48 protein-coding genes are annotated in these 47,864 nt (G+C 30.6%); 39 read left to right on the top strand and 9 right to left on the bottom strand.

The features are described 5' to 3' along the window. Positions 1-22: 22 nt before the first annotated feature. Positions 23-238, bottom strand: a complete 216-nt coding sequence (locus NR218_RS08415; RefSeq protein ID WP_002448781.1) for a hypothetical protein — start codon at positions 236-238, stop codon at positions 23-25. Positions 239-391: 153 nt separating this feature from the next. Here NR218_RS08415 and NR218_RS08410 point away from each other — a divergent pair, with 153 nt between their 5' ends. The 17 genes from NR218_RS08410 to hfq all read left to right on the top strand — a co-directional run bounded on the left by NR218_RS08410 (position 392) and on the right by hfq (position 19,888). Next, positions 392-1,186, top strand: coding sequence for a TIGR00282 family metallophosphoesterase (locus NR218_RS08410; RefSeq protein WP_017174625.1), 795 nt, complete (start codon positions 392-394; stop codon positions 1,184-1,186). Between the two features lie 109 nt (positions 1,187-1,295). Continuing rightward, entirely contained in the window at positions 1,296-3,056 is a 1,761-nt protein-coding gene (locus NR218_RS08405) for a 2-oxoacid:acceptor oxidoreductase subunit alpha (protein ID WP_017174626.1), read from the top strand. Next, on the top strand, positions 3,057-3,923 hold the full coding sequence (locus NR218_RS08400) for a 2-oxoacid:ferredoxin oxidoreductase subunit beta (protein WP_017174627.1): 867 nt from the start codon (positions 3,057-3,059) through the stop codon (positions 3,921-3,923). A 146-nt stretch (positions 3,924-4,069) separates the two neighbouring features. Further along, a complete protein-coding gene (locus tag NR218_RS08395) occupies positions 4,070-4,690 on the top strand; it encodes a poly-gamma-glutamate hydrolase family protein (protein WP_017174628.1) in 621 nt (206 codons plus the stop codon). 63 nt (positions 4,691-4,753) lie between these two features. Then, on the top strand, positions 4,754-5,050 hold the full coding sequence (locus tag NR218_RS08390) for a thiamine-binding protein (protein ID WP_002448768.1): 297 nt from the start codon (positions 4,754-4,756) through the stop codon (positions 5,048-5,050). Between the two features lie 184 nt (positions 5,051-5,234). Further along, the gene (gene miaB / locus NR218_RS08385) at positions 5,235-6,779 is read left to right on the top strand and encodes a tRNA (N6-isopentenyl adenosine(37)-C2)-methylthiotransferase MiaB (protein WP_017174629.1); all 1,545 of its coding nucleotides are present in this window, start codon (positions 5,235-5,237) and stop codon (positions 6,777-6,779) included. 1 nt (position 6,780) lies between these two features. Beyond that, the gene (locus NR218_RS08380; protein ID WP_049416231.1) at positions 6,781-7,149 is read left to right on the top strand and encodes a RicAFT regulatory complex protein RicA family protein; all 369 of its coding nucleotides are present in this window, start codon (positions 6,781-6,783) and stop codon (positions 7,147-7,149) included. 20 nt (positions 7,150-7,169) lie between these two features. Continuing rightward, a complete protein-coding gene (thiW, locus tag NR218_RS08375; protein ID WP_017174631.1) occupies positions 7,170-7,658 on the top strand; it encodes an energy coupling factor transporter S component ThiW in 489 nt (162 codons plus the stop codon). A 201-nt stretch (positions 7,659-7,859) separates the two neighbouring features. After that, positions 7,860-10,481 carry a DNA mismatch repair protein MutS gene (gene mutS / locus NR218_RS08370; protein WP_017174632.1) on the top strand — a complete coding sequence of 874 codons (2,622 nt, stop codon included), beginning with the start codon at positions 7,860-7,862 and terminating at the stop codon, positions 10,479-10,481. Positions 10,482-10,493: 12 nt separating this feature from the next. Further along, positions 10,494-12,518: a DNA mismatch repair endonuclease MutL gene (gene mutL, locus NR218_RS08365; RefSeq protein ID WP_037540998.1), complete on the top strand. Its 2,025-nt coding sequence runs from the start codon at positions 10,494-10,496 to the stop codon at positions 12,516-12,518. Positions 12,519-12,533: 15 nt separating this feature from the next. Beyond that, on the top strand, positions 12,534-13,067 hold the full coding sequence (locus NR218_RS08360; RefSeq protein ID WP_017174634.1) for a glycerol-3-phosphate responsive antiterminator: 534 nt from the start codon (positions 12,534-12,536) through the stop codon (positions 13,065-13,067). Between the two features lie 250 nt (positions 13,068-13,317). Beyond that, positions 13,318-14,136 carry an MIP/aquaporin family protein gene (locus NR218_RS08355; RefSeq protein WP_017174635.1) on the top strand — a complete coding sequence of 273 codons (819 nt, stop codon included), beginning with the start codon at positions 13,318-13,320 and terminating at the stop codon, positions 14,134-14,136. 95 nt (positions 14,137-14,231) lie between these two features. Further along, a complete protein-coding gene (glpK, locus tag NR218_RS08350) occupies positions 14,232-15,731 on the top strand; it encodes a glycerol kinase GlpK (protein WP_017174636.1) in 1,500 nt (499 codons plus the stop codon). Positions 15,732-15,878: 147 nt separating this feature from the next. Continuing rightward, entirely contained in the window at positions 15,879-17,549 is a 1,671-nt protein-coding gene (locus NR218_RS08345; protein ID WP_017174637.1) for a glycerol-3-phosphate dehydrogenase/oxidase, read from the top strand. A gap of 205 nt (positions 17,550-17,754) precedes the next feature. Continuing rightward, on the top strand, positions 17,755-18,690 hold the full coding sequence (locus tag NR218_RS08340; RefSeq protein ID WP_019835598.1) for an alpha/beta hydrolase: 936 nt from the start codon (positions 17,755-17,757) through the stop codon (positions 18,688-18,690). 3 nt (positions 18,691-18,693) lie between these two features. Continuing rightward, the gene (gene miaA / locus NR218_RS08335; protein ID WP_002448817.1) at positions 18,694-19,692 is read left to right on the top strand and encodes a tRNA (adenosine(37)-N6)-dimethylallyltransferase MiaA; all 999 of its coding nucleotides are present in this window, start codon (positions 18,694-18,696) and stop codon (positions 19,690-19,692) included. Then, entirely contained in the window at positions 19,646-19,888 is a 243-nt protein-coding gene (hfq, locus tag NR218_RS08330) for an RNA chaperone Hfq (RefSeq protein WP_002448741.1), read from the top strand. The genes miaA and hfq overlap by 47 nt, the downstream gene beginning before the upstream one ends. A gap of 189 nt (positions 19,889-20,077) precedes the next feature. On the opposite strand, the gene NR218_RS08325 is transcribed toward hfq, so the two are convergent. Beyond that, complete coding sequence (locus NR218_RS08325) at positions 20,078-20,554, bottom strand: glutathione peroxidase (RefSeq protein ID WP_002448833.1); 477 nt, start codon at positions 20,552-20,554, stop codon at positions 20,078-20,080. Positions 20,555-20,663: 109 nt separating this feature from the next. On the opposite strand from NR218_RS08325, the gene hflX reads away from it, so the two are divergent. From hflX to glnA, 5 genes are all read left to right on the top strand, one after another. Continuing rightward, positions 20,664-21,902 carry a GTPase HflX gene (gene hflX / locus NR218_RS08320; protein WP_017174638.1) on the top strand — a complete coding sequence of 413 codons (1,239 nt, stop codon included), beginning with the start codon at positions 20,664-20,666 and terminating at the stop codon, positions 21,900-21,902. Between the two features lie 25 nt (positions 21,903-21,927). Next, complete coding sequence (locus tag NR218_RS08315) at positions 21,928-23,166, top strand: aminotransferase class I/II-fold pyridoxal phosphate-dependent enzyme (RefSeq protein ID WP_017174639.1); 1,239 nt, start codon at positions 21,928-21,930, stop codon at positions 23,164-23,166. Positions 23,167-23,306: 140 nt separating this feature from the next. Beyond that, on the top strand, positions 23,307-24,281 hold the full coding sequence (locus tag NR218_RS08310) for a tRNA dihydrouridine synthase (RefSeq protein ID WP_017174640.1): 975 nt from the start codon (positions 23,307-23,309) through the stop codon (positions 24,279-24,281). A gap of 224 nt (positions 24,282-24,505) precedes the next feature. After that, positions 24,506-24,874: a MerR family transcriptional regulator gene (locus tag NR218_RS08305; protein WP_025987220.1), complete on the top strand. Its 369-nt coding sequence runs from the start codon at positions 24,506-24,508 to the stop codon at positions 24,872-24,874. Between the two features lie 20 nt (positions 24,875-24,894). Next, complete coding sequence (glnA, locus tag NR218_RS08300) at positions 24,895-26,235, top strand: type I glutamate--ammonia ligase (RefSeq protein ID WP_017174642.1); 1,341 nt, start codon at positions 24,895-24,897, stop codon at positions 26,233-26,235. A gap of 374 nt (positions 26,236-26,609) precedes the next feature. On the opposite strand, the gene NR218_RS08295 is transcribed toward glnA, so the two are convergent. Then, positions 26,610-27,635: a threonine aldolase family protein gene (locus NR218_RS08295; RefSeq protein ID WP_017174644.1), complete on the bottom strand. Its 1,026-nt coding sequence runs from the start codon at positions 27,633-27,635 to the stop codon at positions 26,610-26,612. Positions 27,636-27,859: 224 nt separating this feature from the next. Between NR218_RS08295 and NR218_RS08290 the strand changes: the two genes are divergently transcribed. From NR218_RS08290 to NR218_RS08265, 6 genes are all read left to right on the top strand, one after another. Further along, positions 27,860-28,054: a hypothetical protein gene (locus tag NR218_RS08290; protein ID WP_017174645.1), complete on the top strand. Its 195-nt coding sequence runs from the start codon at positions 27,860-27,862 to the stop codon at positions 28,052-28,054. A gap of 32 nt (positions 28,055-28,086) precedes the next feature. Next, on the top strand, positions 28,087-29,568 hold the full coding sequence (gene cls / locus NR218_RS08285) for a cardiolipin synthase (protein ID WP_017174646.1): 1,482 nt from the start codon (positions 28,087-28,089) through the stop codon (positions 29,566-29,568). Positions 29,569-29,710: 142 nt separating this feature from the next. Then, entirely contained in the window at positions 29,711-30,589 is an 879-nt protein-coding gene (locus tag NR218_RS08280) for an ABC transporter ATP-binding protein (RefSeq protein WP_017174647.1), read from the top strand. Beyond that, positions 30,582-31,316 carry an ABC transporter permease gene (locus NR218_RS08275; protein ID WP_017174648.1) on the top strand — a complete coding sequence of 245 codons (735 nt, stop codon included), beginning with the start codon at positions 30,582-30,584 and terminating at the stop codon, positions 31,314-31,316. The genes NR218_RS08280 and NR218_RS08275 overlap by 8 nt, the downstream gene beginning before the upstream one ends. Beyond that, complete coding sequence (locus NR218_RS08270) at positions 31,317-32,411, top strand: sensor histidine kinase (protein WP_017174649.1); 1,095 nt, start codon at positions 31,317-31,319, stop codon at positions 32,409-32,411. Then, the gene (locus NR218_RS08265) at positions 32,408-33,010 is read left to right on the top strand and encodes a response regulator transcription factor (RefSeq protein WP_017174650.1); all 603 of its coding nucleotides are present in this window, start codon (positions 32,408-32,410) and stop codon (positions 33,008-33,010) included. Before NR218_RS08270 ends, NR218_RS08265 begins: the two co-directional genes overlap by 4 nt. Positions 33,011-33,115: 105 nt before the next feature. On the opposite strand, the gene NR218_RS08260 is transcribed toward NR218_RS08265, so the two are convergent. Then, on the bottom strand, positions 33,116-33,307 hold the full coding sequence (locus NR218_RS08260; RefSeq protein ID WP_017174651.1) for a hypothetical protein: 192 nt from the start codon (positions 33,305-33,307) through the stop codon (positions 33,116-33,118). Between the two features lie 168 nt (positions 33,308-33,475). On the opposite strand from NR218_RS08260, the gene nucI reads away from it, so the two are divergent. After that, on the top strand, positions 33,476-34,021 hold the full coding sequence (gene nucI / locus NR218_RS08255) for a thermonuclease NucI (protein ID WP_017174652.1): 546 nt from the start codon (positions 33,476-33,478) through the stop codon (positions 34,019-34,021). A 51-nt stretch (positions 34,022-34,072) separates the two neighbouring features. Here nucI and NR218_RS08250 read toward each other — a convergent pair whose 3' ends face one another. Next, a complete protein-coding gene (locus NR218_RS08250) occupies positions 34,073-34,930 on the bottom strand; it encodes a hypothetical protein (protein WP_017174653.1) in 858 nt (285 codons plus the stop codon). A 318-nt stretch (positions 34,931-35,248) separates the two neighbouring features. Here NR218_RS08250 and NR218_RS08245 point away from each other — a divergent pair, with 318 nt between their 5' ends. Then, complete coding sequence (locus tag NR218_RS08245; RefSeq protein ID WP_017174654.1) at positions 35,249-35,830, top strand: hypothetical protein; 582 nt, start codon at positions 35,249-35,251, stop codon at positions 35,828-35,830. A 50-nt stretch (positions 35,831-35,880) separates the two neighbouring features. On the opposite strand, the gene NR218_RS08240 is transcribed toward NR218_RS08245, so the two are convergent. Further along, positions 35,881-37,260, bottom strand: a complete 1,380-nt coding sequence (locus tag NR218_RS08240; RefSeq protein WP_019835493.1) for an aspartate kinase — start codon at positions 37,258-37,260, stop codon at positions 35,881-35,883. A gap of 199 nt (positions 37,261-37,459) precedes the next feature. Between NR218_RS08240 and NR218_RS08235 the strand changes: the two genes are divergently transcribed. The 4 genes from NR218_RS08235 to NR218_RS08220 are packed head-to-tail and all read left to right on the top strand — an operon-like array spanning position 37,460 to position 41,577. Beyond that, positions 37,460-38,737, top strand: a complete 1,278-nt coding sequence (locus NR218_RS08235; RefSeq protein ID WP_017174656.1) for a homoserine dehydrogenase — start codon at positions 37,460-37,462, stop codon at positions 38,735-38,737. A gap of 5 nt (positions 38,738-38,742) precedes the next feature. Beyond that, positions 38,743-39,804: a threonine synthase gene (thrC, locus tag NR218_RS08230; protein ID WP_017174657.1), complete on the top strand. Its 1,062-nt coding sequence runs from the start codon at positions 38,743-38,745 to the stop codon at positions 39,802-39,804. Between the two features lies 1 nt (position 39,805). Next, positions 39,806-40,723, top strand: coding sequence for a homoserine kinase (thrB, locus tag NR218_RS08225; RefSeq protein WP_017174658.1), 918 nt, complete (start codon positions 39,806-39,808; stop codon positions 40,721-40,723). A gap of 50 nt (positions 40,724-40,773) precedes the next feature. Continuing rightward, positions 40,774-41,577: a Cof-type HAD-IIB family hydrolase gene (locus NR218_RS08220; RefSeq protein ID WP_017174659.1), complete on the top strand. Its 804-nt coding sequence runs from the start codon at positions 40,774-40,776 to the stop codon at positions 41,575-41,577. Between the two features lie 83 nt (positions 41,578-41,660). Here the strand turns inward: NR218_RS08220 and NR218_RS08215 are convergent, their stop codons facing one another. Beyond that, on the bottom strand, positions 41,661-41,975 hold the full coding sequence (locus NR218_RS08215) for a hypothetical protein (protein WP_017174660.1): 315 nt from the start codon (positions 41,973-41,975) through the stop codon (positions 41,661-41,663). A 136-nt stretch (positions 41,976-42,111) separates the two neighbouring features. Then, positions 42,112-43,560 carry an amino acid permease gene (locus tag NR218_RS08210; protein ID WP_019835492.1) on the bottom strand — a complete coding sequence of 483 codons (1,449 nt, stop codon included), beginning with the start codon at positions 43,558-43,560 and terminating at the stop codon, positions 42,112-42,114. A 249-nt stretch (positions 43,561-43,809) separates the two neighbouring features. On the opposite strand from NR218_RS08210, the gene rpmG reads away from it, so the two are divergent. The 4 genes from rpmG (at position 43,810) to NR218_RS08190 (ending at position 46,612) form a co-directional block, all read left to right on the top strand. Next, a complete protein-coding gene (gene rpmG / locus NR218_RS08205) occupies positions 43,810-43,959 on the top strand; it encodes a 50S ribosomal protein L33 (RefSeq protein ID WP_001265708.1) in 150 nt (49 codons plus the stop codon). Between the two features lie 171 nt (positions 43,960-44,130). After that, on the top strand, positions 44,131-44,400 hold the full coding sequence (gene rpsN, locus NR218_RS08200; RefSeq protein ID WP_002449108.1) for a 30S ribosomal protein S14: 270 nt from the start codon (positions 44,131-44,133) through the stop codon (positions 44,398-44,400). 194 nt (positions 44,401-44,594) lie between these two features. Next, positions 44,595-45,572, top strand: coding sequence for a GMP reductase (gene guaC / locus NR218_RS08195; RefSeq protein ID WP_017174662.1), 978 nt, complete (start codon positions 44,595-44,597; stop codon positions 45,570-45,572). Between the two features lie 14 nt (positions 45,573-45,586). Then, positions 45,587-46,612: a CAP-associated domain-containing protein gene (locus NR218_RS08190; protein WP_019835491.1), complete on the top strand. Its 1,026-nt coding sequence runs from the start codon at positions 45,587-45,589 to the stop codon at positions 46,610-46,612. A gap of 205 nt (positions 46,613-46,817) precedes the next feature. On the opposite strand, the gene lexA is transcribed toward NR218_RS08190, so the two are convergent. Further along, a complete protein-coding gene (gene lexA / locus NR218_RS08185; RefSeq protein WP_002449099.1) occupies positions 46,818-47,438 on the bottom strand; it encodes a transcriptional repressor LexA in 621 nt (206 codons plus the stop codon). Between the two features lie 143 nt (positions 47,439-47,581). Between lexA and sosA the strand changes: the two genes are divergently transcribed. Then, positions 47,582-47,815, top strand: a complete 234-nt coding sequence (gene sosA, locus NR218_RS12690) for a DNA damage-induced cell division inhibitor SosA (RefSeq protein ID WP_017174664.1) — start codon at positions 47,582-47,584, stop codon at positions 47,813-47,815. Positions 47,816-47,864: the final 49 nt, after the last annotated feature.

Here is a 47,864-nt window from a genome sequence, read left to right as displayed (position 1 = left end):
TTAAAATGTCTCAGGTTTTTCATTATTTAAGTTGTAAATCAGTTTTTTTGATTTCAGAAAGAATTTCAGCTGTATCATAACAATTTGTAGCAATATTAGAATATCTTTCTGCTAAACGGTATGCGTTAATATATAATTCTAAGCTTTCTTTGGCCATATCTTCTGCATCTTCTGATTTTGATGGGTTTGCTTTTACAACTAGTTCTGCAAATTTTTCTGGATCGATATTAATAGACATTTAATTATACAACTCCTAAATTTTTATAATATTATAATAACATATGCTGTATGCATGCTAAAGTTAAGACTGTGTAATTTTAAAAAATATGAAACTCTACCTTTAATTATATAGTTATTTCAATTACACTATATTGTGAGAGGATGAACATTAATGCGAATTTTATTTATTGGAGATATCGTAGGAAAAGTAGGGAGAAATACCATTGCTGAATATTTGCCTAAATTAAAGCAAGCTTATAAGCCTACGTTGAGCATTGTTAATGCAGAAAATGCTGCTCATGGAAAAGGTTTAACTGAAAAATTATATAAACAATTGCTTAGAGATGGCGTGGATTTTATGACAATGGGTAATCATACTTATGGTCAAAGAGAAATTTATGACTTTATTGATGATGCTAAAAGAATGATAAGACCTGCTAATTTTCCGAGTGAAGCGCCAGGTGTTGGCATGCGTTTTATTCAGGTTAATGATATTAAAGTTGCCATCATTAACTTGCAAGGACGTTCATTTATGCAAGATATTGATGATCCATTTAAAAAAGCAGATCAATTGATTGAAGAAGCTAAAAAAGAAACTAATTATATTTTTGTAGATTTTCATGCAGAAACTACTTCAGAGAAAAATGCAATGGGTTGGTATTTAGATGGAAGAGTCAGCGCTGTTGTAGGCACACATACTCATATTCAAACATCTGATGAGCGTATTTTGCCCAATGGTACAGGCTATATTACAGATGTAGGTATGACTGGTTATTATGATGGAATACTAGGGATTAATCGCGAGGAAGTTATTAAGCGTTTTATTACAAGTTTACCACAACGACATGTAGTGCCTGATAATGGTAGAAGTGTACTTTCAGGTGTTATTATAGATTTAGATAAAAATGGAAGAACCAAACTCATAGAACGCATTTTAATCAATGAGGATCATCCTTTTGATAAATAGTGTATAGTCCATTAGTATGAATTTAAATAAAAGCCACTGTTGACATAGTAAGACGGTGGTTATTTTTGTTATGATTTAGTATGAATTAATTCCACAGGAGGCTAATGATATGAAACCACAAATATCATGGAAAGTGGGCGGACAACAAGGTGAAGGTATTGAGTCAACTGGAGAAATATTTGCTACTGCAATGAATCGAAAAGGTTATTATTTATATGGATATCGACATTTCTCAAGCCGAATTAAAGGCGGTCATACAAATAATAAAATAAGAGTCTCAACTTCTCCAGTTCATGCAATTAGTGATGATTTAGATATTTTAGTTGCATTTGATCAAGAGACAATTGAATTAAATCATCATGAAATGAGAGAAGATAGTATTATTATTGCAGATGCTAAAGCTAAACCTTCTAAACCAGAACATTGTCGCGCTCAACTTATTGAATTACCGTTAACATTAACAGCTAAAGAATTAGGTACTGCACTGATGAAAAATATGGTAGCGATTGGTGCAACTTGCGCAGTAATGAAATTAGATACAACAACTTTCGAAACGTTAATTACAAATATGTTTACTAAAAAAGGTCAAAAAGTTGTTGAAATGAATATAGAAGCGCTTCATCAGGGTTATGAGTTGATGAAGGATAAATTAGATACAGTAAATGGTGATTATTTACTAGAAGATAGTGAGGGTACACCACATTTATACATGATTGGTAACGATGCAATTGGATTAGGCGCGATTTCGGCTGGTTCAAGATTTATGGCAGCTTATCCAATTACGCCCGCTTCAGAAATTATGGAGTATATGATTGCAAATGTTCCAAAAGTAGGAGGAACTGTAGTACAAACTGAAGATGAAATTGCTGCAGCGAATATGGCAATTGGTGCGAACTATGCAGGAGTTAGAGCATTTACTGCGAGTGCGGGACCAGGTTTATCTTTAATGATGGAAGCCATTGGTTTATCAGGTATGACTGAAACACCACTAGTTATTGTTAATACGCAACGTGGAGGCCCTTCAACTGGATTACCTACAAAACAAGAACAGTCAGATTTAATGCAAATGATATATGGAACACATGGAGATATTCCTAAGATAGTAGTAGCACCAACTGATGCTGAAGATGCTTTTTATTTAACTATGGAAGCTTTTAATTTAGCTGAAGAATATCAATGTCCGGTTATCGTATTAAGCGATTTGCAATTGTCATTAGGTAAACAAACAGTAAAACAACTCGATTACAATAGAATTCAAATTAAACGTGGAGAGCTTATTCAATCAGATATTGAACGTGATGAAGATGATAGATCATACTTTAAACGTTATGCACTTACAACATCTGGAATTTCACAACGTCCAATCCCTGGTGTTAAAGGTGGTATTCACCATGTTACTGGTGTTGAACATAATCAAGAAGGTAAGCCAAGTGAAGCTGCTGACAACAGACGTGAACAAATGGAAAAACGTATGAGTAAAACTGCGAACTTACTTATTGAAACACCTGTTGATTATGATGAGAAACATGAGAAAGCAGATATTTTATATATCGGATTTATTTCAAGTAAAGGTGCAATTGAAGAAGGAAGTAAACGATTAAATAATAATGGTATTAAAGTTAATACGATGCAAATTCGCCAACTTCACCCATTACCAAAAGATATTATTCAACAAGCTATTGATAAAGCTTCAAGCGTCATAGTAGCTGAGCATAACTATCAAGGCCAATTATCAAATATCTTAAAAATGAATACTGCCATTCAAGACAAATTAGTTAATCAAACTAAATATGATGGTACACCTTTTTTACCACATGAAATAGAAGAAAAAGGACTTTCAGTAGCTAAAGATATGAAGGAGATGATGTAATTGGCTACATTTAAAGATTTTAGAAACAGTGTGAAGCCAAACTGGTGCCCAGGGTGTGGAGACTTTTCAGTACAAGCTGCAATCCAAAAAGCGGCAGCAAATTTAGGTTTAGAACCTGAAGAAGTGGCATTAATTACTGGAATAGGTTGTTCAGGTCGTTTATCAGGTTATATTAACTCTTATGGGGTACATGGTATTCATGGTCGTGCATTACCTCTTGCACAGGGAGTGAAAATGGCTAATAAAGACTTAACAGTCATTGCTTCAGGTGGCGACGGAGATGGTTATGCGATTGGCATGGGTCATACAATTCATGCATTACGTCGCAATATGAATATTACTTATATTGTTATGGATAACCAAATTTATGGCCTAACTAAAGGTCAAACGTCCCCATCTTCTGCTGTTGGATTTGTAACTAAATCAACACCTAAAGGAAATATAGAAAAAAATGTTGCGCCATTAGAATTAGCACTATCATCAGGTGCTACATTTGTAGCACAAGGTTTTTCAAGTGATATTAAAGCATTGACGAAATTAATTGAAGATGCAATTAATCATGATGGTTTTTCATTTGTAAATGTGTTTTCTCCATGTGTAACATATAATAAAGTGAATACGTATGATTGGTTTAAAGAACACTTAACTAGTATAGAAGATATTGAAAATTATGATCCAACAGATAAACAATTAGCGATGAAAACTGTATTAGAACATGAATCACTAGTTAAAGGTATTGTATATCAAGACACAACAACACCTTCATATGAATCACAAATTGAAGAATTAGATGAAAGTGCATTAACTAAAAGAGATATCCGTCTTTCTGAACAAGAGTTTAATGACTTAACTGCTCAATTTGTATAATTTTTTTAAAGGCATTCTTGAAAGTATCATATGACTTCAAGAATGTCTTTTAATTTAAGTTTAAATTTATAAAAATCTTGTTAAACTTCATTTATTTATTTTTATTAGGGAAGAAAATAATATAGTAAATAAAAGGAGTGGGGATGTTGGACAAATTTAAATCAATGCAAGAATTGGAAAAAGAAACGATAGAAAATGAAGACTGGAAAATAATAACTAGAAATCGAAATAGTAGTGTTTCAATATTAGCAATTCATGGTGGAGGCATTGAACCTGCTACAACTGAATTAGCAAGTATAATTGCTGATGAAGGAGGATATAATTACTTTATTTTCGAAGGTTTACGTAGTAAAGGAAATAAAGAATTGCACGTAACTTCTACACGTTATGATAATAAAGATGCAATGAATCTGGTAACTGAAAGTAACCAAGCTATTGCTATTCATGGTTGTGAAGGGAACGAGAGCATTGCTTATGTTGGTGGAAAAGATGAACGTCTAAAATCACTCATCAAAGAACAATTAAATCATATTGGTATAAAAGCAAAAGAAGCACCAAGCCATATTTCAGGTCAACAGGATAATAATATTGTTAATTGTACAACTAGAGGTAGAGGTGTACAAATTGAGTTAACTACCTCATTACGTAAGGCTTTTTTCAAAAATAATAAAATAAATCGAAAAAGTAGAGAAAATCAGTCAAATTGGGATAAATTAATGTACGACTTTGCAAAAGCCATAAAATCTGCAATAGAAAATATAGAATAACTCAGATTTATAAAGATAATCATGATAAAATAAAATTATAAATAAATCATAGAGGTGAAATTTATGCAAGATACGTTAATGAGTGTACAAATAGTTCCTAAAACACCTAATAATGATGATGTTATTCCTTATGTAGATGAAGCTATTAAAATTATCGATCAGTCGGGGCTACATTACAGAGTAGGTCCTCTTGAAACGACTGTCCAAGGTGATATGAGTGAATGCTTAATTTTAATTCAAAAATTGAATGAAAGAATGGTTGAATTAGAATGTCCTAGTATTATTAGCCAAGTGAAGTTTTATCATGTGCCAGAAGGGATATCTATTGAAACTCTAACTGGTAAATATGATGAAGCATAACATATGTTAAAGTTAAATGAAGTTTAGTTAAAGTGGAGTAAGATTCAAGATGACATCTATTCCACTTTTTTATTCAATATTTAATAATAGAATATATTAATTTGTAAACTCTTTTTGCACTTTAATGCTAATTTTAATATAATGTACTAATGATATTAGGGCATATAGAAAGGATTTTTGTAAAGTGAATGAAGAGCAAAGAAAAGCTGGTACGATAGATATTTTAAACGAACGTAATAAAAAAGCAGAAAAAGACTATAGTAAATATTTCGAACATGTTTATCAACCACCTAATCTTAAAGAAGCAAAAAAGCGTGGTAAACAAGATGTTCAATATAACCGAGATTTTCATATTGAAGATAAATATAAAGGTATGGGGAAAGGACGAACATTTTTAATTAAAACATATGGTTGTCAAATGAATGCACATGATACTGAAGTAATGGCAGGAATTTTGCAAGCTTTAGACTATCAAGCAACTGATGATATTAATGAAGCGGATGTTATATTAATTAATACATGTGCTATTCGTGAAAATGCTGAAAATAAAGTATTTAGTGAAATAGGTAATTTAAAACATTTAAAGAAAAATAGACCTGAAACATTAATTGGTGTATGCGGTTGTATGTCACAAGAAGAATCTGTTGTAAATAAAATCTTAAAATCATATCAAAATGTGGATATGATTTTTGGAACGCATAATATCCATAAATTACCTGAAATTTTAGAAGAAGCATATTTATCAAAAGCCATGGTCGTTGAGGTTTGGTCTAAAGAAGGCGACGTTATTGAAAACCTACCTAAAGTGCGTGAAGGAAGTACAAAAGCATGGGTTAATATTATGTATGGATGTGATAAATTCTGTACATATTGTATTGTACCTTTTACACGAGGAAAAGAACGCAGTCGTAGACCACAAGATATCATTGAAGAAGTTCGAGGTCTCGCTCGTGAAGGTTATAAGGAAATTACGCTTCTAGGACAAAACGTTAATTCATATGGAAAAGATATTAAAGATTTAGATTATGGTCTAGGTGATTTATTAGAGGATATTTCTAAAATTGACATTCCACGTGTACGTTTTACAACGAGTCATCCTTGGGATTTTACAGATAGAATGATTGAAGTGATTGCAAAAGGTGGAAATATCGTTCCTCACATTCATTTACCTGTGCAATCTGGAAATAATGCTGTATTAAAAATAATGGGACGTAAATATTCACGTGAAAGTTACTTGGATTTAGTTGATAGAATTAAAGAAGCTATTCCTAATGTCGCCCTTACTACTGACATAATAGTAGGATATCCTAACGAAACAGAAGAACAATTTGAAGAAACACTTTCATTATACGATGAAGTTCAATTTGAACATGCTTATACGTATTTGTATTCACAAAGAGATGGTACGCCTGCTGCTAAAATGAAAGATAATGTTCCAACTGAAGTGAAAAAAGATCGCTTGCAACGTTTAAATAAAAAAGTTGGTCAATATTCAGAAAAAGCAATGCAACATTATGAAGGACAAGTTGTTACTGTTTTATGTGAAGGAACAAGTAAAAAAGATGAAACAGTTCTAGCAGGTTATACTGAAAAAAATAAATTAGTTAACTTTAAAGGACCACGTGAAGCCATTGGTCAGCTTGTTGATGTTAAAGTTAAAGAAGCAAAACAATACTCATTAAATGGTGAATTTTTACATTTTCATAATCAAGTTATGGTGACTAATTAATATGTATGAGAAAGAAGATATTCTAAAACAAGCAGATAGTGTATCGAACAAAATAAAGGGACTAGAATTGATTAAACAATATCAAAATGTAGAGCAACAAATTCATGAGAATTCATCAATTGACCAAAAAATGAAACAATTAAAATTGCAACAAAAACAGTCAGTAAATTTTCAAAATTATGGCAAGCATCAGGCTTATCAAAAATCTGAAAAAGAAATTTCTCAACTTGAAAAAGAAATCAATGCATTACCTATTGTTGAAGAGTTTCGGTCAGCGCAATTTGAAGCAAATGAGTTTTTGCAATTGATGGTTTCTACTATGGAACAAAGTTTAAATAAGCATAATGAAAAAGCACATCATGACTCATAAACAGAAGGGAATATTCAAAGATGAAAACTAAAAAACTTACCATTACAGCTTTACTCATTGCTTTTAATGTCGTATTTAGTAGTTTTATTATTATACCTTTAGGTCCAGTAAAAGCAGCCCCAGTACAACATTTTGTAAATGTACTATGTGCTGTTTTTGTAGGACCATGGTATGGTTTAGCACAGGCTTTGATTTCTTCTTTAATAAGAATAATATTTGGAACTGGCAGTGCATTTGCCTTTCCTGGTAGTATGATTGGTGTGTTTCTAGCTAGCATCTTCTATATGTATAGAAAGCACATATTTATGGCTGCAGTTGGAGAAGTGATTGGAACTGGAATCATTGGTAGTTTAATGTGCATTCCACTATCTTGGATATTAGGTTTGCAACATTTCTTTATCAAACCATTAATGCTTGTATTCTTAGTTTCAAGTTTCCTTGGTGCGGCGATTAGTTATATCTTACTTATAGTGTTAAAAAAACGTGGATTATTAGATAAATTCAAATAAATATTTTATTTAAGATTATCATTTCATACGCTTAATAAGTTTAGTGTTTATTAAGCGGAATAAAGAGATGATAATCTTTTATTTTTAAGTTGTAGAATAATATTCTAATTTAGATAACGAGCGCTTCAGTATGACATATGTTAAAATATACAAGTTAAAATGTGAGAAACAAGTATATATCAGTAAGGTTGTGAAAAAAATATGGCTAATGTGACACCTATGATGCAACAATATTTAAAAATAAAATCTCAATATCAAGATTGCTTATTGTTTTTTAGATTAGGTGATTTTTATGAAATGTTCTTTGAAGATGCTAAAGAAGCATCTAGAGTATTAGAAATTACTTTAACTAAAAGAGATGCTAAAAAAGAAAATCCAATTCCAATGTGTGGTGTTCCGTATCACTCAGCAAATAGCTATATTGAAACACTTATTAACAATGGATATAAAGTTGCTATTTGTGAACAGATGGAAGATCCAAAACAAACTAAAGGCATGGTTAAAAGAGAAGTAGTTAAAGTAGTCACACCTGGAACAATGATGGAACAAGGCGGAATGGATGAAAATCAAAATAATTATATTCTTAGCTTCATTCAGAATGAAAATGGATACGCATTAAGTTATTGTGATGTTTCTACTGGTGAATTAAAAGCTACCAATTTTGAAGATGAAAGCACGTTAATTAATGAAATCATTACGATTAACCCAAATGAAATTGTAGTACGAGAAGATATAAATGAAGATTTAAAAAAACAAATTTCACTTACTACAGAAACGATTACAGTTAGAGAAGAAATTTCTGATATGGAATATAGTGTCAATACATTAGAAAATAATTTAATGTTTTTGACAACACAATTATTGTTAGATTATATTCATCATACTCAAAAAAGAGATTTGTCTCATATTGAAGACGTGATAACCTATGCGGCGATTGACTTTATGAAAATGGATTATTATGCAAAACGCAATTTAGAGCTTACTGAAAGCATACGTTTAAAAAGTAAAAAAGGAACATTGCTATGGTTAATGGATGAAACAAAAACACCTATGGGTGCAAGACGCTTGAAACAGTGGATTGATCGCCCACTTATTCATAAAGACAATATTGAACAACGATTAGATATCGTAGAATCATTTATTGATCATTTTATAGAAAGAGATACTCTAAGAGGTTACCTTAATCAAGTATATGATATTGAAAGATTAGTAGGACGAGTAAGTTATGGAAATGTAAATGCTCGTGATTTGATTCAACTCAAACATTCTATTTCTGAAATTCCAAATATTAAATCACTTCTTGAACAAATGAATAGTGTGACAACAACGCAGTTTAGCACATTAGAACCATTAGAAGATTTACTGACAGTCTTAGAAGATAGTTTAGTAGAAGAACCACCTATTTCAGTTAAAGATGGGGGGCTGTTCAAACAAGGATTCAGTAAACAACTAGATGAGTATTTAGAAGCATCTAAAAATGGAAAAGATTGGCTCGCACAACTTCAAGCGAAAGAACGTGAAAGAACAGGTATCAAATCTTTAAAAATTAGCTACAATAAAGTTTTTGGTTACTTTATTGAAATCACACGTGCTAATCTTCAAGGATTCGAACCAAGCGAGCATGGCTATCATCGTAAACAAACTTTATCTAATGCAGAAAGATTTATTACAGACGAATTAAAAGAAAAAGAAGATATTATTTTAGGTGCAGAAGATAAAGCAATTGAATTAGAATATCAACTGTTTATTCGATTGAGAGAGCATGTTAAATCATATACTGAAAGATTACAAAGACAAGCAAAAGTGATATCAGAGCTTGATTGTTTACAAAGTTTTGCAGAAATTGCACAAAAATATAACTATGTTAGACCAAAATTTAGTGATGATAAAACATTGAACTTAGAAAATTCTAGACATCCTGTTGTAGAACGTGTGATGGATTATAATGATTATGTACCAAATGATTGTTATCTTGATCAAAATAACTTTATTTATTTGATTACTGGCCCAAATATGTCCGGTAAATCAACTTATATGCGACAAGTGGCAATCATTAGTATCATGGCACAAATGGGAGCTTATGTACCATGTGATAATGCAATATTACCGATTTTTGATCAAATTTTTACAAGAATTGGTGCAGCAGATGATTTAGTATCCGGTAAAAGTACCTTTATGGTTGAAATGCTAGAAGCACAAAAAGCATTAACATACGCAACAGCAGATAGTTTAATCATCTTTGATGAAATCGGACGAGGAACGTCAACATATGATGGCTTATCTCTAGCGCAAGCTATGATTGAATATGTATCTGAAACATCACATGCTAAGACGCTTTTTTCAACCCATTATCATGAATTAACAACATTAGATCAACAGCTATCTAGTTTAAAAAATGTACATGTAGCAGCAGATGAGTATCAAGGTGAACTTATTTTCCTTCATAAAGTTAAAGAGGGTGCTGTTGATGATAGTTATGGTATTCAAGTTGCTAAATTAGCAAATCTTCCTGAGAAAGTAATTGAAAGAGCTCAAGTTATTTTAAATGCGTTTGAACAAAATGGAGTATTAGATGAGAATGTCCATCGTCAACATTATAATGACAACTCTAAAGATATTGAAAATAAGAATCATTTAAATAATAAGGAAGAACACTCAACTATTAAACAAACAGATGTGTTTGAACAAACAAGTTTTGACTTATTTAATTCGAATGAAACACAAAGTGAAATAGAAGCACAAATTAAAAATTTAAATATTTCAAATATGACACCTATTGAAGCATTACTTAAGTTAAGTGAATTACAAAATCAGTTAAGATAGAGGTGTTAATACATGGGTAAAATTAAAGAATTACAAACATCTTTAGCAAATAAAATTGCTGCAGGAGAAGTGGTTGAACGTCCTAGTTCAGTAGTAAAAGAATTACTTGAAAATGCAATTGATGCTAAGGCGACTGAAATTAATATAGAAGTAGAACAATCAGGTATTTCCTCAATTCGTGTAGTCGACAATGGAACTGGAATTGAGCAAGATGATTTGCAACTTGTTTTTCATCGCCATGCTACCAGTAAAATAAATGATGATGACGATTTGTTTCATATCAGAACATTAGGGTTTCGAGGTGAAGCACTGGCCAGTATTTCATCTGTAGCTAAAGTGACACTTAAAACGTGTACAGATAATGAAAATGGTCACGAAATTTATGCTGAAAATGGTGAAATATTATCTCAAAAACCAGCAAAAGCCAAAAAAGGAACAGATATTAAAGTAGAATCATTATTTTATAATACGCCAGCTCGATTAAAATATATTAAAAGTTTATATACAGAATTAGGAAAAATTACAGATATTGTTAATCGAATGGCAATGAGTCATCCAAACATTCGCTTTTCACTTATATCTGATGGAAAAACGATGTTAAAAACGAATGGTTCTGGAAGAACAAATGAAGTGATGGCTGAAATATATGGTATTAAAGTTGCAAAAGATTTAGTTCACATTTCTGGCGATACTAGTGACTATCATTTAGAAGGATTTGTTGCTAAACCGGAACATTCTCGTAGTAATAAACATTATATTTCAATTTTTATTAATGGTCGATATATCAAAAATTTCGCTTTAAATAAAGCTATTACTGAAGGATATCATACACTTCTAACCATAGGTCGTTACCCTATTTGCTATATCAATATAGAAATGGATCCAATTTTAGTAGATGTCAATGTGCATCCAACGAAACTTGAAGTTAGACTTTCAAAAGAAGAACAACTTTATAATTTAATTATTGAAAAAATTAGACATGCATTTAAAGATAGAATATTAATTCCTAAAAACGATTTAGATCGAACACCTAAAAAAAATAAAGTATTGCATACATTTGAACAACAAAAAATCGATTTTGAACAAAAACAACAAAATATTTCAAATGAGACAAAACAATTAGAAAATAAAAATGACCCCAACATTTCGACTAACAATACCTTTTCAACAATAAGTCATCAATATGATGAAGCACATACCTCTGATGATTCTTACACTAGAGAAGATAACGAAAATTCTAGTGTCTATAATAATAAACGTAGTATGGATAAAGATTACTTCGACATTCAAAAAGATATTTTAAATAGTTTAGATCGTGCCGAATCTTCAATCGATAACACTCGACATGATGAAACCAATATTTATAATTATGATGAAAATGATGACTTTCAAGAGAATGTTACAAATCAAGAAGAACAAGATATTAAAGGTAAAGTAAGTTCAACACCGTCTCGACGTGTGCCATATATGGAAGTAGTTGGCCAAGTACACGGTACCTATATTATTGCTCAAAATGAAAATGGAATGTTTATGATAGATCAACATGCTGCACAAGAACGTATTAAATACGAATATTTCAGAGAAAAGATAGGCGAAGTATCAAATGAAGTACAAGATTTGTTAATTCCTTTAACATTTCACTTCTCAAAAGACGAGCAATTAATTATTGATCAATATCGAGAAGAACTTGATAAAGTAGGGGTCCATTTAGAACATTTTGGTGGATATGACTATATTGTAAATAGTTATCCAGTATGGTTTCCTAAAGTGGAAGCAGAGGAAATTATTAAAGATATGATTGAACTCGTATTAAATCATAAAAAAATTGACGTTAAAAAAATGCGTGAAGACGCAGCTATTATGATGAGTTGTAAGAAGTCAATTAAAGCAAATCATTATTTAAAAAAGAATGAAATGGCAGATTTAATTGATCAATTAAGAGAAGCGGAAGATCCATTTACTTGTCCTCATGGTAGACCAATTATTATTAACTTTTCAAATTATGAATTAGAGAAATTATTTAAACGAGTAATGTAGAAGGGATGCATAGAAATGAAAGAACACGTACTACCAGCAATTCGAAATATGAAAGATTTAGAGAAATTAATTCAAACGGATTATAAAGTGTGTGTCCTTTTAGATATGCATGTAGGTCATTTAAGAAGCATTATAGAGTTACTTAAAAAACATGACATTGAAGCATATATTCATATTGATTTAATTAAAGGAATGGCACATGATGAATATGCATGTGAATATATCATTCAAACTTATAAACCAAAAGGGATTGTTTCAACAAAAACAAAAGTTATTCAAAAAGCAAAATCATTAAATGTACTTACTATTTTTAGAGTTTTTATTATTGATAGTCAAGCACTCAATCGTAGTATACAACTCATAAAGAAAGTGGACCCAGATTATGTTGAAGTACTACCAGGTATTGCTCATAAAATTGTTGAAAATGTAAGAGAAGCAACGACTGCTAAAATTATAGCAGGTGGGCTAATCGAAGAAGAAAAAGAAGTGAATGATGCAATTAATAGTGGTGCAAGTTATGTAACCACAAGTAACAGAAAATTATGGTAGAAATTATCTTTTTAACCTGAGACAAAATTGATGTCTCAGGTTTTTTTATGTATTGATAAAAAATAATTATAATACGCTCTTTTAATCTATAAAATAAATTGTGACAATTTTTTTACAAAAATCATTGACAACGCTTACAATTATTTTGTATGATTTATACAAGTTAATATTTGAATGAGAGATGAAGAGATTTCTGCAACCCTAATTATATAGTTTGTAGAAGTCTCTTTGCCTTGTAGGAGGTTAAAACATGAATGCTTATTTAGCAGAGTTTTTAGGCACGGCCATTCTTATTTTGTTCGGTGGAGGCGTATGTGCAAATGTAAATTTAAAACGTAGCGCTGGACAAGAATCTGATTGGATCGTTATTGCCGCTGGATGGGGCTTAGCTGTAACTATGGGAGTTTATGCAGTAGGACAATTTTCTGGAGCCCATTTAAATCCAGCTGTGTCAATTGCTTTAGCAGTTGAGGGAAGTTTTAGTTGGATAAAAGTACCAGGATATATTGTTTGTCAAATGTTAGGAGGAATTGTAGGAGCTACACTTGTTTGGTTAATGTATTTACCACATTGGAAAGCAACTAAAGATCAAGGTGCAAAATTAGGCGTATTCTCTACTGCACCTGCTATTAAAAATTATTTTGCTAACTTTTTAAGTGAAATTATTGGAACTGCTATTTTAAGTTTAGGGATTTTATTTATTGGGGTAAATAAAATTGCAGATGGATTAAACCCATTAATTGTGGGTAGTTTAATTATTGCAATAGGTTTAAGTTTAGGTGGGCCTACAGGTTATGCCATTAATCCAGCTCGTGACTTAGGACCAAGAATTGCACATGCGATTTTACCAATTGCTGGTAAAGGAGGATCTAATTGGTGGTATGCTATTGTACCAGTACTAGGACCAATTGCTGGCGGTATGCTAGGTGCTGTAATTTATCAAGTTTTTTATAAAAATGAATTTACTTTTATGAGTGGTGTTAGCATTGTAGTTGTAATTGTTACATTACTTATTGGTTTATCTCTTAATAAATCAAATAACAATAAAGATATTGAATCAATTTATTAAAAGTAAAAATTTAGTTTTAAATCATATAATATATTGACTATGTGATTCAAAGGATACTTAACACATACAGTCAGAATGAAAGAAGGAGAAAAATTATGGAACAATACATCATGTCAATAGACCAGGGCACAACTAGCTCTAGAGCAATTTTATTTGATAAAGAAGGAGAAATTCAAGGCGTTGCGCAAAGAGAATTTAAACAATACTTTCCTAAATCTGGTTGGGTAGAGCATGACGCCAATGAAATATGGACATCAGTATTAGCAGTAATGGCTGAAGTGATAAATGAAAATGAAATTGACCCTGAACAAATTAAAGGTATTGGTATTACTAACCAACGTGAAACTACGGTCATTTGGGATAAGAAAACAGGCCGTCCAATTTATCATGCAATTGTTTGGCAATCTCGTCAAACACAACATATTTGTAATGAATTAAAAGAACAAGGTCACGAAAAAACATTTCGTAATAAAACAGGTTTATTATTAGACCCTTACTTCTCTGGAACAAAAGTAAGATGGATATTAGATAATGTTAAAGGTGCAAGAGAAAAAGCAGAAAATGGGGATTTATTATTCGGAACTATCGATACTTGGTTAGTGTGGAAACTTTCTGGTGGAGAAGCACATATTACAGACTATTCAAATGCTAGCCGTACATTAATGTATAACATTCATGAACTTAAATGGGATGATGAATTATTAGAATTACTAGATATTCCTAAAGCAATACTTCCAGAAGTTAAAGAATCTAGTGAAATCTATGCACATACTAAAGATTATCATTTCTTTGGTCAAGAAGTACCAATTGCTGGTATTGCTGGTGACCAACAAGCAGCATTGTTTGGTCAAGCTTGTTTCGAACGTGGTGATGTGAAAAATACGTATGGTACTGGTGGATTCATGTTAATGAACACTGGTGAAGAACCTGTAACGTCTGAAAGTGGATTGTTAACTACAATTGCTTATGGTCTTGACGGTAAAGTAAACTATGCACTTGAAGGATCAATTTTCGTATCTGGATCAGCAATTCAATGGTTACGTGACGGTTTAAGAATTATTAATTCTGCACCGCAAACTGAAAACTATGCAACACGTGTTAATTCTACTGATAATGTCTACTTTGTTCCTGCATTCGTAGGACTTGGTACACCATATTGGGATTCTGAAGCACGTGGTGCGATTTTCGGATTAACTCGTGGTACTGAAAAAGAACATTTCATTCGTGCAACATTAGAATCTTTATGTTATCAAACACGCGATGTTATGGAAGCAATGTCTAAAGATTCAGGAATTGAAGTAAATAATTTACGTGTTGATGGTGGCGCAGTAAAAAATAACTTTATAATGCAATTCCAAGCAGATATTGTTGATACATCAGTTGAACGTCCGGAAGTTCAAGAAACAACAGCACTTGGAGCTGCTTATCTAGCAGGTTTGGCTGTAGACTTTTGGGAAGATAAAAAAGACATTGCTGATAGATGGAAATTAGAAACAGAATTTAATCCAGAAATGTCTGAAGAAACAAGAACTAAGTTATATAAAGGTTGGAAGAAAGCAGTAGAAGCTACTCAAGTCTTTAAATTAGAAGATTAATTTTTAATTATGGCTTAGTTACAAAGAATATGTTATGATGTAATTAAGTTAATACATTAGTCGAGATTTGAGAGACCTGTTATCATGCAGTATGCTTCTGTGTGTATAGGTCTCTCTTTTTTTAATATAAATTTTGGAGGGTATATTATGGCATTATCTACTTTTAACAGGAACTTAATTAAAAAGAATTTAAGAAATAAAGAATTTGACGTTGTAGTTATTGGTGGAGGAATTACTGGTGCAGGTATTGCATTAGATGCTACACAACGTGGTATGAAAGTAGCTTTAGTAGAAATGCAAGACTTTGCGCAAGGTACAAGTTCTCGCTCAACTAAATTAGTACATGGTGGTTTACGTTACTTGAAACAAGCACAAATCAAAGTTGTTGCTGAAACAGGTAAAGAACGTGCAATAGTTTATGAAAATGGTCCCCACGTAACAACTCCTGAATGGATGTTATTACCGATGCATAAAGGGGGGACATTTGGTAAATTCACAACTAACATCGGGTTAACAATGTATGATCGTTTAGCAGGCGTTAAACGTCATGAACGTAAAAAAATGTTATCAAAACAAGCTACTTTAAATAAAGAACCTCTTGTGAAAAAAGATGGTTTAAAAGGTGGCGGATACTACGTAGAATATCGTACTGATGATGCTCGCTTAACAATTGAAGTGATGAAACGTGCTGCTGAAAAAGGCGCTGAAGTCATTAATCACACTAAATCTACTGACTTCGTATACGATGCTAAAAATAAAGTAAGTGGTATTAAAGTAAAAGATATGCTTACAGGTGAAGAGTATCAAATCAATGCTAAAAAAGTAATCAATGCTGCTGGTCCATGGGTAGACGAAGTGAGAAAGAAAGATTATACACGTAACAATAAACAATTACGTTTAACAAAAGGTGTTCACGTAGTTATCGATCAATCAAAATTCCCATTACGTCAAGCGGTTTACTTTGATACTGAAAAAGATGGTCGTATGATTTTTGCTATTCCTCGTGAAGGTAAAGCATATGTAGGTACTACTGATACATTCTATAATAATGAAAAAACAAAACCTTTAACTAATCAAGAAGATAGAGACTATTTAATTGATGCAATCAATTATATGTTCCCTGATGTACATGTTACTGATGCTGATATTGAATCAACTTGGGCTGGCGTACGTCCATTAATTTTAGAAGATGGAAAAGATCCTTCAGAAATTTCACGTAAAGATGAAATTTGGGAAGGTAAATCAGGATTATTAACCATTGCTGGTGGTAAATTAACTGGATATCGTCATATGGCATTAGAAATTGTTGATTTATTAGCTAAGCGTTTAAAACAAGAATATAGTCTAAAATTTGCGGATAGCAAAACTAAAAATACACCTATTTCTGGTGGAGATGTTGGTGGTAGTAAAAACTTTGAAAATTACGTAAATCGTAAAGTTCAAGAAGGTAAAGCACTTGGATTAAGCACAGATGTGGCACATAATTTAGCTTCAAAATACGGTTCAAATGTAGATAAATTATTCGCAATTGCACAATTAACGAATGAAAAAGATTTAAATATGCCATTAGAATTATACGTTCAATTAGTTTATAGTGTACAAAACGAAATGGTATATAAACCAACTGATTTCTTAATTCGTCGTACTGGTAAATTATACTTTGACATCAATACAGTTAAACAATATAAACAAGCAATTATTGATGAATTAGATAAATTATTAAATTATACTGCTGAACAGAAAAATGAATTTTCTAAAGAAGTTGATGAAGCTATTGAAGAAGCAACACATGGTAATCATCAACCTGCAGAAAAATAAATATAGTTAAAATAGTATAGCAACTGAGATTGGGTAAAAGCACTCAATCTCAGTTTTTTATATTTTGATAAAATTTTTAAATTTAAAGTATATATAACCTATTAAAAAGTAACAAACTATTTGATAACATTAAAGAGTATAGGTATATTAGTAGGAATAGTACGTTGTTAACATACCATTATAGAAAGAGATTGGAGGCATATCTATGGGGCAAAGTGCTTATAAAATAACTGTAGAAGATGGAACAACTTTAGAAGTTAAAGTAGATAAAGCAAACATAGCGACTTATGGTATTATACATATATTTCATGGTATGGCTGAACATATGGATCGATACGAAACACTTGTTAATGCTTTAACGCATCAAGGCTATGATGTGATTAGACATAATCATAGAGGACATGGGAAAGAGATTGATGAGAAAGAACGTGGACATTACGACAGTATGAATCAAGTTGTTCAAGATGCGTTTGAAATTGCACAAACATTATATGATAGTGAGAAAGGATTACCCTATATTGTATTAGGCCATTCAATGGGATCTATTATTGCACGTTTATTTGTTGAAACTTATCCAAATTTTGCTAATGGATTGATATTAACTGGAACAGGACAATATCCGAAATGGAAAGGAATTCCTGCAGGGATCAGTTTGAAATTAATTTCTATTTTTACTGGGAAGCGCAAGCGTTTAAAATGGGTCAATCAACTCGTTTACAAATCATTTAACAAAAAGATTGATCAACCAAGAACTGAAAGTGACTGGCTTTCATCACAGTCTACAGAAGTTGATAAATTCGTAAACGATGAGTATACCGGCTTTTTAGTTTCAAACCAATTAATTTATGAAACAGTAAAACATATGACACGTACTGCAAATTATAGTCAATTAAAAAAAATAAATAAACAGTTACCAATATTGATGATTTCTGGAAAAAATGATCCTTTTGGAGAGTATGGCAGAGGTATTAAATCCTTGGCCAGAAAATTTAAAAAAGCTGGTATTAAACATATTACGGTACAACTTTATGCAAATAGAAGACATGAAATATTATTTGAAGTTGATCAACAAATGATATGGAATCATATGTTTGATTGGATTCAAAAACAAGTATTGAAAAATAATCAGAGTGAGGCGTAATCATTGCAAGCATCAAAAAAACCTTTTCTAGTAGTCATTGTAGGGCCGACAGCTTCGGGTAAAACAGAATTGAGTATCGAATTAGCTAAAAAAATGAATGGAGAAATCATTAGTGGCGATTCGATGCAAGTATACCGTCAAATGAATATAGGTACTGCAAAGGTAACAGAAACAGAAATGGAAGGGATCCCCCATTATTTAATAGATATCTTAAATCCTGATGAATCATTTTCTGCATACGAATTTAAAAAAAGAGCAGAAGTGCTTATTGAAGATATTACAAAAAGAGGTAAAGTACCTATTATTGCAGGAGGTACAGGTTTATATATTCAATCTTTAATTTACGATTATCCATTTGATGATGAAAATATATCAGTAGAAAAAGAATTAAGAGTAAAAGAAAAAATAGATGTATTAAATCAATTAAATAATGATGACTTACATCGCTACTTAGCATCGTTTGATGAAACATCAGCTAAAGATATTCATCCAAATAATAGAAAAAGAGTACTTAGAGCGATTGAATATTACTTAAAAACAAAAAAACTTTTAAGTTCTCGAAAGAAAGTTCAACAATTTACAGAAAATTATGATACATTATTAGTAGGGATTGAAATGTCGCGCAAAACATTATATACAAGAATAAATAAACGTGTTGATATTATGTTGGGCCACGGATTATTTAATGAAGTGAAAGCACTAGTTGAACAAGGTTTTGAATCTAGTCAGAGTATGCAAGCAATTGGTTACAAAGAACTTGTCCCTGTTATAAAAGGAGAAATGGAATTAGAACCAGCTATAGAATTATTGAAACAACATTCAAGGCAATATGCGAAAAGGCAACTCACATGGTTTAAAAACAAAATGAATGTTCAATGGTTTGATAGAGAGACAATGTCACTTCAAATGATGTTAGATGAGATTACAACCCAAATAAATAAAAGGAGTTCTAAACATGATTGCAAACCAAAACATCCAAGATCAAGCACTAGAGAACTTTAAAGCAGAACAAACGGAAATTACTGTATTTTTCTTAAATGGTTTTCAAATGAAAGGCGTTATCGAAGACTTTGATAAATACATGATTAGCTTAGTTTCTCAAGGCAAACAACATTTGATTTACAAACATGCGATCAGCACTTTCACTGTGGATACAGAATCTACTGATTCAGAAGCTACAGGTGAAGGTGAAGAATAAGTTGTAATTAAAGTGCCAAGTTACTGACTTTTAGAGCGTAGTCCACGGTCAAAATGTATACGTAGCTTGCAAAATTCTCATCAATTTTTGCACTTTTGAACAAATAGAAGAAATGTTTGTAATAAAACAAAGCTTCAATATAGAACGATTGTCTATGACATAGTCATCTATATTGAAGCTTTTATTTATTTATAGAAGTTTTTCAATATCTTTTTCAATTTGAGCAGGTTTTTTCTGAGGTGAGAAGCGTTGAACAATATTACCTTCACGGTCTACTAAAAACTTAGTAAAATTCCATTTAATTTTTTCACTTAACATACCTTTAGCTTGACTTGTTAAATAACGAAACAATGGATGTTGGTTATCGCCTTTAACGTCAACTTTTTCGTGAATAGGGAATGTGACACCGTAGTTAATTTTACAATTTTGATTTGCTTCAGCACCAGAACCAGGTTCTTGACCACCAAACTGATTGCATGGGAAACCTAAAACAATAAATCCTTGGTCCTTATATTTATTATATAGTTCTTGTAATCCTTCAAATTGTGGTGTAAATCCACATTCACTCGCTGTATTAACGATAAGCATAACATCGCCTTTATATACATCTAATTTATAATTTTCACCATTAGATTTTTGAACTTCAAAATCATAAATATTTTCCATACTATCACCCTTTCAACTTAGCTTTAATTTAACATAGTTTTAGTCGTTAGTCTTTAAACTTGCTCTATGATAGAATATGTAAGACATGTTAAAAAAGGAGATGTATATCATGGCTCAGCAACACACTTATGATACTAAGAAAAAGCTAGAAACTGCTGTATTAGTTGGTGTACATGCTCAAAGTGATCATCAATATAATTTTGAATCTACAATGGAAGAATTAGAAGCTTTAGCGTTGACTTGTCAATTAGATGTTATAGGACAAGTCACTCAAAATAAAGATCAATTTGATTATAAATATTATGTTGGCAAAGGTAAGATTGATGAAATTAAAGCTTTTATAGAATTTCATGACATCGATGTTGTTGTGACAAATGATGAATTAACAACAGCACAATCAAAAACATTAAATGATAATTTGGGCATTAAAATTATCGATAGAACACAGCTCATTCTTGAAATTTTTGCTTTAAGAGCGCGTAGTAGAGAAGGTAAATTACAAGTTGAATTAGCTCAACTCGATTACTTACTCCCTAGATTACAAGGACATGGAAAAAGTTTATCTCGTTTAGGCGGGGGAATTGGTACGCGTGGTCCTGGTGAAACAAAATTAGAAATGGATAGACGTCATATTAGAACACGTATGAATGAAATTAAACATCAACTTAAAACAGTGGTCGAACATCGTGAAAGATATCGTAATCAACGCGAACAAAATCAAGTATTTCAAATTGCACTTATTGGCTATACCAATGCTGGAAAATCTTCTTGGTTTAATGTTTTAGCAAACGAAACGACTTTTGAAAAAGATTTACTATTTGCCACACTTGACCCTAAAACACGACAAATACAAATTAACAATGGGTTTAATTTAATTATTTCTGATACCGTAGGCTTCATTCAAAAGTTGCCTACAACGTTAGTAGCAGCATTTAAGTCGACATTAGAAGAAGCGAAAAGTGCTGATTTACTTCTACATGTCGTTGATGCAAGTCATCCAGAATATCGTGCTCAATATGATACGGTTAATCAATTGGTAAAAGACTTAGATATGGATGACCTTCCACAAGCAATCATTTTTAATAAAAAAGATCAATGTTCTGAAGAAACTGATGTACCGGTATCAGGCCATCCGTCTGTATTTGTATCAAGTCGTAATAGTGAAGATAAATTAAAAGTGAAGCAGTTACTGTTTGATCAAATAAAAGCGACTTTGTCATATTACGTAGAAACTGTATCTAGTGAAGATGCAGATAGATTATATTTTTTAAAACAACATACACTTATCGAAGAAATGAAATTTGATGAAAATAATGAAAGCTATATCGTTAAAGGATATAGAAAATAATTATATATAAAGGAAGATAAATTGCATGTCAGATATTCAACACATCGTTTCTAAAGTAGAAGAAACGTTAACACCCTTATTTAAAGAAATTGAAGAAACTGCTTATATCAATCAGGAAAAGGTTCTTAATGCATTTCATCATGTTAAAGCGAGCGAGAATGATTTAGTAGGTTCTACAGGATATGGTTATGATGATTTTGGACGTGATCATTTAGAAGAGATATATGCTCATACGTTTAAAGCAGAAGATGCACTTGTTAGACCTCAAATTATTTCAGGTACTCATGCAATTACATTAGCATTGCAAAGTACACTCAAATATGGCGATGAACTGATGTACATTACAGGTAGTCCCTATGACACCTTACTTGAAGTGATTGGTGTTAATGGTAATGGTATTGAAAGTCTCAAAGAGCATGGCGTGACATATAAAGAAGTTGCATTAAAAGATGGAATGATTGATGTTGAAACTGTTTTAAATACTATTTCGAAACAAACGAAAGTTATTGCTATTCAACGTTCAAAAGGGTATGGACAACGACCTTCAATTACAGTAGATGAAATAGAAACTGCTATTTCTCAAATTAAACAACGATATCCCAATGTAATTATTTTTGTGGATAATTGCTACGGAGAGTTTGTAGAGCGTCGAGAACCAATAGAAGTGGGTGCAGATTTAATTGCAGGGTCATTAATAAAAAATCCTGGTGGTGGATTAGCAAAAATTGGTGGTTACATTGCAGGACGAAAAGATTTAATCGAACGATGTGGTTATCGTTTAACTGCACCTGGGATTGGTAAAGAAGCGGGTGCTTCATTATTTTCATTGCAAGAAATGTATCAAGGATTTTTTTTAGCACCGCATGTAGTGGGTCAAAGCTTAAAAGGCTCACTATTTACAAGTTTACTTCTTGAAAAAATGAATATGAACACAGTTCCCAAGTACGATGCTAAGCGTACAGACTTAATTCAAACCGTTCAATTTGATACAAAAGAACAGATGATTGCATTTTGTCAAAGTATTCAACATGCTTCACCAATTAATGCACACTTTAGTCCTGAACCTAGTTATATGCCTGGTTATGAAGATGATGTCATCATGGCAGCAGGAACGTTTGTGCAAGGATCCTCTATTGAATTATCAGCAGATGGTCCGATTCGTCCGCCTTATGAGGCATATGTGCAAGGTGGTCTAACTTATGAACATGTTAAAATTGCAGTAACACGTGCGGTTATGAATTTAAAAGAACAGAATTTAATTTAAGTAGTATAATACAATATTCAAAAATAGATAGTAATAAACATAATGAGAGTGAATTTCCTTTTGTATATGGATTTATTTTATGATAATATATCATGGTTAATTATACGAGATACTAATGAATAAGAAGGTTTAAATCAATTATGAAAGAAAATTTTTGGAATGAATTACCACGTCCATTTTTCATTTTAGCGCCGATGGAAGACGTGACAGACATTGTTTTTCGACATGTAGTAAGTGAAGCAGAGAGACCGGATGTATTTTTTACTGAATTTACAAATACGGAGAGTTTTTGTCATCCAGAAGGGATACATAGTGTACGAGGACGTTTAACATTCAGTGAAGATGAACAGCCTATGGTTGCTCATATATGGGGTGATAAGCCAGAGCAATTTAAAGAAATGAGTTTTGGTTTAGCAGATATGGGCTTTAAAGGTATTGATTTAAATATGGGCTGTCCTGTCGCAAATGTTGCCAAAAAAGGTAAAGGGTCTGGGTTAATTTTACGACCAGAAAGAGCAGCTGAAATTATTCAAGCAGCCAAGGCAGGTGGACTACCTGTTAGTGTTAAAACACGTCTAGGTTATTATAATATAGAGGAATGGAAAGAATGGTTAAGACATGTGTTTAAGCAAGACATTGCAAACTTATCTATCCATCTTCGTACACGTAAAGAAATGAGCAAAGTCGATGCACATTGGGAATTAATTGAAGCCATTAAAGAAATGCGCGATGAAGTGGCGCCTCAAACATTATTAACTATCAATGGTGATATTCCAGATAGACAAAAAGGTATGGAACTTGCGACGAAATATGGTATTGATGGAGTTATGATAGGAAGAGGCATTTTCCATAATCCTTTTGCATTTGAGAAAGAGCCACGCGAACATACAAGTAAAGAACTCTTGGATTTATTTAGATTACATTTAGAGTTATTTGAAAAGTATTCAAATGAAGAAACACAACAATTTAAAAGTTTACGACGTTTCTTTAAAATTTATGTGCGAGGTATTAGAGGTGCAAGTGAATTACGGCATCAATTAATGAGTACAGAAACTGTGGATGAAGCTCGAGCATTACTTGATGACTTTGAAGCAAATATGGAAGATAACCATTAATGAAACTTAAATTTTTAAAACTTAACAATAAGAATACGCTATCGTATTGATGTCTTGAAAAATAATTTTTAAATAGTAAAAAGCCTGTAGATAACTGTATCTATGGGCTTTTACGTTTATATGTAAGAAATATTTAATTTTCATGTCAGAAAACCTAACATATTTTTGTATTTCATATTAATCTATGCTAAATTATAGACAAGTTCAAAAGTAGAGGTGAGGTTATAGTGTCTAACGATACAATAAGACGTAATATGGCCGTGTTCTCTATGAGTGTTGTTTGTAAATTGACAGAACTCACAGCAAGACAAATACGTTATTATGAAACACATGAACTCATTAAGCCCGAACGTACCGAAGGAAATAAAAGGTTATTCTCGATGAATGACTTAGAGAGACTGTTAGAAATTAAAACGTTAATTGAAAAAGGTTTTAATTTAAAAGGTATTAAACAAATAATTACAAATAATCAAGGGCATTTAACTACTGATGAACAAGAGACGAGAAAAAGAATGATTGTAGATGCAACTCAGAAACCGCGCAGTGAAGCTTTACCGATAAACCGTGGCGATTTATCACGATTTATTAATTAATAACTTGGAGGATGTCTACCATGCCAAAACATACTTTTACAAAAGAGGATATTCGCAAATTTGCAAAAGAGGAAAACGTAAGATATTTAAGATTACAATTCACTGATATCTTAGGTACAATTAAAAATGTTGAAGTTCCAGTAAGCCAATTAGAAAAAGTGTTAGATAATGAAATGATGTTTGACGGATCTTCAATCGAAGGTTTCGTACGTATTGAAGAATCAGATATGTATTTATACCCAGATTTAGATACTTGGGTTATCTTCCCTTGGACAGCAGGTCAAGGCAAAGTAGCACGTTTAATTTGTGATGTTTATACAACTGATGGTGAACCATTTGCTGGGGACCCACGTACGAACTTAAAACGTATATTAAAAGAAATGGAAGACTTAGGTTATACAGATTTCAACTTAGGGCCTGAACCAGAATTCTTCTTATTCAAATTGGATGAAAAAGGTGAACCAACATTAGAATTAAATGATAATGGCGGTTACTTCGACTTAGCACCAACTGACTTAGGTGAAAATTGTCGTCGTGACATCGTCCTTGAATTAGAAGATATGGGCTTTGATATCGAAGCAAGTCATCATGAAGTAGCACCAGGTCAACACGAAATTGACTTCAAATATGCAGATGCAATTTCAGCATGTGACAACATTCAAACATTTAAATTAGTTGTTAAAACAATTGCACGTAAACATAATTTACATGCGACATTTATGCCAAAACCATTATTTGGTGTAAATGGAAGTGGTATGCACTTCAACGTATCTTTATTCAAAGGTAAAGAAAATGCATTCTTTGATCCAAACGGCAAAGATCAATTAACTGAAGATGCTTATCACTTTACTGCAGGTATCTTAAATAATGCACGTGGATTTACGGCAGTATGTAACCCATTAGTCAATTCATATAAGCGTTTAGTACCTGGTTACGAAGCACCATGTTACATTGCTTGGAGTGGTAAAAACCGTTCTCCATTAGTACGTGTACCTACTTCAAGAGGTCTATCAACTCGTATTGAAGTACGTTCAGTTGACCCGGCTGCTAACCCATATATGGCTTTAGCTGCGATCTTACAAGCTGGTTTAGACGGTATTAAAAACAAAACTAAAGTACCAGAACCAGTAAACCAAAATATCTATGAAATGAATCGTGAAGAACGTGAAGCAGTAGGTATTCAAGATTTACCATCTACACTTTACACTGCATTAAAAGCAATGCGTGAAAACGATACAGTTAAAAAAGCATTAGGCAATCACATCTATAATCAATTTATTAATTCTAAATCTATCGAATGGGACTATTACAGAACTCAAGTTTCTGAATGGGAACGCGATCAATATATGAAACAATACTAATCGCTAAGCAAAAAGGGGAAAGACTTAGGGATATAAGAAGTTAAGGCATTTGCCTTAGCTTCTTTTTTATTTGAAAATAATCTATTTTTACTTGACCACTTTCTTCAAAAGTAGTGAATTGGTCAAGTTTTGGTCAAGTAAGTTAAAAAATATTCTTTATATACTTCTCGAAATTTTCTAGTTTGATCATAGATTGTTTAGCTTTTTTTGTTTTTTCATGTTCGTCTACCACTAAATATTTTTTCATAATATATAGCTCCTATTTTTATTAAATATATCAATAAAACCTATATGAATTATAAAAATATTATGTAAACATAAAAATATAGACCCGAAGTATGTCACCTTAAGGTCTATATTAAATAAGTTTATAATTAAATTAATTCTAAAAGTTTGTCAACATTTTCCTCAGTTGTGGCCCAACTTGTTGCGAATCTAACAACGCGATGTGTATCATCGTATTTTTCCCAAATTGCAAATTTCACTTTACTCTGAAGATCTTTAATCTTATCATCATTTAATACGAAAAACTGTTGATTAGTAGGAGAATCAAAATATACTTTATATCCTTTATTGATAAATCCTTGCTTCATTTTATTCGCCATATTAATAGCATGTCGACTAATATCAAAATACAAGTTATTAGTAAATAATTCTAAAAATTGAATACCAACTAAACGTCCCTTAGCTAGTAGGGCACCATGCTGTTTAATACGTGTAGTGAAGTGTTTAGGTTCATTATTGTTTGTAAATACAATCGCTTCACCACATAGTGCACCAATCTTTGTACCACCAATATAAAAAATATCACAGTAATTAGCAATATCTTCAATTGTGACATCTGTTTCATTACTCATCAAACCATAACCTAATCGGGCGCCATCCATAAATAATGGAATATGATGTTCCTTACAGACTTCTGATAAATTCCTAAGTTCTTCTTTACTATAAAGCGTTCCATATTCAGTAGGATGAGAAATATACACCATACCAGGAAATACCATATGTTCACGTTTGAAATCATTATAAAAAGTTTCAAGATAGGTATTTACTTCTTTAGGTGAAATCTTACCTTCATGAGATGGTACTGCTAATACTTTATGACCACTAAATTCTATAGCGCCCCCTTCATGTACTGCCACATGACCTGTATCTGCTGAAATAACCCCTTCATATGGCTCTAATACAGTATTAATAACAACTTGATTTGTTTGTGTACCACCAATTAAAAAGCGAACAGTGGCTTCAGGACATTGAATCGTTTTTCGAATTTGATCAGCGGCTTGTTTTGAAAATTGGTCATCCCCATAACCCGAAGCTTGAATATAATTTGTATCAATAAAACGTTGTAAAACTTTTGGATGTGCACCTTCTAGGTAGTCATTTTCAAAAGATATCATCGAATTCCTCCCTAACTTCCTTATGCTTATTCTAAACTGATTATTCTGAAAATTTGAATAGAATGTATTTAGTATACACTACCTTTTTAGTAATGTGAATTTAAGAGAATAAAAATAAATATGTAAACGCTTTTAAAAGACGTCCTATTATCATTGCAATTTAGTTGATAAACACATGTAAAAAGACTATGATTTAAACAAATATATGAAATGGAGTGTTATAAATGAGTAAAGTAAAATTTAAAAGAATTCAAGAACAAACAATTGAAGAATTGGAAAATGAAATTAATCAATATTTAGCAAGTGAAGAAGGTCGTCGCTATGAATTATTAAATGTTTCAATTGATAAAATTGAAGAACGCCAATTTCCTAACAATGAAGAAATATTAAGTGCCTTTTTAATATTAGCCGATAAATAAAAGTTGAATTTGAGAAGTAGGAGTTTAGAATTATGATAAGTCTTTTTGGCCCTAAAATTGGCACAATATTGAATATAATTTTAGTGCTTGGATTTTTAGGCAATTTAGTGTTGGCTTTTATTTTAATTTTTTTAGAGCGTAACAGACGTAGTGCATCTTCAACATGGGCCTGGATATTTGTATTATTTGTATTACCAGTGCTTGGATTTATTCTTTATCTATTTTTCGGTAGAACTGTTTCAAAAAGAAAAATGGAAAAAAATAATGGTAAAGAGCTAGATGTTTATAAAGATTTGATTGATGAACAAGCTCATAAAATTGATCATTACAACTATCATACAGAAAACAAGCAGCTACAAAATCATCAAGATATGGCAAGAATGCTATTAAAGAAACAAGATGCTTTTATTACTGAAGACAATAAAATTGATTTATTTATTGATGGTCATGAATTATATGACAAAGTACTCGAAGATATTTATAATGCGAAAGATTACATACATTTAGAGTACTTTGGATTTGAAATCGATGGTCTAGGAAAACGAATTATCGATGCCCTAGAAACAAAGTTAAAAGAAGGTTTAGAAGTTAAATTACTTTACGATGATGTGGGTTCAAAAAATTTAAAACGTCACAAATTTAAACATTTTGAATCATTAGGTGGAGAGGTAGAAGCATTTTTTGCATCTAAACTACCAATTATTAACTTTAGAATGAATAATCGTAACCATCGTAAGATTATTGTTATTGATGGTCAAATCGGGTATATTGGTGGATTTAATGTAGGTGACGATTATTTAGGTTTAGGTAAACTAGGATACTGGAGAGATACGCATTTAAGAGTACAAGGTGATGTTGTAAATGCACTTCAAATTAGGTTTATTCTTGATTGGAACTCTCAAGCACATCGTCCACAATTTGAATATGATGATAAGTATTTTCCTAAAAAGAAAGTACAGGATGGTCATTCAGCCATTCAAATTGGTTCAAGTGGACCTGCATATGAATTACACCAAATTGAGTTTGGATATACCAAAATGATTATGAGTGCGAAAAAATCTATTTATATTCAAACACCTTACTTTATACCAGATCGATCTTACATTAATGCATTGAAAATGGCAGCAAATACTGGTGTTGATGTTAACATAATGATTCCATGTAAACCGGATCATCCATTTGTCTACTGGTCTACATTTTCAAATGTTGCTGAATTGCTTGAATATGGAGTAAAAGTGTATACGTATCAAAATGGATTTATACATTCTAAAATGTTAATGATTGATGATGAAGTCAGTAGTGTAGGTTCATCTAATATGGACTACAGAAGTTTTGTATTGAACTTTGAAGTTAATGCATTCGTATATGATGAACAATTAGCTAAGAAGTTAAAAGAGGCGTATAAAGAAGATATAAAAAAATCTAAACAACTTACACTTGAGAAATATAAAAAACGACCATTATCAATTAAATTCAAAGAAGATATTGCCAAATTATTATCACCAATCTTGTAAAAATAATAAAACCGACAAAGCTTTGTGCTTTGTCGGTTTTATTAATATGACAAATGTCATTTGAAAATAGTGACATTTTTATCTGAAATTATAACTTGTTTGTTGATAAATTATTTATATTAACAAAAGGAAGTGATGAGTTATGATTCAAATTCGACATTTATCCAAAAAATATAATGGAAAAACAGTATTGAAAAATATATCACTAAATATAGAAAAGGGTATGAGTACTGCATTAATAGGAAAAAATGGAGCCGGAAAATCAACTTTAATTAATATTTTAATTAATCATTTGAAAGCAGAAACGGGAGAAATTATAGATATAGATCATTTATTAAATTTAAATCATATTGGTGTATTATTTCAAAAAACGTCTTTTCCTAGGTTAATAAAAGTAAAAGAATTATATAAATTATTTTGTCAACTATACAAGGATGCAATTTCGATAGATGAATTTAAAAAAATTACAAAATTGAATGATAGCCAATTGAATCTGTATGCAAATCACTTATCTGGTGGACAACAACGAATATTAGATTTTGGGTTATGTTTAATAGGAAAACCAAAGCTTCTCATTTTAGATGAACCTACTGCAGCTATGGATGTTGAAATGCGAGAACATTTCTGGACAATGATAGGGAAATTAAAAAAAGAAAATGTATCTATTTTTTATACTTCTCATTATATTGAAGAAGTAGAACGAATGGCAGATAAAGTTATATTTCTTGATCAAGGCATTATTAAGTTAAATGATTCACCTAGAAATATATTAACCAACCAACAATATTCAATAATTAAAGTACCAAATACAGTAGACAATAATTTACAGAATTTAACAAATTATTTTGATGTAAAAATTGAAGATACTATTTTAAAAATTAAAACATCTGATGTTAAGAAAGTAATATATTATTTGGAAAAATTAAATATAAATTTAAATGACATGACTATTGAAAAGCAAACATTGTTAGAAACAATTTTATTTGCTGATGTAAAAGAGGGAGGGACTAAAAATGAATAATATCGCTTTATTAAAAACAGAATTTAAAATTATTTTTCGAAAGAAACTAACAACATTCTTATCAATCATATTACCGGTAGGCTTTTATTTATTATTTACTTCTTTACTAGACTTACCAGAAGAGGCGAAACAGCAGTTCTATAAAGAATATATGTATAGTATGACAGTGTTTAGCTTGATGAGTTTTTGTTTAATGCAATTTCCTATAGAGATTATTGAAGAAAGAAACACAGGTTGGTTTAAACGATTAATGGTAACGCCTTTATCTAGTAAAACCTATTTTACTACTAAAATGATAAAAACAATATTGTTATTTTTATTGGCTATTATTTTGATTTTTACTGTTGCTCATCTATATAAACACGTAAATATGAGTATACAACAATGGTTGCTTTCAGGTGTTTCATTATGGATAGGTGCAAGTTTATTTTTAACATTAGGACTAATCATTGCTCAATTTAATGAAACACAAAAAGCAAGTAGTTTAGCCAATATAGTTAATATGGTATTAGCGATATTAGGAGGATTGTGGTTTCCAATTCAAACATTTCCGAGTTGGTTACAAAGAATTTCAAATATTACTCCAACATATCATTTGAAAAATTTTGCATTAGAATTAGCTAAAAATCAAGGTTTAAATATTACTTCATTATTTATTTTAATTGTATATAGTATACTATTTTTAATTATTACAGTGTGGATCAATCACAGAAAAGAAGTGAGTTAGATGAAAAAAAGAAAATGGAGCGTTAGATTAGGAGAGCTGTCTACGCTTATATATTTGTTATTTCCAATTATAAGTATCTTTAATGAAAAACGAGGTTCTCAAACTGTATATTTAATTGTTTTAGCTATTTTTATTGTGTCATATCTTATGCTAGTAATATATTATTATCGATTTAACAATAACGTAATATATAGCCTATTAGTGGTTCATTATGTAGGAATTATATATTTTGTTTATGCAATTAATCCAATGAATAGCTTATTCTTTTTCTTTAGCGCATTTGCATTACCTTTTATGTTTGAAGTAACAATTAAGTCAAAAGAATTTATCACATTTATAATTGCAATATTTTTATGTCTTATAATTACAAGTATTTATCAAATACAATATATAACTGTATTAGTTATCTTTTATTTAGTTATTTTAATTATTACTTTAGGGAATTTTAAAACTAAAAAAGATGGAGCATTAAAAAATGAAATAGAAGAGAAAAATAAGTATATTAATACATTAATTGCAGAACAAGAACGTCAACGTATAGGGCAAGATTTACATGATACACTAGGTCATGTATTTGTAAGTCTTAGTTTAAAATCAGAATTGGCATATAAGTTGATTGATAAAGATCAAGAAAAAGCTAAAAATGAAATATTGGCGATTAATCAGATATCTAAAGATACCTTAATTAAGGTAAGAAATATTATTGAAAATTTAAAATCTCAAAGTTTTGAAGAGGAAGTTCAATCCATAAAAAATGTTTTAAAAGATGCAAACATTCAATTTGAATTAAAAAATATAAGAAAGGTAAATGTTTTAACTCCAACAAAGCAATCGATACTATCAATGATTTTGAGAGAAGCAATCAATAATGTCATTAAACATGCAAAGGCTAGTAAGATTTATTGTGAAATGATACAAGAAGATAATAATCTATACCTAATTATTCAAGATAATGGAAAAGGTTGTAACACCACTGAAGACTTTAAATTAAAAAGTATAGAAAATAGAGTTCAACTTCTTAAAGGAAAATTAGAAATTAAATCTAAAAATGGTATGCATATACGTATTATGATACCAAGAGAGGATATTAAATGATTAGCATTATAATAGCTGAAGATCAATATATGTTGAGAAAAGCGATGGTTCAACTGATTGAATTTAACGAGCAAATGAAAGTAGTTAATGATTGTAATAATGGGGGTGACGCATTTGAGTTTATTGAAAAATATCATCCAGATATTGCAATTTTAGATATCGAAATGCCAGGGCTAACAGGTTTAGAAGTATTATCTAAAATAAGAGAATTTAAAATTGATACTAAAGTAATAATTGTAACTACATTTAAAAGACCAGGTTATTTTGAAAAAGCTGTGGCAAATGAAGTAGATGCTTATGTATTAAAAGAACGTTCCGTAGAAGATTTAATACAAACTATTAAACATGTCATGAATGGTGAAAAGGAATATAGTACTTCATTAATGACTACTTTATTCAAAGAATCTAATCCCTTAACACATAAAGAACAAGTGGTATTACGTGAAATTGGAGATAATTTAAGTAGTAAAGAAATTGCAGAAAAACTTTATCTTTCAGATGGGACAGTGAGAAATTATACGTCTAATATAATTGATAAATTAAATGCAGAGAATCGATTTAATGCTTGGAAGAAAGCAAAGGAAAAAGGCTGGATATAAAAAGTAAGAAAAATATTTAAGGAATGTATAAAAAAGACTGAATTGAATAATATTTAATGTTTTCAATTCAATCTTTTATTGAGAGTGACATTGTATGATACTCCCTTATTTACCTTTTCGTTTACGTATAATACTTTGAATAATATAAACAATAAATCCAACTAAAATGCCTAACAATACTGCTATAACAACCGAAACAATAATAGGCAGTTTATAAACGATTTGTAAAATAACGCCAACGATAATAGCAATTACGACAGCAATCATCGTGACTAAATTTTCATTACGTTCGCTCATGTATTTCACTCCTAACATGTATAATTATATCATGTTGAATATCAATTAATCATTTTTTGAAAATAAATTCAATATAGGTAGACTTTTTAGGTCGAAAGTATTGATTGATTATTAAATACATATTATATATTATATTTGAGTATTAAAAATATAATATAGGAGGCACCTATGAATTCAAAGAAAAATTTAACAATAATTGTTCTTGCTATCATTGTTATTGGCGTATTAGCATTTCAATTTTTAAATCATACAGGGCCATTTAAAGACGATAGTCAACATTCTTCATCTAATTCAACACAGATAGAACTTAAAGGAAAAGAAAAAGTCCACGTTAATCGGGTTGTAGATGGAGACACATTTGTGGCTAAGAAATCAAATGGTGAGCAAATTAAGGTACGTTTAATTGGTGTTGATACACCAGAAACGGTTAAACCTAACACACCAGTTCAACCTTATGGAAAAGAAGCTTCTAATTACAGCAAACAACATTTAAATAATAAAGATGTGTATTTAGAATATGATAAGGAAAAAGAAGACCGTTATGGTCGTACATTAGCCTATGTATGGTTAGATGAAAAAACAATGTATAACGAAGAATTAGTTAAAAAAGGATTAGCTCGTGAAAAATACTTCTCACCTAATGGTAAATATAGAAGTACATTTGAAAAAGATGAACAGCAAGCTAAAAAAGATAAAGTGAATCTTTGGAGTTAAAAAATGAGTATGGGAGAACATTCGTCAAGAATGTTCTCCCATACTCATTTTTTAGTTATGAAAGTTTTCAACAATAGTATTAACTTGAGTTTCAGATAGAGGGTGTTTAGATAATTCAATAGCATTATTAATAACAGATTCTAAAGAAGATTTAGTGGATACTGTATCAATATATTTTTCTCTTTCTTCAGCACCTTCAATTATATTAACACTACCATCACTAAAATAAATGACACCAATACTTTGAACTTTATGATTAAAATATTTTTCAATGCCATCTTTTAAGATTTTTGCGTTAATAGCGGCTTGTTCATAAGGGTCATGTTGATAAAACTCATAGATAACTCGATTGTTTTGAATTTTTTCAATAAAAGTATATATTTCATTACGATTTGAATCAAATTGACTATGATATTGTTTACTAATATAATGCCCTACAATTTGTTCTACACTTTGATTATCACCCTCTAAGTGATCAGAAGTAGGTAAATCAAAATGATAAAATGTTTTTTGTTTCCAACTTTTAACGTCAATATTAATAAGACCTACGTCAGACACAACTATATAGTCAAATGTTCTTGCATACTCAAACAGTGGATGTTTAGTAGCTAAATTACTAGTCGTAATAATATTATAATATTTTAATTTTCCTAAAGCTTTAAAACGGTCTAAGATATCTTGTAATTCACGTTTAGCATTACGTTTGGAATGAGGACTAATCTCGTTATTAGAACTTAATATTTTATTTTTAAGTTCTAAATTTTCTTTACTGAGTAAAGAATTTTTAGAGACCATTTGATTTTTAGCGTAAACTTCAGTATCTATTCTATCTTGCATGTATCTTTGATTGAGTACAAATGCAAGTATAAGAATAACAATAATAATAATTAGAATAATCGTATGTGTCATATGCTCACCTCCTATTTAATATTTGTAAATTAGAAGATTAATGATTAAATTAATTTTCTATAGAAATCAATAATTAATTATAAACAAAATATATTTATTGTTCAATAAACAAAAAATGATAATTTAAGTTGAAAAAGAACATAATAACAGGATATAATTTATTCATTATTATAAATATAAAATTGTGTAAAATTATATCTCACACCCTAAAGAAGAATTAGAAGATTTACAAATTTTTCACAAATTAAAAATTGAAAACATTAAATTGTGTCTGTATAATTAACTTATGAAAGCGTTTCCTTTAAGGAGGACAGTTGTATGTCTCATCACCAAAATCATGTAGAAGAACTAGTTGGAATATTAAAAAATCAATGCCGTACAGCATTCAAATTTCACGGTGAAGTTGCTATTCAACTATTTTTAAATGAACTTTTTGAATTACCTTCGAAAGTCGATATTTGTGTAGAAAGAAAACGAATAGTAGAGGTTTTAAAAGTTATTCCTTCAAGTTATACATTTAAATATTATGATACGTCCAATCATAACATGGATAAAGATAATTTAGATATTCCATCTATTTCTCATATAAACGTTGTTAATAATGATAAAGTTATTTTAAGTATTTTTATTTATGATGTTATAAATGAGGAATGGATATTTAGACTAAACACTAATATCCGATTACCTAAAAATAGTATTTATTTTCATTCATTAACCTGGGATGTCGATTATATCAAACCTGAAATCGTATTAATGTATGATTTACTAGATTATCAACAAAACAATTCAGAAGCCAATTATAAGTCAGTTTTAGATGCTCTAAGCTATTATCAATTTGTGATTTTAAAAATGGTAGTGGGAGAGCATAAAATTAAAAAAGCACTTACACAAAAAGTTTAATATAAAAAATCTGAGACAAAATAGATGTCTCAGATTTTTTTATGTAATTGTTATTTAGGACATAAATTTTTTAAGCATACACCATGATAGCAATACTCATAAGTTGATAACACAGCTTTATCTGCATTTTCTCTTGAAATACCAAACATCATAGAAATTTCAGAAGCACCCTGATTAATCATTTTTAGGTTGATATTTGATTCTGCTAGAGCATGTGTGATTTTGTTAGCAGTTCCGACAGATTGAGTCATTCCTTCACCGACAATCATTAAGATGGCAAGGTCATGGTCAATGCTTAATTCATCAATATCACATTTTTTTCTAATCGCACTTAATACTTCATTCTCTTTATTTTTAATTTGATTAGAACGCATTATAATACTAATATTATCAATACCTGATGGCATATGATCGAAAGAGATATGATAGTTTTCTAATATTTCTAAAATTCTTCTTGTAAAACCTATTTGTCTATTCATTAAGTATTTCTTAATATTTATAACTGTGAAATCTTTATCGCAACTAATGCCAATAATTTGATTTTTATCTGTGACTTCACGATCATGGCGAATAAAGGTTCCTTTGTCCTCTGGATGATTTGTGTTTTTTATGACTACGGGTATTCTATGTTTATATAAAGGCTGTAATGCTTCATCGTGAAATACACTAAAGCCGGCATATGATAACTCACGCATTTCTCTATATGTAATTTCTTCAATAAGTTCAGGATTTTCAATTACATTTGGATTTGCCTTAAAAATACCAGAGACATCTGTAAAATTCTCATATAATGATGCTTTAATACCACGCGCTATGATTGCACCTGTGATATCCGAACCACCTCTCGGAAATGTAACAACATAGTTATGTTTAGAAACACCAAAGAAACCTGGGATAATAATTTTTCCTTCAATTTCTCTTAATTTATAAATTTTATCATAAGCGTCTTCTAAAATTTGTGCTTGTTGTGGTAAGTCAGTTACTAAGATACCAGCATCTTTTGGTGAGAGATATGTTGTTTTAATGCCTTGTGAATCGTTGTATTTAGCGATAAGTTGAGCATTAAAATTCTCACCACATGATAACAATGCATCGTATAAACGATCATGCTTATCGTTTAATTGTTTAATGATTGTTTCAAGTGTTTCATCTATTGTTTCTAAGAGTGTAGACTCCATATGTAATTCTTCTAAAATATCTGCATAACGTTGAATAATCTCTCTTTTTTTATCTTGATAATCCAATTGATTGATTACTTTTTCATATAAACGAATAAGTAAGTCAGTCGTTTTAACATCATTCTTATGTCTTTTACCAGGTGCAGATACAATAATAATTTTTCTGTCTGGGTCATCATTGACAATATTTAGGACTTTTTTAATTTGTGTTGCATTTGAAACTGAACTTCCACCAAACTTAGCAACTTTCATAAAATTTACCAACCTTTCTAAAAAATCAGAAAATTCTATTTAATTTCCTGATACTACATGATAATATATATCTACATATTCACTTTTTCTTTTAAAAGTCCTATTCAATTAATTTGATTTAATAGTATAATAAATTTAAGTGTTTTTCAATAAAACAATTGTACTTCTCAATAATACAAATGGGAGGAAGATAAAAATTATGAAGGAATTAAACGTCGCGTTACTAGGGTTAGGAACAGTAGGCTCAGGTGTAGTAAAAATTATTGAAGAAAATCGACAACAAATTAAAGATACTCTAAATAAAGATATTGTTATTAAACATATTTTAGTAAGAGATACCACTAAAAAAAGACCTATTAATATTAGTCAATATCATTTAACAGAAGACATTAATGAAATTTTAAACGATGATGATATTGATATCGTTATAGAAGTAATGGGAGGAATTGAACCAACTGTTGATTGGTTAAGAGAATCTTTAAAAAGAAAAAAACATGTCATTACAGCAAACAAAGATCTACTTGCTGTGCATTTAGAATTACTAGAGAATCTAGCAGAACAACAAGGCGTAGCCTTAAAATTTGAAGCAAGTGTTGCAGGTGGTATTCCCATTGTTAACGCGATTAATAATGGGTTAAATGCTAATAATATCTCTAAATTTATGGGAATTTTAAATGGTACGTCAAATTTTATTCTTTCAAAAATGACGAGAGAACAAACTTCATTTGAAGATGCACTTGCTGAAGCACAAAGATTAGGATTTGCTGAAGCAGATCCTACTGATGATGTAGAAGGTATTGATGCAGCTAGAAAAGTAGTGATTACGTCTTATTTATCATTTAACCAAGTAATTAAGTTAAATGATGTGAAAGTAAAAGGTATCAGTAAAACAACATTATCTGATATTAATGTAGCTGACAAATTAGGTTATAAGATTAAATTGATTGGTAAAAGTACATATCATCATAGAGAAGTTAATGCATCCGTTGAACCAACCTTAATACATAAATCACATCAGCTTGCAGCAGTAGAAAATGAATACAATGCAATTTACGTTATTGGAGATGCTGTAGGGGATACAATGTTTTATGGTAAAGGAGCAGGTAGCTTAGCTACTGGTAGTGCAGTAGTGAGTGATTTATTAAATGTAGCACTCTTCTTTGAATCAAATTTACATACACTTCCACCTCATTTCGAATTAAAAACAAATAAAACTCGAGAATTAATGGATAATGGTGACGCAATTGCTATTGGAGAAAAATTAAATTACTATGTTGTCATTCATAGTGATGAATCAATTGATAAACTTAAAGATCAACTTAAATCAGATTTACCATTCCACAAATCACTTCAAATAGAACAACGTGATTCTAGTTCTTATGGAGTTGTGGTTATCGGATTAGACCAATCACCTGAATCACTACTTAGTAAAGCAAATTACAACATTGAAAAAATTTATCCAGTTGAAGGAGTTTAATAATTATGAAAAGATGGCAAGGTTTAGTAGAAGAATTTAAAGATTATTTACCGGTGAATGAAGATACACCTAAACTTACTTTAAATGAAGGACATACACCACTGATTCACTGTGCTAATATATCAGAAATGCTAGATATTGATTTATATGTTAAATATGAGGGTGCTAATCCAACTGGTTCTTTTAAAGATAGAGGAATGGTAATGGCTGTAACAAAAGCGAAAGAACAAGGTAAAAAAGTGGTGATTTGTGCTTCAACAGGAAACACTTCTGCCTCAGCAGCAGCTTATGCTGCACGTGCAGGTTTAAAAGCAATTGTAGTGATTCCCGAAGGAAAGATTGCTTTAGGTAAACTTTCGCAAGCGGTCATGTATGGTGCAGAAATTGTCTCAATTGAAGGTAACTTCGATGAAGCATTAGAAATCGTTAAAGAGATTGCACAAAATGATGATGATATTGAATTAGTAAATTCTGTTAATCCATTTAGAATAGAAGGACAAAAAACAGGTGCATTTGAAATTGTCGAACAATTAGAAGAAGCTCCAGATGTTCTAGCAATCCCAGTAGGAAACGCAGGAAACATTACTGCTTATTGGAAAGGCTTTAAAGAGTATCATGAGAAAAAAGGAAGTCAACTTCCTCAATTATTTGGTTTCCAAGCAGAAGGAGCCTCACCAATTGTTCAAAATAAAGTCATTAAAAATCCTGAAACAATCGCTACAGCAATCCGTATCGGTAATCCAGCAAGTTGGAAAAAAGCAACTGTTGCGTTAGAAGAATCAAATGGCCTCATTGATAGTGTGACTGATGATGAAATTTTAGAAGCATATCAATTAATGACATCTAAAGAAGGTGTATTTAGTGAACCAGCAAGTAATGCTTCAATTGCTGGTTTAATCAAATTACAACGTGCTGGAAAATTGCCGAAAGGTAAAAAAGTAGTAGCAATATTAACTGGTAATGGACTAAAAGATCCAGACACTGCTATCTCAATTTTAGATAATCCAATTCAACCGCTTCCAAACAATAAAGAAAGTATTATCAATTATATTAAAGGAACACTTTAATATGAAGCCATCACTTCACCTGAAAATACCTGCATCAACTGCTAACTTAGGAGTAGGATTTGATTCTATTGGTATGGCAATTAATAAATATTTATACCTATATGTTGAGGAAGCGGAAGGCAGTAACTGGGAATTTAAATATTTAAATGAAGAGTTAGACTCATTACCGAAAGATAAAAGTAATTATGTCTATAAAGTTGCACAACAAGTAGCTGAAAAATATAATGTAACTTTACCTAATTTAAAAGTGTCGATGAGAAGTGAAATTCCATTAGCAAGAGGGTTAGGATCATCTGCATCCGCTTTAGTTGGAGCATTATATATCGCTAACTACTTCGGTAATATTCAATTATCTAAGTATGAATTACTACAACTAGCTACTGAAATAGAAGGGCACCCTGATAATGTAGCACCTACAATTTATGGTGGATTACTCGCAGGATATTATAATCCTGAAACCAAAGAGACAAATGTGGCACATATTGATATACCTGATGTAGATGTAATTCTTACTATCCCAACATATGAACTCAAAACAGAAGACTCACGTAGGGTACTTCCAGATAATTATTCTCATGAGAAGGCAGTTCAAAATAGTGCGATTAGCAATACAATGATTTGTGCATTAATTCAACATAATTATGACCTTGCCGGAAAAATGATGACACAAGATGGTTTTCATGAACCTTATCGTCAACACTTGATTCCTGAATTTGAAAAAGTAAAAGTACTATCCCAAAAATATGATGCTTATGCTACAGTGATTAGTGGAGCAGGTCCAACGATATTGACATTGAGTCGTAAAGAAAAAAGTGGAGAACTTGTTAGAACATTAAAATCAGAAATAACAACTTGCGATTCTGAACATGCAACAATTAATAATGTAGGTGTTATTGAAGAAGTTGTGTATCCTTCATAAAATTATTGTAAAATAGATAAGAGCAAAAATGAAAGGAGAGCAACTAAGAAATGAGTAACTATAAAATGATTGTTATGGATATGGATGACACTTTAATGACAAGTGATAATGTAGTTAGTCCTGAAACCAAAGACTATTTAATTCAACTACAAGAAGAAGGATATAAAATTGTTTTAGCTTCTGGAAGACCAACTGAAGGAATGATTCCAGTAGCTAAAGAATTAAAGTTAGATCATTATCAAAGCTATATCATTAGTTATAATGGCGGTAAAACAATTAACGCTAAAACAGAAGAAATTGAAGTAAGTAAAAGTGTAACTAAAGATCATTTTGATAAAATTACAGACTATTGTCGTAAAAAAGGCTTTTTAACATTAACGTATCAAGACGGACAAATTATCTTTGATACAGAACATGAATATCGTAAAATTGAATCAGAATTAACTGGTCTACCTATGAAACAAGTGGATGATATTAAAGCGTATATTCAGTCTGATGTACCTAAAACAATGGGCGTTGATTATGAAGAAAATATTTCAAAAGCACGTAACGAATTAAATGGAACATTTAATTCTGATATTGATGTGACGACGAGCAAACCTTTCTTCCTGGAATTCATGGCTAAAGATGTTTCTAAAGGTAATGCAATTAAAGCTTTATGCGAAAAGTTAAATATTTCATTATCAGAAGTGATTTGTTTTGGAGATAGCCTCAATGACCAATCAATGTTTAAAGTTGTAGGATATGCTGTAGCAATGGGAAATGCGAGTGAAGAATTAAAAAAAATTGCAGATAAAGTTACATTAGATAATGATTCTAATGGTATACCAGTAGCGCTTAAAGAATTGCTATAAAACATTTATATAAATTAAAAAGGAAGCGGAATGAATTCGTATTGAATCATGTTTCGCTTCCTCTTTTTTATTATCATAACTAATTATTTAGCAGTATGTGTCCAGTCATGTTTACCTTTATTTCTTTTTACATGAGCATATACTTGATCAGCTGCATAATCTAAATTTGTATATACTGTTATTGTATATGCAGATTGGTTAACGTGAAATGGCTCATCTCGAAATACATCTTTTAAGTGTGTAAATAAGTTTTCCATTTGATCATGAGTTAGACTAGGATACTCACGCAATGTACGTTTCAGTAATTGTCCATTTCTTTCTTCTAAAGATTGTACGACAATAACAAAACGTTCATCACTCTTTATTACGTCATCAAATAAATTTGTTTGACCTACCATACTCAGTCACCTCTAAGTCGTTATCGTTATACTCATTATACAAAATAAACGACTATTAGAAAATATACATATTGTGTTTAGGAATAAAAACGGGAGTAGAATTGTATTTAATTCTACTCCTAAATAAACGATGATATTAATCATGATAATGATGGGTTGTAAGATCCATGTGATCTAATTTTACAAATTTAGTTTTACGAATCAATTTATGCACGATAAAGATAATTGCTAAGACAATTAAAGGCATGATATTAACAAAAAAATCGCCTATATTACCATTAAATAAATCACCGATAGAATTACCAAGGTATAAGAAAATTAATGTAGCAAACACAATGATAGGGCCTAGAGGGAAAAGTGGTGATTTGTAAGGCAATAATGTGTTAATATCTTTGCCTTGACGTTTAATCCCTCTACGTAAACGTATTTGAGCCCATGCACTTATTGCCCATACAATAATTACTAAAGAGCCAATGATATTTAACAAGCTAAATACTGCATTAGCATAGAAATTAGCTAGAATAATAATTGCTACTACTAAAATGTAAGTAGTGACTATTGAACGCATCGGTAATTTCGTTTTATTATTTAATTTACTTAAAAACTTTGGTGCTTGCTTTTCATCACTCAAAGAGAAAAGCATTCTACTTGTTGTATACATTCCAGAATTCGCTGCAGATAGTAACGATGTAAGAATGACAGCATTAATAATTGATGCTGCAAATGCTATACCGATTCGATCGAAAACTATAGTAAATGGACTTTGAGATACCGATTGATTTTTATTTAATAATAAAGGATCAGTATAAGGAATAATAGCTGCAATGACGACAATAGATAAAACATAAAACAATAAAATTCTCCAAAATACTTGCTTAACAGCCCTTGGCATAGTTTTTTCAGGATTATCAGATTCACCTGCAGTGACAGCTACAACTTCCGTACCACCCACAGAAAATCCTGCTACAAGTAATACTGCTAAGAAACCAGATAAACCACCTACAAAAGGTGCTTCACCTTTGGTATAATTCTCGAATCCATATGTATGTCCACCAAGAATACCAAAAATCATTAATATACCAACAACAATAAATACAATAATTGTGATTACTTTAATTAATGATAACCAAAATTCTGTTTCGCCAAATGCTTTAACAGTAAAGATATTTAATAGGAATATAATCGTTATAAAAATTAAACTCCATACCAGAGGACTGAAAATTTTAAATACATCCCAATAAAATAAAACATTAGAAGCTACCATTACATCAACGCTTGATACTAAAGACCATAGAATGTAATACAACCATCCCATTGTAAAACCGATAGACGGATCAATGAAACGGGTAGCATATGAACTAAACGAACCAGATACAGGATAAAATGTAGCAAGTTCTCCAATAGACGACATTAAAAAATAAAGCATGATTCCTATCAATAAATAAGCTAAGATAGCTCCTCCAGGTCCTGCCTGAGAAACGACACTACCTGTAGCAACAAAAAGTCCAGTACCTATTGCGCCTCCGATAGCAATCATAGATATGTGTCTTGACTTAAGACCGCGTTTCATATTGTTATCTTCCATATAATATCTCCTAAATTAAAATTTAAAATATACAAATCATTTTAATCGTTTTAGGTCAAGTATTCAATAACTTTTGAACAATTTGTTTTAAAAATTTTAAATTTTCTGATTTTTTAAAACGATTAGTTTTTGGTACGTAGAACGAAACTGATTAAATTAAAAGAAACTTATTGCGTAAAAATAAAGGATATGATAGAATTTTAAATCGTAAGAATTCCTAATTATATATAACAAGAAAGGATGTTATTGATGCGCGTTAATGTAACTTTAGCTTGCACTGAATGTGGCGATCGTAATTATATTACAACAAAAAATAAACGTAATAACCCTGAGCGTATTGAAATGAAAAAATATTGCCCAAGATTAAATAAATACACGCTACACCGTGAAACTAAATAATTCCTTATCTTTTAAATACGACAAAAAGATAAACTATTATAGACTCATACATGTTTAAGATGAATAACATGTGTGAGTCTTTTAATTTTAAAATAATTGTCTTTGTAATTTTTTAAAAGTATGTTAAGATATAAAACGTAATTATTACGATTTGTAAAAAGGAGATATTATATGGCTAAAAAATCTAAAATAGCTAAAGAATTAAAAAGAGAAAAATTAGTAAATCAATATTATGAATTACGTAAAGAACTGAAAGAAAAAGGAGATTATAAAGCATTAAAAAAATTGCCAAGAGATTCATCTCCAACTCGTTTAACAAGAAGATGCAAAGTTACAGGACGCCCAAGAGGTGTAATGAGAAAATTTGAAATGTCTAGAATTGCATTTCGAGAACATGCTCATAAAGGTCAAATTCCTGGTGTGAAAAAATCTAGTTGGTAACTGAAACTAATACTTTAGTCCATTTACATTGTATTTAAAAAATTGTAAAGTATATAAGGATATAAATAATAAGAGCGAGGAAAAGGTGATTTCTCGCTCTAGATTACGTTATAAATGATTTTTTAAAGCGTCAGATATTTTATTTATGTCTACAGTGTCTTTTTAATTTTTAATGTATAGGGGAAATTTAAAGTATGAAAATTTTTGATTATGAAGATATTCAATTAATTCCAAATAAATGTATTGTTAATAGTAGATCTGAATGTGATACAACTGTACAATTTGGACCTAAAACTTTTAAGTTGCCAGTGGTTCCTGCTAATATGCAAACAGTTATGAATGAATCTTTAGCTGAATGGTTTGCAGAAAATGATTATTTTTATATTATGCATCGTTTTGATGAAGCAGGTCGCATACCTTTTATAAAAAAAATGCAAAATAAAGGACTTTTCGCTTCTATTTCAGTGGGTGTAAAGGAAACTGAATTTGAATTTATAGAAAAATTAAAAACTGAGCATTTAATACCTGAATATATTACAATTGATATCGCCCATGGTCATGCTAATTCGGTTATTAATATGATTAAACATATTAAAAAACATATTCCTCAATCATTTGTTATTGCTGGTAATGTAGGAACGCCTGAGGGAGTAAGAGAATTAGAAAATGCTGGTGCAGATGCTACTAAAGTTGGTATAGGACCAGGACGAGTGTGTATTACTAAAATTAAAACTGGATTTGGTACAGGAGGATGGCAATTAGCTGCATTAAACATTTGTAGTAAAGCTGCACGTAAACCAATTATTGCTGATGGAGGTATTAGAACACATGGTGATATCGCGAAATCTATTCGTTTTGGAGCCACTATGGTTATGATTGGTTCATTATTTGCAGCGCATGAAGAATCTCCTGGCAAAACAGTTGAGTTAGATGGTAAACGTTATAAAGAATATTTTGGTAGTGCTTCCGAATTCCAAAAAGGAGAACATAAGAATGTTGAAGGGAAGAAAATGTTTGTGGAACATAAAGGTTCATTAAAAGATACCTTAGTTGAAATGCAACAAGATCTTCAAAGTTCAATTTCCTATGCTGGCGGCAAAGATTTAAAATCACTAACTACTGTTGACTATGTTATTGTAAGAAACTCAATTTTTAATGGTGATAGAGATTAATATATATTTAGTAGGTGAATGTTATTAAAAAATTCCTTTTATTTACTGCAATATTTCTGTTATTTATCATTATAAAACCCATCGAAGAAAACCAGTTTTTTATTCATTTGCAAAATAATGTAAGAGATAAAGTAGAAGTTTTATTAAATGAAGATACAAGCTATAAAAATAATGTGCTTAAAGTTCCAAAAAAACAAGAATTCGCAGTTAATAATATTCAATTAAATATGTCACAAAAGGAAGTAGAAAATAAGATAGGGCGACCAAAAAGAGTGACTTCAAATGAATATGGTACAAAATGGTACACTTATTATAATGATGATTATCAAAATTTTTTAATGGTAAGTTATATTAATAATAAAGTTAATGCTTTATTTAGTAATCAAAACATTATAACTTCTAAATCTAAAATTAAATATAATACCCCTAAAAAAGTGGTTGAACAACGTCTTGGTAAGCCAGTAGATAAAATTGCAAAAGGACGTAATCGTTTTGTTGTAAAAAATGATGAATATGATGTTTTTTATAAAGATCACATTTATACAACTGCATTTTACGATAAACATAATAAAAATAACTTAACAGGGTTGTTGCAAGTGAGTGAATCGATGGAAAACCGATTACAAAAGCAATATGGTGCACCTTCTACAACGCTAGAAAAAAGCTTTGAATATCAAAACTTTGATTTAGTTAATGCAGAAAGAAAACAACACGGATTAAATACATTGGATTACTCTAAAAAAATATCTAATACTGCAAGAAAACATAGTGAAGATATGGTTAAAAATAATTATTTTGAGCATACTGATTTAAATGGTCATTCACCTTTCGATAGAATGAAACGTGATGGTATACAATTTAATGCTGCTGCTGAAAATTTAGCTTATGGTCAACAAAGTAGTATTTATGCTCACGAAGGACTTATGAATTCTCTAGGACATCGGGAAAATATTTTAAATACACACGTTAATACATTAGGTGTAGGTGTAGATTTTAATAATAAGCGACAACCATTTTGGACAGAAAACTATGCTGGATAATGTTTGATTTATAATATATAGGGGTATGTTCTTTTTGCAAGGAAGTTGATATTATGCCTACAAAGAAAAATAAGAAAAAAGATATACTTGATAAAGTTAAAGAGATTTTAAATAAAAAATAAAACTAGAAGTGCTTAGGCACTTCTAGTTTTTTGTATATTAAACATATATATAAGAGATTTTAACGTAACAAACAAGAGATAAACTACAATTCTCTATAAAGACCAATAACTTTACCGATAACTGTTACATTATCTAAGTAAATAGGACTCATAGCACTATTTTCTGGTTGTAAACGATATCGATTTTTTTCTTTAAAAAAACGTTTTACAGTAGCTTCATCATCTTCAGTCATTGCTACGATAATATCTCCATTTTCAGCAATAGTTTGGCTTCTTACAATTACTTTATCTCCGTCTAAAATACCCGCTTCAATCATACTTTCACCGATAACATTTAAAATAAACACATCACTATTGTGTGTGGATGTTAAATGTTCTGGTAATGGAAAGTATTCTTCTATATTCTCTACTGCTGTAATTGGAACTCCAGCTGTAACTTTACCGATAACAGGAACATAGATAGTTTCTTCTCTAGTCATATCATTATTTTGATCACTCACGATTTCAATTGCTCTAGGTTTAGTAGGATCTCTTCTAATATATCCTTTTTCTTCTAATCTAGATAAATGACCATGCACAGTTGAACTTGAAGCAAGACCAACAGCTTCACCAATCTCTCTTACACTTGGTGGATAACCTTTTATTTGAACAACATGTTTAATATAATCATAAATCTCACTTTGTCTTTTAGTTAACTCTCTCATATATAGGCACTCCCTAAGTTTATTTTAATATAGTATAGCATTTTTTGATTTTTTAAACAAACATTTGTTCGTAATACTATTGACTAGGAACACTCGTTCTGTTAAAGTATTTATACAAACAAATGTTCTAGGAGTGAAAATAAATGCTTAGTAATTATACTAGTAATATCATTAAAAATATAATTGTTCTAGTAGTATCTTGCATCGTTTTTCTGGTGTTTTTTACTAACTTATATCAGAACGCTCATACGGAACACATGTACGAAATTACCGATCATACGATCCCTAAAAAAGCGATTTTAAACGATGATTATAAGAACGATATACCCGATAATACAGAACAAACAGACTATAAAGTGTTCGCCTTAGTTAAATAAATATTTAAGAGATATAGATAAAAAGTTATTACTTCTAAGAAATGGGAAT

This window comes from Staphylococcus sp. SUC_1.2 (assembly GCF_026222585.1).
Note: the sequence above shows the minus strand (reverse complement) of the source record. Positions and strands in the feature narration are given on the sequence as shown.

What these genes read in the sequence shown, in the direction of transcription:
- NR218_RS08315 (WP_017174639.1), top strand. Translation starts at nt 21,928, where the DNA reads ATGTCAGATATTCAACACATCGTTTCTAAAGTAGAAGAAACGTTAACA.
- glnA (WP_017174642.1), top strand. Translation starts at nt 24,895, where the DNA reads ATGCCAAAACATACTTTTACAAAAGAGGATATTCGCAAATTTGCAAAA.
- NR218_RS08415 (WP_002448781.1), bottom strand. Translation starts at nt 238, where the DNA reads ATGTCTATTAATATCGATCCAGAAAAATTTGCAGAACTAGTTGTAAAA.
- thiW (WP_017174631.1), top strand. Translation starts at nt 7,170, where the DNA reads ATGAAAACTAAAAAACTTACCATTACAGCTTTACTCATTGCTTTTAAT.
- rpsN (WP_002449108.1), top strand. Translation starts at nt 44,131, where the DNA reads ATGGCTAAAAAATCTAAAATAGCTAAAGAATTAAAAAGAGAAAAATTA.
- NR218_RS08220 (WP_017174659.1), top strand. Translation starts at nt 40,774, where the DNA reads ATGAGTAACTATAAAATGATTGTTATGGATATGGATGACACTTTAATG.
- NR218_RS08260 (WP_017174651.1), bottom strand. Translation starts at nt 33,307, where the DNA reads ATGAGCGAACGTAATGAAAATTTAGTCACGATGATTGCTGTCGTAATT.
- guaC (WP_017174662.1), top strand. Translation starts at nt 44,595, where the DNA reads ATGAAAATTTTTGATTATGAAGATATTCAATTAATTCCAAATAAATGT.
- NR218_RS08280 (WP_017174647.1), top strand. Translation starts at nt 29,711, where the DNA reads ATGATTCAAATTCGACATTTATCCAAAAAATATAATGGAAAAACAGTA.
- NR218_RS08245 (WP_017174654.1), top strand. Translation starts at nt 35,249, where the DNA reads ATGTCTCATCACCAAAATCATGTAGAAGAACTAGTTGGAATATTAAAA.
- nucI (WP_017174652.1), top strand. Translation starts at nt 33,476, where the DNA reads ATGAATTCAAAGAAAAATTTAACAATAATTGTTCTTGCTATCATTGTT.
- glpK (WP_017174636.1), top strand. Translation starts at nt 14,232, where the DNA reads ATGGAACAATACATCATGTCAATAGACCAGGGCACAACTAGCTCTAGA.
- NR218_RS08265 (WP_017174650.1), top strand. Translation starts at nt 32,408, where the DNA reads ATGATTAGCATTATAATAGCTGAAGATCAATATATGTTGAGAAAAGCG.
- NR218_RS08410 (WP_017174625.1), top strand. Translation starts at nt 392, where the DNA reads ATGCGAATTTTATTTATTGGAGATATCGTAGGAAAAGTAGGGAGAAAT.
- NR218_RS08355 (WP_017174635.1), top strand. Translation starts at nt 13,318, where the DNA reads ATGAATGCTTATTTAGCAGAGTTTTTAGGCACGGCCATTCTTATTTTG.
- NR218_RS08210 (WP_019835492.1), bottom strand. Translation starts at nt 43,560, where the DNA reads ATGGAAGATAACAATATGAAACGCGGTCTTAAGTCAAGACACATATCT.
- NR218_RS08250 (WP_017174653.1), bottom strand. Translation starts at nt 34,930, where the DNA reads ATGACACATACGATTATTCTAATTATTATTATTGTTATTCTTATACTT.
- NR218_RS08275 (WP_017174648.1), top strand. Translation starts at nt 30,582, where the DNA reads ATGAATAATATCGCTTTATTAAAAACAGAATTTAAAATTATTTTTCGA.
- mutL (WP_037540998.1), top strand. Translation starts at nt 10,494, where the DNA reads ATGGGTAAAATTAAAGAATTACAAACATCTTTAGCAAATAAAATTGCT.
- thrC (WP_017174657.1), top strand. Translation starts at nt 38,743, where the DNA reads ATGAAAAGATGGCAAGGTTTAGTAGAAGAATTTAAAGATTATTTACCG.
- lexA (WP_002449099.1), bottom strand. Translation starts at nt 47,438, where the DNA reads ATGAGAGAGTTAACTAAAAGACAAAGTGAGATTTATGATTATATTAAA.
- NR218_RS08405 (WP_017174626.1), top strand. Translation starts at nt 1,296, where the DNA reads ATGAAACCACAAATATCATGGAAAGTGGGCGGACAACAAGGTGAAGGT.
- NR218_RS08325 (WP_002448833.1), bottom strand. Translation starts at nt 20,554, where the DNA reads ATGGAAAATATTTATGATTTTGAAGTTCAAAAATCTAATGGTGAAAAT.
- NR218_RS08215 (WP_017174660.1), bottom strand. Translation starts at nt 41,975, where the DNA reads ATGGTAGGTCAAACAAATTTATTTGATGACGTAATAAAGAGTGATGAA.
- NR218_RS08290 (WP_017174645.1), top strand. Translation starts at nt 27,860, where the DNA reads ATGAGTAAAGTAAAATTTAAAAGAATTCAAGAACAAACAATTGAAGAA.
- NR218_RS08295 (WP_017174644.1), bottom strand. Translation starts at nt 27,635, where the DNA reads ATGATATCTTTTGAAAATGACTACCTAGAAGGTGCACATCCAAAAGTT.
- sosA (WP_017174664.1), top strand. Translation starts at nt 47,582, where the DNA reads ATGCTTAGTAATTATACTAGTAATATCATTAAAAATATAATTGTTCTA.
- NR218_RS08235 (WP_017174656.1), top strand. Translation starts at nt 37,460, where the DNA reads ATGAAGGAATTAAACGTCGCGTTACTAGGGTTAGGAACAGTAGGCTCA.
- NR218_RS08340 (WP_019835598.1), top strand. Translation starts at nt 17,755, where the DNA reads ATGGGGCAAAGTGCTTATAAAATAACTGTAGAAGATGGAACAACTTTA.
- NR218_RS08240 (WP_019835493.1), bottom strand. Translation starts at nt 37,260, where the DNA reads ATGAAAGTTGCTAAGTTTGGTGGAAGTTCAGTTTCAAATGCAACACAA.
- NR218_RS08390 (WP_002448768.1), top strand. Translation starts at nt 4,754, where the DNA reads ATGCAAGATACGTTAATGAGTGTACAAATAGTTCCTAAAACACCTAAT.
- hfq (WP_002448741.1), top strand. Translation starts at nt 19,646, where the DNA reads ATGATTGCAAACCAAAACATCCAAGATCAAGCACTAGAGAACTTTAAA.
- cls (WP_017174646.1), top strand. Translation starts at nt 28,087, where the DNA reads ATGATAAGTCTTTTTGGCCCTAAAATTGGCACAATATTGAATATAATT.
- NR218_RS08270 (WP_017174649.1), top strand. Translation starts at nt 31,317, where the DNA reads ATGAAAAAAAGAAAATGGAGCGTTAGATTAGGAGAGCTGTCTACGCTT.
- NR218_RS08380 (WP_049416231.1), top strand. Translation starts at nt 6,781, where the DNA reads ATGTATGAGAAAGAAGATATTCTAAAACAAGCAGATAGTGTATCGAAC.
- NR218_RS08310 (WP_017174640.1), top strand. Translation starts at nt 23,307, where the DNA reads ATGAAAGAAAATTTTTGGAATGAATTACCACGTCCATTTTTCATTTTA.
- thrB (WP_017174658.1), top strand. Translation starts at nt 39,806, where the DNA reads ATGAAGCCATCACTTCACCTGAAAATACCTGCATCAACTGCTAACTTA.
- NR218_RS08360 (WP_017174634.1), top strand. Translation starts at nt 12,534, where the DNA reads ATGAAAGAACACGTACTACCAGCAATTCGAAATATGAAAGATTTAGAG.
- mutS (WP_017174632.1), top strand. Translation starts at nt 7,860, where the DNA reads ATGGCTAATGTGACACCTATGATGCAACAATATTTAAAAATAAAATCT.
- rpmG (WP_001265708.1), top strand. Translation starts at nt 43,810, where the DNA reads ATGCGCGTTAATGTAACTTTAGCTTGCACTGAATGTGGCGATCGTAAT.
- hflX (WP_017174638.1), top strand. Translation starts at nt 20,664, where the DNA reads ATGGCTCAGCAACACACTTATGATACTAAGAAAAAGCTAGAAACTGCT.
- NR218_RS08345 (WP_017174637.1), top strand. Translation starts at nt 15,879, where the DNA reads ATGGCATTATCTACTTTTAACAGGAACTTAATTAAAAAGAATTTAAGA.